This window comes from Streptomyces sp. NPDC056987 (assembly GCF_042673865.1).
Taxonomy (GTDB): Bacteria; Actinomycetota; Actinomycetes; order Streptomycetales; family Streptomycetaceae; genus Streptomyces.
The window spans coordinates 169300-226011 of record NZ_JBHURV010000008.1; the positions used below are offsets into that span (position 1 = coordinate 169300).

51 protein-coding genes (2 of these 51 cut by a window edge) are annotated in these 56712 nt (G+C 72.2%); 32 read left to right on the top strand and 19 right to left on the bottom strand.

The window, feature by feature from the left end; all coding sequences use genetic code 11:
- Positions 1-850, bottom strand: the 5' portion of a protein-coding gene (locus tag ACFTZC_RS12390) for an SWIM zinc finger family protein (protein WP_382888746.1). The gene continues 512 nt to the left of window position 1, outside the view; only the first 850 of its 1362 coding nucleotides appear in the window; its start codon is at positions 848-850; its stop codon lies beyond the left edge, outside the window.
- 133 nt (positions 851-983) lie between these two features.
- Between ACFTZC_RS12390 and ACFTZC_RS12395 the strand changes: the two genes are divergently transcribed.
- The 6 genes from ACFTZC_RS12395 to sucD all read left to right on the top strand — a co-directional run bounded on the left by ACFTZC_RS12395 (position 984) and on the right by sucD (position 8894).
- A complete protein-coding gene (locus ACFTZC_RS12395) occupies positions 984-1451 on the top strand; it encodes an MmpS family transport accessory protein (RefSeq protein ID WP_382888747.1) in 468 nt (155 codons plus the stop codon).
- Between the two features lie 242 nt (positions 1452-1693).
- Complete coding sequence (locus tag ACFTZC_RS12400) at positions 1694-2818, top strand: AAA family ATPase (RefSeq protein ID WP_382888748.1); 1125 nt, start codon at positions 1694-1696, stop codon at positions 2816-2818.
- Positions 2776-5310, top strand: a complete 2535-nt coding sequence (locus tag ACFTZC_RS12405; protein WP_382888749.1) for a DUF5682 family protein — start codon at positions 2776-2778, stop codon at positions 5308-5310. The genes ACFTZC_RS12400 and ACFTZC_RS12405 overlap by 43 nt, the downstream gene beginning before the upstream one ends.
- Positions 5307-6554, top strand: a complete 1248-nt coding sequence (locus ACFTZC_RS12410; protein ID WP_382888750.1) for a VWA domain-containing protein — start codon at positions 5307-5309, stop codon at positions 6552-6554. Before ACFTZC_RS12405 ends, ACFTZC_RS12410 begins: the two co-directional genes overlap by 4 nt.
- Positions 6555-6812: 258 nt before the next feature.
- Positions 6813-7988 (top strand): ADP-forming succinate--CoA ligase subunit beta, encoded by a 1176-nt coding sequence (gene sucC / locus ACFTZC_RS12415; protein WP_382888751.1) that lies wholly within the window; start codon positions 6813-6815, stop codon positions 7986-7988.
- Positions 7989-8009: 21 nt separating this feature from the next.
- Positions 8010-8894, top strand: a complete 885-nt coding sequence (sucD, locus tag ACFTZC_RS12420) for a succinate--CoA ligase subunit alpha (protein WP_382888752.1) — start codon at positions 8010-8012, stop codon at positions 8892-8894.
- Between the two features lie 108 nt (positions 8895-9002).
- Here sucD and ACFTZC_RS12425 read toward each other — a convergent pair whose 3' ends face one another.
- On the bottom strand, positions 9003-10409 hold the full coding sequence (locus ACFTZC_RS12425; RefSeq protein WP_382888753.1) for a sigma factor-like helix-turn-helix DNA-binding protein: 1407 nt from the start codon (positions 10407-10409) through the stop codon (positions 9003-9005).
- A 116-nt stretch (positions 10410-10525) separates the two neighbouring features.
- Here ACFTZC_RS12425 and ACFTZC_RS12430 point away from each other — a divergent pair, with 116 nt between their 5' ends.
- Positions 10526-12496: a DUF6350 family protein gene (locus ACFTZC_RS12430; RefSeq protein WP_382888754.1), complete on the top strand. Its 1971-nt coding sequence runs from the start codon at positions 10526-10528 to the stop codon at positions 12494-12496.
- Between the two features lie 45 nt (positions 12497-12541).
- Here ACFTZC_RS12430 and ACFTZC_RS12435 read toward each other — a convergent pair whose 3' ends face one another.
- Complete coding sequence (locus ACFTZC_RS12435; protein ID WP_382888755.1) at positions 12542-13522, bottom strand: hypothetical protein; 981 nt, start codon at positions 13520-13522, stop codon at positions 12542-12544.
- A 293-nt stretch (positions 13523-13815) separates the two neighbouring features.
- On the opposite strand from ACFTZC_RS12435, the gene purN reads away from it, so the two are divergent.
- Together purN and purH are read left to right on the top strand one after the other, a co-directional pair.
- On the top strand, positions 13816-14481 hold the full coding sequence (gene purN / locus ACFTZC_RS12440; RefSeq protein ID WP_382888757.1) for a phosphoribosylglycinamide formyltransferase: 666 nt from the start codon (positions 13816-13818) through the stop codon (positions 14479-14481).
- Between the two features lie 10 nt (positions 14482-14491).
- Positions 14492-16084 carry a bifunctional phosphoribosylaminoimidazolecarboxamide formyltransferase/IMP cyclohydrolase gene (gene purH, locus ACFTZC_RS12445; protein WP_382888758.1) on the top strand — a complete coding sequence of 531 codons (1593 nt, stop codon included), beginning with the start codon at positions 14492-14494 and terminating at the stop codon, positions 16082-16084.
- Positions 16085-16239: 155 nt separating this feature from the next.
- Here purH and ACFTZC_RS12450 read toward each other — a convergent pair whose 3' ends face one another.
- A complete protein-coding gene (locus tag ACFTZC_RS12450; RefSeq protein WP_382888759.1) occupies positions 16240-16848 on the bottom strand; it encodes a hypothetical protein in 609 nt (202 codons plus the stop codon).
- Between the two features lie 273 nt (positions 16849-17121).
- Here ACFTZC_RS12450 and ACFTZC_RS12455 point away from each other — a divergent pair, with 273 nt between their 5' ends.
- Together ACFTZC_RS12455 and ACFTZC_RS12460 are read left to right on the top strand one after the other, a co-directional pair.
- Complete coding sequence (locus ACFTZC_RS12455; protein WP_382888760.1) at positions 17122-17985, top strand: bifunctional methylenetetrahydrofolate dehydrogenase/methenyltetrahydrofolate cyclohydrolase; 864 nt, start codon at positions 17122-17124, stop codon at positions 17983-17985.
- A 43-nt stretch (positions 17986-18028) separates the two neighbouring features.
- On the top strand, positions 18029-18775 hold the full coding sequence (locus ACFTZC_RS12460) for a DUF3017 domain-containing protein (RefSeq protein ID WP_382888761.1): 747 nt from the start codon (positions 18029-18031) through the stop codon (positions 18773-18775).
- Between the two features lie 112 nt (positions 18776-18887).
- Here ACFTZC_RS12460 and ACFTZC_RS12465 read toward each other — a convergent pair whose 3' ends face one another.
- Complete coding sequence (locus tag ACFTZC_RS12465; RefSeq protein ID WP_382888762.1) at positions 18888-19325, bottom strand: peptidoglycan-binding protein; 438 nt, start codon at positions 19323-19325, stop codon at positions 18888-18890.
- Between the two features lie 344 nt (positions 19326-19669).
- On the opposite strand from ACFTZC_RS12465, the gene ACFTZC_RS12470 reads away from it, so the two are divergent.
- From ACFTZC_RS12470 to ACFTZC_RS12520, 11 genes are all read left to right on the top strand, one after another.
- Positions 19670-20500, top strand: a complete 831-nt coding sequence (locus ACFTZC_RS12470) for a helix-turn-helix domain-containing protein (protein WP_382888763.1) — start codon at positions 19670-19672, stop codon at positions 20498-20500.
- Positions 20497-21420: a helix-turn-helix domain-containing protein gene (locus ACFTZC_RS12475; RefSeq protein ID WP_382888764.1), complete on the top strand. Its 924-nt coding sequence runs from the start codon at positions 20497-20499 to the stop codon at positions 21418-21420. Before ACFTZC_RS12470 ends, ACFTZC_RS12475 begins: the two co-directional genes overlap by 4 nt.
- A 449-nt stretch (positions 21421-21869) precedes the next feature.
- A complete protein-coding gene (locus ACFTZC_RS12480; protein ID WP_382888765.1) occupies positions 21870-22973 on the top strand; it encodes a helix-turn-helix domain-containing protein in 1104 nt (367 codons plus the stop codon).
- A gap of 259 nt (positions 22974-23232) precedes the next feature.
- Positions 23233-24222 carry a malate dehydrogenase gene (locus tag ACFTZC_RS12485; RefSeq protein WP_382888766.1) on the top strand — a complete coding sequence of 330 codons (990 nt, stop codon included), beginning with the start codon at positions 23233-23235 and terminating at the stop codon, positions 24220-24222.
- A gap of 167 nt (positions 24223-24389) precedes the next feature.
- Positions 24390-24635 carry a helix-turn-helix transcriptional regulator gene (locus ACFTZC_RS12490; protein ID WP_365807253.1) on the top strand — a complete coding sequence of 82 codons (246 nt, stop codon included), beginning with the start codon at positions 24390-24392 and terminating at the stop codon, positions 24633-24635.
- Positions 24635-25174: a hypothetical protein gene (locus tag ACFTZC_RS12495; protein ID WP_382888767.1), complete on the top strand. Its 540-nt coding sequence runs from the start codon at positions 24635-24637 to the stop codon at positions 25172-25174. The genes ACFTZC_RS12490 and ACFTZC_RS12495 overlap by 1 nt, the downstream gene beginning before the upstream one ends.
- A 164-nt stretch (positions 25175-25338) precedes the next feature.
- Positions 25339-26871: an aldehyde dehydrogenase family protein gene (locus ACFTZC_RS12500; protein ID WP_382888768.1), complete on the top strand. Its 1533-nt coding sequence runs from the start codon at positions 25339-25341 to the stop codon at positions 26869-26871.
- Positions 26872-27007: 136 nt separating this feature from the next.
- Entirely contained in the window at positions 27008-28603 is a 1596-nt protein-coding gene (locus ACFTZC_RS12505; RefSeq protein WP_382888823.1) for a GMC family oxidoreductase, read from the top strand.
- On the top strand, positions 28600-29796 hold the full coding sequence (locus tag ACFTZC_RS12510) for a glycine betaine/L-proline ABC transporter ATP-binding protein (protein ID WP_382888769.1): 1197 nt from the start codon (positions 28600-28602) through the stop codon (positions 29794-29796). Before ACFTZC_RS12505 ends, ACFTZC_RS12510 begins: the two co-directional genes overlap by 4 nt.
- Entirely contained in the window at positions 29793-31817 is a 2025-nt protein-coding gene (locus ACFTZC_RS12515) for an ABC transporter permease (protein ID WP_382888770.1), read from the top strand. Before ACFTZC_RS12510 ends, ACFTZC_RS12515 begins: the two co-directional genes overlap by 4 nt.
- A 1-nt stretch (position 31818) precedes the next feature.
- The gene (locus ACFTZC_RS12520; RefSeq protein WP_382888771.1) at positions 31819-32814 is read left to right on the top strand and encodes an ABC transporter substrate-binding protein; all 996 of its coding nucleotides are present in this window, start codon (positions 31819-31821) and stop codon (positions 32812-32814) included.
- Positions 32815-32865: 51 nt separating this feature from the next.
- Here the strand turns inward: ACFTZC_RS12520 and ACFTZC_RS12525 are convergent, their stop codons facing one another.
- Positions 32866-33405, bottom strand: coding sequence for a carboxymuconolactone decarboxylase family protein (locus ACFTZC_RS12525; protein ID WP_382888772.1), 540 nt, complete (start codon positions 33403-33405; stop codon positions 32866-32868).
- A gap of 47 nt (positions 33406-33452) precedes the next feature.
- On the opposite strand from ACFTZC_RS12525, the gene ACFTZC_RS12530 reads away from it, so the two are divergent.
- A complete protein-coding gene (locus tag ACFTZC_RS12530) occupies positions 33453-34958 on the top strand; it encodes a PLP-dependent aminotransferase family protein (RefSeq protein WP_382888773.1) in 1506 nt (501 codons plus the stop codon).
- A gap of 69 nt (positions 34959-35027) precedes the next feature.
- Here the strand turns inward: ACFTZC_RS12530 and ACFTZC_RS12535 are convergent, their stop codons facing one another.
- From ACFTZC_RS12535 to ACFTZC_RS12545, 3 genes are all read right to left on the bottom strand, one after another.
- Positions 35028-36152 (bottom strand): methyltransferase domain-containing protein, encoded by a 1125-nt coding sequence (locus ACFTZC_RS12535; protein WP_382888774.1) that lies wholly within the window; start codon positions 36150-36152, stop codon positions 35028-35030.
- Positions 36146-36268 carry a hypothetical protein gene (locus tag ACFTZC_RS12540; protein WP_382888775.1) on the bottom strand — a complete coding sequence of 41 codons (123 nt, stop codon included), beginning with the start codon at positions 36266-36268 and terminating at the stop codon, positions 36146-36148. Before ACFTZC_RS12540 ends, ACFTZC_RS12535 begins: the two co-directional genes overlap by 7 nt.
- Positions 36269-36371: 103 nt before the next feature.
- Positions 36372-37253 (bottom strand): hypothetical protein, encoded by an 882-nt coding sequence (locus ACFTZC_RS12545; protein ID WP_382888776.1) that lies wholly within the window; start codon positions 37251-37253, stop codon positions 36372-36374.
- Between the two features lie 151 nt (positions 37254-37404).
- On the opposite strand from ACFTZC_RS12545, the gene ACFTZC_RS12550 reads away from it, so the two are divergent.
- Together ACFTZC_RS12550 and ACFTZC_RS12555 are read left to right on the top strand one after the other, a co-directional pair.
- A complete protein-coding gene (locus tag ACFTZC_RS12550) occupies positions 37405-37689 on the top strand; it encodes a hypothetical protein (RefSeq protein ID WP_382888777.1) in 285 nt (94 codons plus the stop codon).
- Positions 37689-38870: a glutathionylspermidine synthase family protein gene (locus tag ACFTZC_RS12555; RefSeq protein WP_382888778.1), complete on the top strand. Its 1182-nt coding sequence runs from the start codon at positions 37689-37691 to the stop codon at positions 38868-38870. The genes ACFTZC_RS12550 and ACFTZC_RS12555 overlap by 1 nt, the downstream gene beginning before the upstream one ends.
- 57 nt (positions 38871-38927) lie before the next feature.
- Here the strand turns inward: ACFTZC_RS12555 and rocD are convergent, their stop codons facing one another.
- Positions 38928-40133, bottom strand: a complete 1206-nt coding sequence (gene rocD / locus ACFTZC_RS12560; RefSeq protein WP_382888779.1) for an ornithine--oxo-acid transaminase — start codon at positions 40131-40133, stop codon at positions 38928-38930.
- Between the two features lie 166 nt (positions 40134-40299).
- Between rocD and trpS the strand changes: the two genes are divergently transcribed.
- Positions 40300-41313, top strand: coding sequence for a tryptophan--tRNA ligase (gene trpS / locus ACFTZC_RS12565; RefSeq protein WP_382888780.1), 1014 nt, complete (start codon positions 40300-40302; stop codon positions 41311-41313).
- A 245-nt stretch (positions 41314-41558) separates the two neighbouring features.
- Positions 41559-42149: a 2'-5' RNA ligase family protein gene (locus tag ACFTZC_RS12570; protein WP_382888781.1), complete on the top strand. Its 591-nt coding sequence runs from the start codon at positions 41559-41561 to the stop codon at positions 42147-42149.
- A 37-nt stretch (positions 42150-42186) separates the two neighbouring features.
- Here the strand turns inward: ACFTZC_RS12570 and ACFTZC_RS12575 are convergent, their stop codons facing one another.
- Positions 42187-43077, bottom strand: coding sequence for an SDR family NAD(P)-dependent oxidoreductase (locus ACFTZC_RS12575; RefSeq protein WP_382888782.1), 891 nt, complete (start codon positions 43075-43077; stop codon positions 42187-42189).
- Between the two features lie 102 nt (positions 43078-43179).
- Here ACFTZC_RS12575 and ACFTZC_RS12580 point away from each other — a divergent pair, with 102 nt between their 5' ends.
- On the top strand, positions 43180-44166 hold the full coding sequence (locus tag ACFTZC_RS12580) for a YihY/virulence factor BrkB family protein (RefSeq protein ID WP_382888783.1): 987 nt from the start codon (positions 43180-43182) through the stop codon (positions 44164-44166).
- On the opposite strand, the gene ACFTZC_RS12585 is transcribed toward ACFTZC_RS12580, so the two are convergent.
- Positions 44114-45454, bottom strand: coding sequence for a D-alanyl-D-alanine carboxypeptidase family protein (locus tag ACFTZC_RS12585; protein ID WP_382888784.1), 1341 nt, complete (start codon positions 45452-45454; stop codon positions 44114-44116). The two genes, ACFTZC_RS12580 and ACFTZC_RS12585, sit on opposite strands and share 53 nt — an antisense overlap.
- Before the next feature lie 97 nt (positions 45455-45551).
- Here ACFTZC_RS12585 and ACFTZC_RS12590 point away from each other — a divergent pair, with 97 nt between their 5' ends.
- The 3 genes from ACFTZC_RS12590 (at position 45552) to ACFTZC_RS12600 (ending at position 49114) form a co-directional block, all read left to right on the top strand.
- Complete coding sequence (locus tag ACFTZC_RS12590) at positions 45552-45809, top strand: SCO4848 family membrane protein (RefSeq protein WP_365807285.1); 258 nt, start codon at positions 45552-45554, stop codon at positions 45807-45809.
- Between the two features lie 183 nt (positions 45810-45992).
- A complete protein-coding gene (locus tag ACFTZC_RS12595; RefSeq protein ID WP_382888785.1) occupies positions 45993-47240 on the top strand; it encodes a metallophosphoesterase in 1248 nt (415 codons plus the stop codon).
- Between the two features lie 317 nt (positions 47241-47557).
- Positions 47558-49114: an ABC transporter substrate-binding protein gene (locus ACFTZC_RS12600; RefSeq protein WP_382888786.1), complete on the top strand. Its 1557-nt coding sequence runs from the start codon at positions 47558-47560 to the stop codon at positions 49112-49114.
- Between the two features lie 10 nt (positions 49115-49124).
- Here ACFTZC_RS12600 and ACFTZC_RS12605 read toward each other — a convergent pair whose 3' ends face one another.
- From ACFTZC_RS12605 to ACFTZC_RS12635, 7 genes are all read right to left on the bottom strand, one after another.
- Positions 49125-49862, bottom strand: a complete 738-nt coding sequence (locus tag ACFTZC_RS12605; protein WP_382888787.1) for a TetR/AcrR family transcriptional regulator — start codon at positions 49860-49862, stop codon at positions 49125-49127.
- 53 nt (positions 49863-49915) lie between these two features.
- Positions 49916-50491, bottom strand: coding sequence for a hypothetical protein (locus ACFTZC_RS12610; RefSeq protein WP_382888788.1), 576 nt, complete (start codon positions 50489-50491; stop codon positions 49916-49918).
- A gap of 122 nt (positions 50492-50613) precedes the next feature.
- The gene (locus ACFTZC_RS12615; protein ID WP_382888789.1) at positions 50614-51402 is read right to left on the bottom strand and encodes a succinate dehydrogenase iron-sulfur subunit; all 789 of its coding nucleotides are present in this window, start codon (positions 51400-51402) and stop codon (positions 50614-50616) included.
- A complete protein-coding gene (gene sdhA / locus ACFTZC_RS12620; RefSeq protein ID WP_382888790.1) occupies positions 51402-53156 on the bottom strand; it encodes a succinate dehydrogenase flavoprotein subunit in 1755 nt (584 codons plus the stop codon). The genes ACFTZC_RS12615 and sdhA overlap by 1 nt, the downstream gene beginning before the upstream one ends.
- A 20-nt stretch (positions 53157-53176) precedes the next feature.
- Complete coding sequence (locus tag ACFTZC_RS12625; protein WP_382888791.1) at positions 53177-53659, bottom strand: succinate dehydrogenase hydrophobic membrane anchor subunit; 483 nt, start codon at positions 53657-53659, stop codon at positions 53177-53179.
- A gap of 7 nt (positions 53660-53666) precedes the next feature.
- A complete protein-coding gene (sdhC, locus tag ACFTZC_RS12630; protein ID WP_365807303.1) occupies positions 53667-54047 on the bottom strand; it encodes a succinate dehydrogenase, cytochrome b556 subunit in 381 nt (126 codons plus the stop codon).
- A 168-nt stretch (positions 54048-54215) separates the two neighbouring features.
- Complete coding sequence (locus ACFTZC_RS12635) at positions 54216-54770, bottom strand: 2-oxo-4-hydroxy-4-carboxy-5-ureidoimidazoline decarboxylase (protein WP_382888792.1); 555 nt, start codon at positions 54768-54770, stop codon at positions 54216-54218.
- 524 nt (positions 54771-55294) lie between these two features.
- Here ACFTZC_RS12635 and ACFTZC_RS12640 point away from each other — a divergent pair.
- Positions 55295-56712, top strand: the 5' portion of a protein-coding gene (locus ACFTZC_RS12640) for a glycoside hydrolase family 20 protein (protein ID WP_382888793.1). 178 nt of this gene lie beyond the right edge of the window; only the first 1418 of its 1596 coding nucleotides appear in the window; its start codon is at positions 55295-55297; its stop codon lies beyond the right edge, outside the window.

Sequence of the window (56712 nt, forward strand, 5' to 3'; positions counted from 1 at the left end):
TCCGGCGGGTGACGAGCTTGCCGTCCGACGTGTCGTACTGCGCGAGGACCAGCCAGTGGTCCCGGACCGGCGGACCCCCGGCGGGCGACGGGAGGCCGACCCTGGTGCGGACCGTCGCCGCCAGCGGTTCCGGCAGCCGGTCGAGCCCCAGCCACGCCGTGTCCAGCAGATGCAGCAGCGCGGACTCCTCCAGCAGCCGCACCGGCCAGCCGGGACCCGAGCCCGGTATCGCCCCCAACTCCCGGACCCGACCCGCCAGCCCCGGTGCCTGTGCGTCGACCATGCGCGCCGCCGTCTCCTCCCACAGTCCGTAACCCGCCTGCTCCGCCGAGGCGAGACCGCCGCGCAGCAGGTCCGTCAGCCGCTGCTCCAACTCCGAGGCGCCCGAGGTGATCCGGGCGGCCCTGCGCTCGGCCCGGCGCCGGGCGGCCTCCGGACCGGCTGTCCTCGCCGCCCCGCCCGTGGTCTTCTCCGCCCCGCCCGCCGCTCTCTCCGCCCGTCGCTTCCGGCGCCCGTCGAGCCACTCCCCGGCCCAGCCGGGCGCCTCCGCGCCCCCCGCCACGGTCCGTCCGTCCGCCGCCCAGAGCAGCAGCAGGCCCAGCGCGTGCTTGCACGGGAACTTCCGGCTCGGGCAGGAGCACGCGCAGGCCGGGCCCGTCGTGTCCACCACCGTTCGGTACGGCTTGCTGCCGCTGCCCTTGCACAGCCCCCACACGGCGCCCGTGGCGTCGCACCCCGTCTCCGACCACGGCCCCGCCGTGCCGAGCTTGTTGCCCGCCCTGCGTGACGTGTCGTCAGGAGCCAGCGCGAGCACTTGTTCCGACGTCCAGCGCACCCCCGTCTGATTCATGTCCACGACGTTAGGCGGCCCCACTGACAATCGCTCTGACCTGCGGATTCGTCGAGTTTTTGGCTATGTGACGCGGTGTCGGTTTTGCTATGCTCGAAGAGCTTCAGCACCACGACCAGGGGGGAAATCACCGATGGACCGCACCGCCCGCACCAGAAGAACCGTCCGCACCCGCCGTACCGTCCGCGCCGCCCTCACGACCCTCGCCGTCACCGGTCTCGCGCTGGGCCTCGGCGCCTGCTCCGAGACCACCGAGCGGGTCGACAAGGCGGTGACCGACGAGGTCGACAAGGCCGTCAACGAGACCTACGAGGTCACCTACGAGGTGACGGGCAAGAACATCGACACGATCGACTTCCACGGCGGCGGGGGCGACGCCATGGGACCGAAGATCGAGACGGTCGAGAAGCCCACGCTGCCGTGGAAGAAGACAGTGACGCTCCGCGGCATCATGCCGCCCGCCGTCATGCCGATGGCGCTGGGCGCCGACGCCGAGGTCACCTGCAAGATCCTTTACAAGGGCGAGGTCATCAAGGAGGAGACCGACGCGGGCAAGGCCGCCGCCGGCGGCTGCGTCGCGGTCTCCCCGATCGCCGGGTGACGCGCCCGCCCGCCGCAGGATCACCGCCCCGCGCCCGCCGGATCTCCTCCGTTGGGCGCGGGGCACCTTCCGTTCTGGCGCCGGTGCGTCGGCCGGGACGGTTCCGGAGCAGCCCGGCCCGGAGCGGTCCGGCCCGCCGCGGGACCGGCTCGGACTGGCTCTGACCTGCACGGACGGCCGATTGTCAGTGGCGTGGTGCACCGTGGGATCCACAACAGGTCGACCGATCTGGAGGGGGATCCATGACCATGCCCGAAACCACCTCGACGACGGCCGGGACCACCGGCGACCAGGCCCTGCGCCCGCACGCGGAGGACGCGTTCGCCCATGAACTGGCGGCCCTCGCCGCGGCCGACGACCGGCAGCGGCCCGCCCGCTGGCGGCTCTCGCCGTGGGCCGTGGCCACCTATCTCCTCGGCGGGTCCCTGCCGGACGGCACGGTGATCACACCGAAGTACGTGGGACCGCGCCGGATCGTCGAGGTCGCGGTCACCACGCTCGCCACCGATCGCGCCCTGCTCCTCCTCGGCGTGCCGGGCACCGCCAAGACCTGGGTCTCCGAACACCTCGCGGCGGCCGTCAGCGGTGACTCCACCCTGCTGGTGCAGGGCACGGCGGGGACACCCGAGGAGGCGATCCGCTACGGCTGGAACTACGCCCAGCTTCTCGCCAACGGCCCCAGCCGCGACGCGCTGGTGCCCAGCCCGGTCATGCGCGCCATGTCCGACGGCATGACGGCGCGGGTCGAGGAGCTGACCCGGATCCCCGCCGACGTCCAGGACTCGCTCATCACGATCCTGTCCGAGAAGACGCTCCCGATCCCGGAGCTGGGCGAGGAGGTGCAGGCCGTTCGCGGCTTCAACCTGATCGCCACGGCCAACGATCGCGACCGCGGGGTCAACGACCTCTCCAGCGCGCTGCGCCGCCGGTTCAACACGGTCGTCCTGCCGCTGCCCGCCACCCCCGAGGCCGAGGTCGACATCGTCTCCCGGCGCGTCGGGGAGATGGGCCGCTCGCTCGAACTGCCGGACGGTACCGAGGGCATCCAGGAGATCCGCCGGGTCGTCACGGTCTTCCGGGAGCTGCGGGACGGCGTCACGACCGACGGCCGTACGAAGCTCAAGTCCCCCTCGGGGACGCTCTCCACGGCCGAGGCGATCTCCGTCGTCACCAACGGCCTCGCGCTCGCCGCGCACTTCGGCGACGGGGTGCTGCGGCCGGGCGACGTGGCGGCCGGGATCCTCGGCGCGGTTGTCCGCGACCCGGCGGCGGACCGGGTGATCTGGCAGGAGTACGTGGAGACGGTCGTCCGCGAGCGCGACGGATGGAAGGACTTCTACCGCGCCTGCCGAGAGGTGAGCGCGTGACCACGGCCACCCCGCGCCCCGCGGGGCCGCTGCTGCTCGGGATCCGGCACCACGGGCCCGGGTCCGCGCGGGCGGTACGGAGCGCGCTCGACGCGGCGGAGCCGGGCGCCGTACTGATCGAAGGGCCGCCGGAGGGCGACGCGTTGCTGCCGCTCGCCGCCGACGAGGCGATGCGGCCACCCGTCGCGCTCCTCGCGCACGCCGTGGACGATCCGGGGCGCGCCGCGTTCTGGCCGCTGGCGGAGTTCTCCCCCGAGTGGGTCGCGATCCGCTGGGCGCTCGCGCACGACGTGCCGGTCAGGTTCATCGATCTGCCGGCCGCCCACTCGCTCGCGCTCACCACGGAACCGGACGCCGGGCCGGCCGGGACCGGCGCGGCGGAGGGCGGCGACACCGAAACAGCGGGGGGCGAGGCCGGGAACGAGGCGGAAGGCGTGCGGATCGACCCGCTCGCCGTGCTGGCCAGGACCGCCGGGTACGACGACCCCGAGCGCTGGTGGGAGGACGTGGTCGAGCACCGCGCCCCCGGCCGGGCGGACGACCCCTTCGCCCCCTTCGAGGCGGTCGCGGAGGCCATGGGCGCGCTGCGCGAGGAGTACGGCTCCGGCGGACACCGGCGGGATCTCGTCCGCGAGGCCCATATGCGGATCCAGCTCCGCGCGGCCCGCAAGGAGTTCGGCGACGGAGCGGTCGCCGTCGTCTGCGGCGCCTGGCACGTACCGGCGCTGCGCGCGAGGACCACCCTCGCCGCCGACCGCGCGCTGCTCAAGGGCCTGCCCAAGGTCAGAACCGACCTCACCTGGGTGCCCTGGACCCACCGCAGGCTCGCCCGCCACAGCGGCTACGGCGCGGGTATCGACTCACCCGGCTGGTACGGACACCTCTTCAGCGCACCCGACCAGCCCGTCGAGCGCTGGCTCACCAAGGTCGCCGGGCTGCTGCGGGAGGAGGACCACGCCGTCTCCTCCGCCCATGTCATCGAGGCGGTACGGCTCGCGGGGACCCTCGCCGTGCTGCGCGGCCGGCCGCTGGCCGGGCTCACGGAGACCGTCGACGCCGTACAGGCCGTCATGTGCGAGGGATCCGAGGTGCCGCTCGGACTGATCCGGGACCGGCTGATCGTCGGCGATCTGCTCGGCGAGGTTCCCGACACGGCGCCCGCCGTACCGCTCCAGCGCGACCTCACCCGGCTCCAGCGTTCCCTGCGGCTCAAGCCGGAGGCGTCGGAGCGCGAGCTGGACCTCGACCTCCGCAAGGAGACCGACACGGCGAAGAGCACCCTGCTGCACCGGCTGGGGCTGCTGGACATCGGCTGGGGCGAGGCGACCGCGGGACGGGGGAGCACCGGCACCTTCCGGGAGACCTGGCGGCTCAGCTGGGAGCCCGAGCTGTACGTACGGGTCGCGGAAGCAGGGATCTGGGGCACGACCGTGCTCGCCGCCGCCACCGCCAAGGCCGTGTCGCGGGCCCGGTCGGCGACCGCGCTCACCGAGGTCACGGCTCTCGCGGAACGCTGCCTGCTCGCCGCGCTGCCCGACGCCCTGCCGGTGGTGATGCGGGCCCTCGCCGACCGCGCCGCGCTCGACGCCGACATCGGCCGGCTCGCCGAGGCGCTGCCCGCGCTGGCCAGGTCGCTGCGGTACGGCGACGTACGGTCCACCGACACCGCCGCGCTCGGTGAGGTCGCGGCCGGCCTCGCGGAGCGGATCTGCGTCGGCCTGCCGCCCGCGTGCACCGCGCTCGACGCGGACGGCGCCGCCGAGATGCGCGGCCACCTCGACAACGTCCACACGGCGATCGGCCTCCTGCGGGCGGGCTCCGGCCGATCCGAGGGGCATTCCGGGGACGAGGGCTCCAGGGACAGGGGCCCCGGGGACGGGAACGCCGGGAAGAAGGGCTCCGCGGGCGGGGAGTCCGGGTACGGGGACCTCGGCGGGCGGTGGGCGGCCGTGCTGGCCAAGCTCGCGGGGCGGGACAGCGCGCCCGGCGAGATCCGGGGGCGGGCCGCCCGGCTGCTGCTGGACGACGGACGCCTCGCGGAGGACGAGGCCGCCCGGCTGATGGGGCTCGCCCTGTCGCCCGGCACCCCACCCGCCGACGCCGCCGCCTGGGTCGAGGGCTTCGTCGGCGGCGCGTCCGGGAGCGGCACCTCGCCGGGGGCGGGCTCCGGCGGCGGCATGCTGCTGATCCACGACGAACGCCTCCTCGGCCTGGTCGACGCCTGGCTGACCGGTGTCGCGCCGGAGGCCTTCACCGATGTGCTGCCGCTGCTGCGCCGCACCTTCTCGGCGTACGAACCAGGTGTCCGCCGCACCCTGGGCGAGCTGGTCCGGTGCGGCCCGGCCGCCTCGGGACCGACGGCGGCCGAGGTCACCGCGCCGGGCTTCGGCCCGGGGCTCGACACAGCGCGCGCCGACGCCGTACTGCCGGTGCTCCGGCTGTTGCTGGGCGCCGACCGCAACGACAACGACCTGGTGGGGGCGGACGCATGACCACGGACACGGACCCGGCCACGGACACGGCCACGGACCCGGCCACCGGCACGGACACGAGCGCGGCGACGGACGAGCCGGCCGCCGAGGAGCGGCTGCGCCGCTGGCGGCTGGTGCTCGGCGGGGACACCGCCGACGGCACGGGGCACGCGCTCGCCGGCCGGGACGCGGCGATGGACGGCGCCCTGACCGCGCTGTACGGCGGCCGGGGCGGCGGCAGGAACGGAACGGGCGGCGGGGGCCGGTCCGCCGGGCTGGGCGGCTCCGCGCCCTCCGTGGCCCGCTGGCTCGGCGACATCCGTACGTACTTCCCCACCTCCGTCGTCCAGATCATGCAGCGCGACGCCATCGACCGGCTCGGGCTCGCCACGCTGCTGCTCGAACCGGAGATGCTGGAGGCCGTCGAGGCGGACGTCCATCTCGTCGGCACCCTCCTCTCGCTCAACAAGGCGATGCCGGAGACGACCAAGGAGACCGCGCGCGCCGTCGTCCGCAAGGTGGTCCAGGACATCGAGAAGCGGCTCGCCGGCCGCACCAGGGCCACCCTCACCGGCGCGCTCGACCGCTCCGCGCGGATCAGCCGACCGCGCCACCGCGACATCGACTGGGACCGTACGATCCGGGCGAACCTGAAGAACTACCTCCCGGAGCAGGGCACGATCGTGCCCGAGCGGCTGATCGGGTACGGCAGGGCGGCGCGGTCGGTGAAGAAGGACGTCGTGCTCTGCATCGACCAGTCCGGGTCGATGGCCGCCTCCGTCGTCTACGCCTCCGTCTTCGGCGCGGTCCTGGCGTCGATGCGCTCCCTCGACACCCGTCTCGTCGTCTTCGACACGGCGGTCGTCGACCTCACCGACCAGCTCGACGACCCGGTGGACGTCCTGTTCGGCACCCAGCTCGGCGGGGGCACGGACATCAACCGCGCGCTCGCCTACTGCCAGTCGCGGATCACCCGCCCCGCCGACACCGTCGTCGTCCTGATCAGCGACCTCTACGAGGGCGGGATACGCGACGGGATGCTCAAGAGGGTCGCCGCGATGAAGGCGTCGGGCGTGCAGTTCGTGGCGCTGCTCGCGCTCTCGGACGAGGGGGCGCCGGCGTACGACCGCGAGCACGCCGCGGCGCTCGCCGCGCTGGACGCTCCGGCCTTCGCCTGCACGCCCGACCTCTTTCCCGAGGTGATGGCCGCGGCGATCGAGAAGCGCCCCCTCCCCATACCGGACGGCGAACGGCCACGGCGCTGAGACAGCCGTTCGGGGGAGCCATGCCCCGTGTGACGGGTATCACCGCTCTGTGACAGGTATCACCGCTCATCTGTGATCTGCGATTTAGGGACCCACGTCCCACGGGGATAACCTGCGAGGCGGACATGCCGCGTAGCGGACACCGCGTACGCCTTCCTCAGTGACAGCGCAGTCACGTTGCCCTTCGCGGCACGCCCACGCAGACAACGAACCCGCGATCACCAGGCTGCGGTTAAAAAGACAAAGGGACGGACACGCGTGGACCTGTTCGAGTACCAGGCGAGGGACCTCTTCGCCAAGCACGGTGTACCGGTGCTGGCCGGTGAAGTCATCGAGACGCCCGAGGCCGCCCGCGAGGTGACCGAGCGTCTCGGCGGCAAGGCCGTCGTCAAGGCGCAGGTCAAGGTCGGCGGACGCGGCAAGGCGGGCGGCGTGAAGCTGGCCTCCGACGCGGCCGACGCCGTCGAGAAGGCCGGTCAGATTCTGGGCATGGACATCAAGGGCCACACGGTCCACAAGGTGATGCTGGCCCAGACCGCGGACATCGCGGAGGAGTACTACGTCTCCTTCCTGCTGGACCGCACCAACCGCACCTTCCTCGCGATGGCCTCCGTCGAGGGCGGCGTGGAGATCGAGGTCGTCGCCGAGGAGAACCCCGACGCGCTCGCCAAGATCCCGGTCGACGCCCACGAGGGCTGCACGCCCGAGAAGGCCGCCGAGATCGTCGCCGCCGCGAAGTTCCCGGCCGAGATCGCGGACCAGGTCGCCGACGTCCTGCAGAAGCTGTGGACCGTCTTCATCAAGGAGGACGCCCTCCTTGTCGAGGTCAACCCGCTGATCAAGTCCGGCGACGGCAAGATCATCGCGCTCGACGGCAAGGTCTCGCTCGACGAGAACGCGGACTTCCGCCAGCCCGAGCACGAGGCGCTTGAGGACAAGGCCGCGGCCAACCCCCTCGAAGCCGCCGCCAAGGCCAAGAACCTCAACTACGTCAAGCTCGACGGCGAGGTCGGCATCATCGGCAACGGCGCGGGTCTGGTCATGTCGACCCTCGACGTCGTCGCGTACGCCGGTGAGCAGCACGGCGGCGTGAAGCCCGCCAACTTCCTCGACATCGGCGGCGGCGCGTCCGCCGAGGTCATGGCGAACGGCCTGGAGATCATCCTCGGCGACCCGGACGTCAAGTCCGTGTTCGTCAACGTCTTCGGTGGCATCACCGCGTGCGACGAGGTCGCCAACGGCATTGTCCAGGCCCTCGAACTGCTGAAGACCAAGGGCGAGGACGTCACGAAGCCGCTGGTCGTGCGGCTCGACGGCAACAACGCGGAGCTGGGTCGCAAGATCCTTTCCGACGCCAACCACCCGCTCGTGCAGCGCGTGGACACCATGGACGGCGCGGCCGACAAGGCCGCCGAGCTGGCCGCGGCCAAGTAAGGGACGAGGGAAACCACAACCATGGCTATTTTCCTGACCAAGGAAAGCAAGGTCATCGTCCAAGGCATGACCGGCGCCACCGGCATGAAGCACACCAAGCTCATGCTCGCCGACGGCACCAACATCGTCGGCGGTGTCAACCCGCGCAAGGCCGGTACCTCCGTCGACTTCGACGGCACCGAGGTCCCCGTCTTCGGCTCCGTGGCCGAGGCCATGGAGAAGACCGGTGCCGACGTCTCCGTCGTCTTCGTGCCGCCGGCCTTCGCCAAGGCCGCCGTCATGGAGGCGATCGACGCCGAGATCGGCCTGGCCGTCGTGATCACCGAGGGCATCGCGGTCCACGACTCCGCCGCCTTCTGGGCGTACGCGGGCAGCAAGGGCAACAAGACCCGGATCATCGGCCCGAACTGCCCGGGCCTGATCACCCCCGGCCAGTCCAACGCCGGCATCATCCCGGGCGACATCACCAAGCCCGGCCGCATCGGTCTCGTGTCCAAGTCCGGCACGCTGACCTACCAGATGATGTACGAGCTGCGCGACATCGGCTTCTCCTCCGCCGTCGGCATCGGTGGCGACCCGGTCATCGGTACGACGCACATCGACGCGCTCGCCGCGTTCGAGGCCGACCCCGAGACCGACCTCATCGTGATGATCGGCGAGATCGGCGGCGACGCCGAGGAGCGCGCGGCCGACTTCATCGCGAAGAACGTCACCAAGCCGGTCGTCGGCTACGTCGCGGGCTTCACCGCGCCCGAGGGCAAGACCATGGGCCACGCCGGCGCCATCGTCTCCGGCTCCTCCGGCACGGCCCAGGCGAAGAAGGAGGCCCTGGAGGCCGCCGGTGTGAAGGTCGGCAAGACGCCGACCGAGACGGCCGGGCTCGCCCGCGCCATCCTCGCCGGCTGATCCATCGCCTTCCGTACGGACGTACGGACCACACGCGCGTGGGCCCGCACCCCCTCCGGGTGCGGGCCCACGCGCGTGCGGTGGGGCGGCGCGCGACGCGGGCCGGCGTCAGCCTGCCAGGGGTACGAGGCGGTACGGGCCGGTCATCGGCGCCGTCCGGAGCGCGTTACGCAGCCGCAGATCCTCGGGGCTGAGCCGTTCGGGACCGCTCGGCACGGGAACGCCGCCGACCCGCTCGCCCGGCGACTGCCGTGGCTCGTACTGCCGGGGAGCGGTGGCCAGGGTGAAACTCGTCGCTCCGATGATCAGCACGGTGAAGGCGATCGCCGCCCGCGTCCAGATCGTGGCCCGCCGCTCGCTGCCGTTCCGTACGGCCTGCGCCGACGCGATCTCCGCGGACGTCACCGCGCGGACGAGCGTGCTCAGCCGCTCGTGCAGCGTCTCGGCGTCGGCCAGCTCCGGCACCCGCGCCGAGACGGCCTTGCGGGCGCGCATCAGCCGGTGCGCGGTGGCCGGGGTGCTGGCCTCCGTCTCGGCGGCGGTCTCCGGCAGGTCGAGCCCGAGCCCGTCGTAGAGCAGCAGCGCGCGGCGGTACGAGGGCGGCAGCGCGAGCAGCGCCTCGCGCAGCGCCCGGCTGTCGGCCCCCTCCTGCTCCCGCTCACCATGGACCGGGTCGGGGCGGCGGTGCGCGCGGCGCAGCCGGTGCCAGGGCGACATCGCGTACTCGTGTGCCGCGGCCCGCACCCAGCCCACCGGGTCCCGGTCGACCGCGACCCGGGGCCAGCTCTCCCACGCGCAGTGGAAGGCACGCTCGACGGACTCCTGGGAGAGGGCGCGCCGTCCGGTGAGCAGATACGTCTGCCGTACGAGGGCGGGCGCGGAGCAGGCGTACAGCGCGTCGAACGCCTGGTCGGGCGTGAGCGACGCGACGGCGGCCCCGCTGAAGGCGACGGGGACGACACCGGGCTCCGCGGCGGGCCCGGGCGCGCGGTCAGGTGTGGAGGCGGTTGCGGACCCGGATGCGGAGTCGGATGGAGAGTCAGATGAAGAAGCAGATGAAGAAGCAGACGGCGAGACGGACGGCGAGACAGACGCAGAGTCAGATGCGGACTCCGGCGGCGCCGCGGGCTCGGGCGCGGGCGCAGACGTGGACGCGGCGCTGTGATGGTGCTGCCGCGCCGCCGACCGCTCCTGTGCCGCCCGTGCCGCGGCCCGCTCCGTGCGCCGTGCCCGCTCCTCCGCCAGCCGCAGCTCGGCCGCGATGCCCGCCAGCAGCCTCGCGTAGACCTCTCCCTTGCGCCCGCGCGGCGTCTTACGGCCGGTCTCCCAGTTCCTGAGCGTCGCCCGGGTGACCCCCACCGCCGTCGCCGCCTGCTTCTCGGTCATCGTCTTCGCCTCGCGCAGCCGGCGCCGCTCCTCCGGAGAGGGGAGCGCCGCACCGGACGTGCCGGGAGCGTCGGACGTGTCGGCCGGGGTCGGCTGCGGGGTGGAGTTCTGCGTGGTGTTCCGGGTCATGAAGGGCTCCCTGCGGCGCGGTGATGGGAGAAAAAGCACATAAGCGCATATTGAGCGACATGGCGAAAATTCGCCTGTTGCACAGATAAAGAGCGTGTCGTGGGCAACATGGCGTGGTGACCCAATTGACCGATCGCGGCACACCGTTGTCCTCGGCCTCGGCCGTGGACCGCGGTCGGGCCGCCGCGCTGACCGCCTCTTTCCTTCGCGGGGCCATCGCCGCGGGCCTCGGCCTCGGCATGCTCGCCGTGCTCCTGACGGCGATGTGGATCGCCTCTCCGTACCCGGACGGCGGAGCGGGTTCTGCCCTCCATGTGGCGGCAGGGCTCTGGCTGCTGTCCCACTGCTTCGAGCTGGTACGCCCCGAGACGCTCTCCGGCGGGCCCGCGCCGCTCGGTGTCGTGCCGCTGCTGCTCGTCGCCCTGCCCGTCTGGCTGATCCACCGGGCGGCACGGGACACCCTCGAACCGGAAGAGGGACGTCCACAGCTCACCGCGCTCGGTGCCGTGGCCACGGTGAGCTGTGGATATCTGCTGGTCGGCGGTGTCGTCGTGCTCTACGTGGCGGGCGGCCCGCTGACGGTTCATCCGCTGCGCGCGCTGCTCGGACTGCCCGTCGTGACCCTCCTGGCCGCGACCGCGGGGGCGTGGACGGCGAGCGGACGCCCGCGCGGACCGCTGCCGATGTGGCTGCCCGGGGCGGTACGTACGGCGCTGGCGCGCACCAGGACCCGGGCCGCCCTGCGCTCCGGCGCGGCGGGTGCCCTGCTGCTGGCGGGCGGTGGCGCGCTGCTCGTCGGGATCTCGCTCGGCTGGCACAGCGGCCCGGCGCACGCGTCCTTCGAGCAGCTCGCCGCGGACTGGTCCGGGCGGTGCGGCCTGTTGCTGCTGGGGGTGACGCTGGTGCCCAACGCCGCGATCTGGGGAGCGGCGTACGCGCTGGGCCCCGGCTTCGTACTCGGTACGGGCGCGACGGTCACCCCGTTCGGGGTGCTGGGCAACCCCGCGCCGCCCTCCTTCCCGCTCCTCGCGGCCGTGCCGGAAGGTCCGGCCACGGCGCTGAACTGGGCCGTGGCGGCGGTGCCCGCCGTCGCGGGGGCGACGGTCGCCTGGTTCACACTCCGGGTGGCCGTGCCGCCCTTCGCCGTACGGGAGGAGGCGTGGAGCGCGCGCGACACGGCGCTGGGGACGGCCCTCGGGGGCGCGGTGTGCGCGGCGTTGATGGCGCTCCTGGCGGCGCTGGCGGGCGGGCCGCTGGGGAACGGGCGGCTGGCCTCCTTCGGCCCGGCCTGGTGGCTGACCGGCGGCGCCGCGCTGGTGTGGACGGTGGGCCTCGGCGTACCGGTCGCGCTGCTGCTCAGAGCCTGGCGGCTGCGGACGCGGCGGGTGAAGGGCGCGCCGGACGCGGAGCCGGTGAGCAGGGCCGAGCGGCGGGCCGCGCGGCGTGCGGAGAAGGCGGAGAAGAGCGCGGGACAGGAGGCGAGGAGGGCGGGGAAGAAGGCCTGGAAGAAGGCGGGGAAGAAGGCGGGAACGGCGGTGGGCGCCGCCGTCGCCGAGCCGGCGCTTCCGGCGTGGTGGCGGGCGCCGCTGTGGTGGCTGGGGCTGCGCAGCGGCCCGGGGGAGGCCATGGCGACAGGTCGCGTGGACGCCGTACCCCCCGGGCCCGGGAGCGTGCCCGGGGCGGGCGGTGACCCGGGCGTCCTGGACGCCTTGGACCTCCGGCCGGCGGGCGCGGACGAGGGGGGCGTCGATCCGGACGAGGAGCCGTACGACTTCCTGGCGGCGGACGCCTGGCACGAGCGGGGTGCGCGGGAGGCACGGTGGGCCGCGTTCAAGGAGGCGTCGGGGGACCTGCTGGCCGACTTCCCGGCCGTACCGCAGCCCCCGGAGCCGCCTTACCCGGCCACGGCGCAGCCGCCCGAACCGAACTACCCGGCCGCGCCGCAGCCGCCCGAGCGGCACTTCCCCGCCGTACCGCAGCCTCCTGAGCCGCAGGACCTGGCCGTACCGCAGCCTCCGCAGCCTCCTGAGCCGCAGGGCCCGGTGGCCGCGCCGCCCCCGGTGGAACCGCCGTCCGGGGCGCGGTAGGCGCGGCCGGGCGGTCGGCGGCCTACGGCCCGGACGGCCGGTGGCCTACTCCTTGACGCCGAAGACCGGCTCCAGGGAGCGCGGCAGCAGGTCGTTGCAGGAGAGCTGGCCCGTCTTCGTCAGCGCGTCGTTCACGCAGGTGTAGTAGTCGCGGTAGACGAGCTGGACCGTGAAGGTCGTCGCCACGATCGCCAGCGCGAGCCCGGCCGCCAGCAGGCCGCTCACCGCCGCCGTGGTCTGCGGCCTGGTCGAGGTCTGGCCGGGCCGGCCGTCCTGGCCGGGCCGGTTCAGCTGTCCCGACGGCCCCGGCTGTCCCGTCAGGGACGGCTGTCCGGCGCCGGTCGCGGCGGTGCCGTCCGTCGGCTTCCTGGACCTGGCGCGCAGGGAGCTGGCGCCCCAGTAGACCGCGAGAGCGCCGAGGAGGAGGGCGATCTCGGGGAGGTCGAACAGGGCGAAGAAGAAGGCCCACAATCCGCCGAGCAGGGCGTAGCGGGCGCGGCGCTGGGCCGGGTCCGTCGGGTCCCAGCGCGGGCCGCCGCCCGGGCCGGCCCCTGGGCCTTCCTGGCCGTTGGCCGGACCGTCCGGCCCGTTCTGACCGTACGGCCCGTTGCCGCCCTGGCCGCCGGCGCGGCTGCCGAAGCCGCCCGAGGAGCGGCCCGGCTGGCGGCTGCTCCACTGGCTGCCCCAGCCACCGCGACCGGAACCGCCGTCCTGCCCTTCGCCGTTCTCGGGGCGCCGGGGCTGCCAGGGCTGGTCGGGCCTGTCCTCGGGCGGCGGCGCGAACGGATTGTCGTCGGAGGAGCCGCCCGCCCCGGACCCGCCGGCCCCGGACGTCCCCGACGTACCGGAAGATCCCTCCGGCTCCGCGGATCCCGACGACGGTCCCGTGGTCCCGGAACCGGAACCGGAGCCGGTTCCGGAGGCGCCGGACGGGCCGGTGGAGGAGGACTGGCGTTCTCGCGGCAGCAGCACCGGCCCGGAGGGCGGCGGGATGTGGAGTGCCGTGCGGCGGCGTCGGTCCTGCATGTGGTGAACGTCTTCCCCTCAGACCCATCACGCGGGGGTCTTGTCCTGTACGGGCCCGTCCCGGAGACGAACCCTGTCCCCAGACGCTACCTCCCGGCCGAGCCCCCGTCCCGTGGGGGCCGCTCGGTGTGCCGGTATCGTTGCTGACGGTCGGCTCCTTCGTAGAGTTCCCCGTATCGGGGAACGTGACTCGTTCGTACGACCCCACAAAGCCGTACGACCACGCCAAGTCGCCGTCCGTACAACGCCGCACGACCCGCGAGGCTGTGCTCGCTCCCAGAAAGGCGCCCGTTGTGGCCTCCCCGCTCTCCGTCCCCCGGCCCTCCGTCCCCCGGCCCCCCGCCGCCCCGGCCAGGATCGTGGTCCTGGTCTCCGGGTCCGGCACGAATCTCCAGGCACTGCTCGACGCCATCGGCGACGACCCCGAGGGCTTCGGCGCCCGGATCGTCGCCGTCGGCGCGGACCGGCACTCCATCGCCGGTCTGGAGCGCGCCGAGCGCGCGGGACTGCCGACCTACGTGCACCGGGTGAAGGACTACGCGACGCGCGAGGCGTGGGACGCGGCGTTCGCCGAGGCCACCGCGGCGTACGAGCCGGACCTCGTGGTCTCGGCCGGCTTCATGAAGATCCTGGGGAAGGAGTTCCTGGCGCGCTTCGGCGGCCGGTGCGTCAACACGCATCCCGCCCTGCTCCCCAGCTTCCCCGGTGCCCACGGTGTACGGGACGCGCTCGCCTACGGGGCGAAGGTCACCGGCTGCACGGTCCACTTCGTCGACGACGGTGTCGACACCGGCCCGATCATCGCGCAGGGCGTGGTCGAGGTCCGGGAGGAGGACGACGAAGACGCTCTCCATGAGCGCATCAAGGAAGTCGAGCGGCGGCTGCTCGTCGAGGTCGTGGGGACACTGGCCCGGCACGGCTGCCGTATCGAGGGACGAAAGGTATACGTCGGTGAATAATCAGGGGTCCGTGACCGCCGCGGGGACAGCCGCCGAGGGCACGGCAGCCGAGGGTACGAAGCGGCCGATCCGGCGCGCACTGGTCAGCGTCTACGACAAGACGGGCCTGGAGGAGCTGGCGCGCGGTCTGCACGAGGCCGGCGTCACCCTGGTCTCGACCGGCTCCACCGCCGGGAGGATCGCCGCCGCCGGTGTGCCGGTCACCAAGGTCGAGGAGCTGACCGGCTTCCCCGAGTGCCTGGACGGCCGCGTCAAGACGCTGCACCCGCGCGTCCACGCCGGAATCCTCGCCGACCTGCGTCTCGACTCCCACCGCGAGCAGCTCGCCGAGCTGGAGATCGAACCGTTCGACCTGGTCGTCGTGAACCTGTACCCGTTCCGCGAGACGGTCGCCTCCGGGGCCACCCCCGACGAGTGCGTTGAGCAGATCGACATCGGCGGCCCCTCGATGGTCCGCGCCGCCGCCAAGAACCACCCCTCGGTCGCGGTCGTCACCAGCCCCGAGCGGTACGCGGACGTCCTCGGCGCCGTACGGAACGGCGGCTTCGACCTGACGACGCGCAAGCGGCTCGCGGGCGAGGCGTTCCAGCACACCGCGGCGTACGACGTGGCCGTCGCCTCCTGGTTCGCGGACGACTACGCCGCGGCCGACGACTCCGGCTTCCCCGACTTCCTGGGCTCCACGTACGCGCGTACGAACGTGCTGCGCTACGGCGAGAACCCGCACCAGCCGGCCGCGCTCTACACCGCCGCCGACGGCGGGCTCGCGGAGGCGGAGCAGCTCCACGGCAAGGAGATGTCGTACAACAACTACACGGACACGGACGCCGCGCGCCGTGCCGCGTACGACCACACCGAGCCCTGCGTCGCGATCATCAAGCACGCCAACCCGTGCGGGATCGCCATCGGTGACGACGTCGCCGAGGCGCACCGCAAGGCGCACGACTGCGACCCGCTCTCCGCGTTCGGCGGCGTGATCGCCGTCAACCGCCCGGTCTCCGTCGCGATGGCCGAGCAGGTCGCGGAGATCTTCACCGAGGTCATCGTCGCGCCGGGGTACGAGGACGGTGCCGTCGAGGTGCTGGCCCGCAAGAAGAACATCCGCGTGCTGCGCTGCCCCGAGGCCCCGGCCGCCGCGGTGGAGGTCAAGCCGATCGACGGCGGCGCGCTGCTCCAGGTCACCGACCGGCTCCAGGCCGACGGCGACGACCCGGCGAACTGGACGCTCGCGACGGGCGAGCCGCTCTCCGAGGCCGAGCTGCGCGAGCTGTCCTTCGCCTGGAAGGCGTGCCGCGCGGTCAAGTCCAACGCGATCCTGCTGGCCAAGGGCGGGGCGTCGGTGGGCGTCGGCATGGGCCAGGTCAACCGTGTCGACTCCGCGAAGCTCGCGGTGGAGCGGGCGGGGGAGGAGCGGTCGCGCGGTGCGTACGCCGCGTCCGACGCGTTCTTCCCGTTCCCGGACGGCCTGGAGATCCTGCTGGACGCGGGCGTCCGGGCCGTGGTCCAGCCGGGCGGCTCGGTCCGCGACGAGCAGACGATCGAGGCGGCGCGGAAGGCGGGCGCGACGATGTACTTCACGGGGACGCGCCACTTCTTCCACTGAACCGAGTCGCGTGAACCGAGTCGCGTGAACCGACGCGTCGCACGGCACGCCGAAGGCCGCGTCTTCCCTTCCGGGGAAACGCGGCCTTCGGCGGTTCGCTGCTTTTCGTGGTGTGCCCAAGCGGCGCACTGACAATGCTGACGGACTGAGGGGCGTCAGTAGCGCGGGCGGTTGAACCACGCGGAAGCCGAACCGTTCACCATCGAGGCGAGGATGATCCCGCTGCAGGCGAGCGAGATGATCCCGCCGAAGGTGGCGGAACCGCCTCCTCCGGTGACCAGGTTGCTGAGGCCGCCGAGGAGCGCGAGAGAGGCGTAGACGATCGTCGTCACACGGATCCCGGTGCCGCCGGTGGCGAACTTGACGCCCAGGAAGATGGAGAGGGCGCCGATGCCGAGCAGCAGGACGCCGAAAAGGATGCCGATGCCGCCGACGATGTCGGCGCCGGTGGTGTCGCCCGCGGCGTCACTGAGGAGGCCGAGGATGACGCCGATGATGAGCCCCGCGAGAATCTGGAAACCGGCGAAGATGAAGAGCAGGACCCGCGCCGTCTTCATCAGACTGGGCATCTCCATCTGGCCACCGGGGTAGCCGTAGCCCATGGGGGCCTGCGGCGGGGCCGGGTAGCCGTAGCCCGGGGGCTGCTGGGGCTGGCCCTGCGGGTAGCCGTACCCCGGCTGGCCCTGCGGCGGACCCTGGGGCTGCCCGTAACCGGGCTGCTGGCCCTGGGGGCCGTAGGGATTGTTCGGGTCGCCGAAGCTCATGACAGGGTTCCTCCGTTGGGTGATGCGGGGACGGAAAGCCCGCGTGGAGGAACTTCTCAAGACTGAGCGGTCTGAGCGGTCTGCCCCCCGACGCCGGCCGCACTGCGACGCAATCGTGTTATCAACGGATGATTTTGTCCAGTCGCCTTTCTCAGGTGTTGTGCAAGTGCAACCTCCTGTGCCGGCGCCCGTGCGGGTGCGCGTGCGCGTGTGCGGGGACGCGGCGGGGGCACGGATTGGAACCGGGGAGGGGTCTTCCGCGAGGATGGGGGCATGAGCGCCCAGATTCTCGATGGCAAGGCCACCGCAGCCGCGATCAAGTCCGATCTCACCGTCCGAGTGGCGGCCCTCAAGGAGCGGGGTGTCACACCCGGTCTCGGAACCCTGCTGGTCGGGGACGACCCCGGCAGCCGCTGGTACGTCAACGGCAAGCACCGCGACTGCGCGCAGGTCGGGATCGCCTCCATCCAGCGTGAGCTGCCCGACACCGCCACGCAGGAGGAGATCGAGGCGGTCGTCGCGGAGCTGAACGCCAACCCCGAATGCACGGGCTACATCGTGCAGCTGCCGCTGCCCAAGGGCATCGACACCAACCGGGTGCTGGAGCTGATGGACCCGGAAAAGGACGCCGACGGGCTGCACCCGATGAGCCTCGGCCGGCTCGTGCTCAACGAGACGGGGCCGCTGCCCTGCACCCCGTACGGCATCATCCAGCTGCTGCGCCACCACGGCGTCGAGATCAACGGCGCGCATGTCGTGGTCGTCGGGCGCGGTATCACCGTGGGCCGGTCGATCCCGCTGCTGCTGACCCGTAAGACCGAGAACGCGACCGTCACGCAGTGCCACACCGGTACGCGTGACCTGCCCGCGCTGCTCAAGCAGGCCGACATCATCGTGGCCGCGGCGGGTGTGCCGCACATCATCAACCCGGAGGACGTCAAGGAGGGCGCGGTCGTTCTCGACGTCGGCGTCAGCCGGGACGGCGAGGGCAAGATCGTCGGCGATGTCCACCCGGGCGTCGCGGACGTGGCCGCCTGGATCTCGCCCAACCCGGGCGGCGTCGGGCCGATGACCCGCGCACAGCTTCTCGTCAATGTCGTCGAGGCGGCGGAACGCTCGGTCAAGGACGCGGGCTGAGCGCGTACCCGAGCGGGAACCTGAGCGGAAAGGGGTGCGGGTGATGGGTGCTGGCACGAGCCGGGACGCGGGTACGGGCACGGGTACCGGTACGGGCGCGGGTACGGGAGCAGGTACCGGTGCGGGTACGAGCACGGGGACAGGCGCGGACGGCGGTACGGAGACGGAGCCGGGTACCACCGGTGGTGCCGGGACCGGTACGGCGGGAAAGGGCACGGTCGTCGCGGAACCGGCCGGTGAGACCGGCGTGGCCGGAGAAGCCGGAGGGGCGACGATCAGGGCGGCCGACTCCTCCGGTACGGGCAATCCCTTCGGTACGGACGACGCGCCCCGCGCGGACGACACCTCCGGCGTGGACGACTCCTCCCGTACGGCCGACACCTCCGGCGCGGACGAGCCGGGCAGGCGGTTCTCGCTCACCCGCGACACCGCGCGCCCCGAGGGCGGCGGCCGGGCCGCGCCCCTGGACGCCCCGGCGCCCGCCCGCCAGTGGCCGCTCCTCAGCGTGCTCGGGACGACCGGCCTCGGGCTGCTGATCGTCGGCCTGCACCCCTTCGCCGAGGCGTTCCGTATCGGCACGATCCTGATCGGCATCGCCCTCATCGGCGGCGCGGTCATGCGGCGGGTCCTGCCCTCCGTCGGCATGCTCGCCGTGCGCTCGCGCTTCACCGACATGCTCACGTACGGGCTGCTCGGCGTGACGATCGTGCTGCTCTCGCTGATGACGCAACCGAAGCCGTGGCTGGAGATCCCGTTCCTGGAGGACACCCTGCACTTCACCGTGCGATAGCCATAGCCATAGCCATAGCCATAGCCACGGCCAATGCGTGACGGCGGTCCGTCCTCTCCCCCGAGGAGGACGGGCCGCCGTGGTATGCGGTGCGATCACGCGACGAGGCGGATCACTGGGGGTTGCGCAGCCGGCTCCACGTGGTCTTGCCGACGACGCCGTCGGCCGAGATCCTCTGGTCCTTCTGGAACTTGATGAGGGCCGCCTTGGTGTTGGCGCCGAAGGTCCCGTCCACGCCCTGCGGGTTGAAGCCCCAGCCGAGGAGCATGCACTGCGCCTCGGTGACGTGGTTGCCGGTGTTGCCCACGCCGATGACGGCGGTCATGGTGCTGCTGTAGTTCGCCGTCCAGCCGCGGACGCCGTTCTGGAGTGCCTTGTGTGCGTACTCGCCCTTCGGGCAGGCCGCCAGCACGCGGGCCTCCTGGCCCACGGAGCCCTGGGCCCGGTCGCTCTGGTTGGCGGCGAAGGCGCCCGTGGCGGGTCCGACGACGGCGAGACCGCTGAAGGCTGCCACGGCGCTGGCGAGAGCGATGTTCCTGCGGATGTTCATCGGTCGAATTCTCCCCGTTTGTTGTAGAGGGGCGGCGCGGGGTGGACCGCGCCGCCCGGTGTGCACCACAGACTGTTCCGCGTCAGGTCGGTGTACGGCCAGGCCGATCCGGCGAATTGGGCCCTCGTGGGACAGGTACCGCGCCGGCCTGCGGGGATACGCCGCTCCATGGGACGCGGTGGGACGGTGTGGGACGGTCCGGCGCCTCCGGTGAGGAGTACGGAGGTGGCCGGAAGGCGGTGGGTCCGCGTCAGGAGGCGGAACCGCGCGTCGGACGGCGGCGCCCTGGGGAGGAGAGGGTGTGGGGAGGGACCCCGGACATCCGACTTACGCATGAGGTGGACATGCCGCGTTGGAAAGAACTGCCTTCGGAGTTACCGGAGAAGGATTTACAACTGCTCATTCAATTAAGGCGGCTCAAGGACCGGTCCGGCCTCGGGCTCACCGGGCTCGCGGCGAAGACCGGATACAGCCGCTCCTCCTGGGAGCGCTATCTCAACGGGAAGCAGCCGGTGCCCAGGGCGGCCGTGGAAGAACTGGCCAGGGCGTGCGGAGCGGATCCGACCCGGCTGCTCGTGCTGCACGAGGTGGCCGCGGAGGCCAACGCGCGGACGGAGGCCGCGGAGCCGGGGACCGCCCACGCGACCGCCCACGATGACGGCTCCGCCGGCCGCGCCGAGGAGACGGCGGCGGAGGCGGAAACGGCGGAGGAAGCGGCGCCCCCGGAGAACGAGGAACCGGGCGAGCCGCGCTCCCCGTCCCGGCCCCGGCGCGCGGTTCCGCTGTGGTGGGCGGTCGGCGGCGGACTCGTCGCCATGGCCGCCGCGTTCGGCGCCGGGCTGCTGCTCGCGCCGGACGACGGAGACTCCGGGAGCGTCCCTGCCGCCGTGGTGTATGCCCCCGGCCGTACGTACGAATGCGCCGACGACCGCAAGGACGGCGCCGCCTACGCCGGGCACAGCCTGACCCGCGAGGCGCTGGTCGATCTCAACGGGAACGGCCGGGACGTGGTCGAGGTGCAGTGCCTGCTGCGCAAACAGGGCTTCGAACCGGGGGAGATCGACGGGCTGTACGGCGTCCGTACCAAGGAAGAGGTACGGAAGTTCCAGGCCCGGCGCGGCCTGGTGAGCGACGGCATCGTCGGTCCCGACACCTGGGGGGAGCTGCGCAGGTGAACGTCGGACACCCGGTGGCCGCCGAATGCGCGCGGCTGGCCGCCGAGTTGAGCGCGTTACGGGAACGTACGGGGCTGAGCCTGGCGGCCCTGGCCGCGCGGACCCCGTACAGCAAGTCGTCCTGGCAGCGCTACCTCAACGGTACGAAGCCCGTGCCGAGGACGGCGGTCACGGTGCTGTGCGCGCAGGCGCACGAGCCGGCCGACCGGCTGCTCGCTCTCTGGGAACTGGCCGACGCGGCCTGGAGCGGCCGCGCGGGAACGGCGGCAGCGGACACGGTCTCCGAAGGCGGCATGGCCTCCGCGGGCATGGCCTCCGGCGGTACGTCCCCCGGCGGTACGGCACCCGTTGGCGGGCACGGCGGGCACGGCGGGCGCGTCAGGCGTGGCGGACGCCGCGCCGCGTGGCTGCTCGTGGGCGCCGCGGTGGTGGGCGCCGGCGCGATCGCGCTGGTCGTCGCCCGGCCGCCCGGCGGCGAGGGAGCCGGGGTGGCGGGCGGGCGGCCTCCCGTGGCCGCGGAGTGGCGTACGGCGAACCCGGTGGCGCCGAAGTGCGTCGGCGCCGCCTGCGTGGGGCTCAACCCGGGGGCGATGTCCTGCGCGGTCGGGGACATGGTGACGACCCTGTCCACGTTCACGGGTTCGGGCGGACAGCGGCTGCAACTCCGGTACGGCGAGACCTGCCGCGCCCTGTGGCTGCGGACGACCGGGCTGCGGGTGGGGGAGTACGCGGAGTTGAGCGTGCCCGGCGGGCGGGCCCAGCGGATCGTGGTCGAGGACGCGCGCGCCGCCGAGAGCTATCTCTCCACGGACATCGCGGGCGACGGGAACGCGGCCTCGGCACGCATCTGCCTGGGCACCGACGCAACCGCCGCCGAGGCGACCGCCCCGGAGGAGTGCTTCGACTGGAAGCGGCCATAGGCCCCGGAAGGACGAGGAACGCCGAGGAACGCCGAGGAAACGCCGAGGAACGCCGAGAAAATGGGACGGCGACCGTCCTCACCCCCGAGGAAGGACGGGCGCCGTCTGTCCGTGGCGGTGCACTCAGCGTCACGGACCGGCCGAACCCCTTCAAGATCTCCTTGATGCCTGTGGCACGGAAGTGACGATTCCGCCATGGTGTGAAGAGTCCGCAACGGATGGGAGACTGAAGTGGTGTTCGGGCCGGGGGCGCGCGCCGACGCGTCTGTACGGCTCCGAATGCTCCCGTGCGCGCCTCACCCGGATCCTGGCATCCTGGCTGGGCGCGCCCGTCGCGGCGGCGGGAGGACGGCGCGGGGGGAACGGCGCCGGGGAGCAAGGGCGGCGCGGGGGAGCAGGGACAGCGCGGGGTTCATCAGGCACGTGCGGGGGGACAAGGGGGAGGCGGAATGCCTCGTTGGAAGGCGCTACCGGAAGGGCTCGATCCGGAGGTCAGTGAGTTCACGAGCCAATTGCGCAGGCTCGTCGACCGCAGTGGTCTGAGCATCGCCGCCGTGTCCGACAGAACCGGCTACAGCAAGACGTCGTGGGAGCGTTATCTGAGCGGGCGGCTGCTCCCGCCCAAGGGCGCGGTCGTCGCACTGGCCCAGGTCACCGGCACCCATCAGGGCCATCTGACCACGATGTGGGAGCTGGCGGAGCGGGCCTGGAGCCGTTCCGAGATGCGTCACGACATGACCATGGAAGCGATCCGTATCTCCCAGGCGCGGACAGCGCTCGCCGAGTCCGGAAAGAATCCGGTCATCGGGGCGGGCGGCGCTGCCTCCCCCGGCGCCGGCGCGACGGTCGATCTCGGCCCCGGGCGTGGCTCCGTACCCGGGCAAGGGGGCCACGGAGCCCCTGGAGCACATGGAGCCCATGGGGCGCACCGGGCGGACGGGGCGGCGCAGGCCTCCGCCACGACCCGGCGGGCACCCGGCGGTCCGTCAGGTCCCGGCTCGGGCACCGGCCCTCGCCCGGGTTCGGGTTCCGGTTCGGGGCGCAAGGGCGGCGGCCGGCGCAAGGTGACGATCTTCGTGTCCGGTGTCGTCGGCGCCCTCGTGGTGATCGCCGCCGCGTTCACGCTGACCAGCCTCGGCGGTGACGGCGACGGCAAGGCGGTCGCGCAGTCCCCGTCGCCCAAGGCGTCCACCAGCGCACCGGTGCTCCCCGAAGGGGTGAAGTGCGCCGGTGACGCGTGCGCCGGCAAGGACCCGGAAGCCATGGGGTGCGGTGGCGAGCTCGCCCGGACGATCGCGAGCGCCACGGTCGGCACGGCGCTGGTCGAGGTCCGCTACAGCAAGACCTGCGGCGCCGCCTGGGCGCGAATAACGCAGGCGGCCCTCGGCGACGAGATACGGATCACTCCCGTGAAGGGGGAGAGCCAGAGCGGCGCGGTGGAGACCGCCACCAACGCGTACACCGCGATGTCCGCGGCGCCGGACGAGGCGAGCGTCAAGGCCTGCGCGACGCTCAAGACCGGCGAGACGGGCTGCACCACACCCCCGCAGTGAGGCGACCACCCGCACCGGTTTCGGCGCGCTCCTCGGGCAGGTACCCGCACCGGCACCCGCCCGCGCCGTGAGGTGCCCCACAAAGGGGGCGCGGGCGCGGGCTGTCCCGGGTCGGATAGCCTGACCGCTGGATATCTCTTCACGTCAAGATTCGGATGACGGACGGTCGAACACCGGTCCCCATGCGGAAGGGTGCTGGGGAGATGTCCCGCATCAGGGGCAGGGACCCCCACCGCCAGACTGTCTTACGGAGACCGCCATGACCCGCACTCCCGTGAATGTCACCGTCACCGGCGCGGCCGGCCAGATCGGTTACGCGCTGCTCTTCCGCATCGCCTCCGGCCAGCTCCTCGGCGCGGACGTGCCGGTCAAGCTGCGTCTCCTCGAAATCCCCCAAGGCCTCAAGGCCGCCGAGGGCACCGCGATGGAGCTGGACGACTGCGCCTTCCCGCTGCTCCGCGGCATCGAGATCACCGACGACCCGAACGTCGCCTTCGACGGCGCGAACGTCGCCCTGCTGGTCGGCGCCCGCCCCCGTACGAAGGGCATGGAGCGCGGCGACCTGCTCGCGGCCAACGGCGGCATCTTCAAGCCGCAGGGCAAGGCGATCAACGACCACGCCGCCGACGACATCAAGGTCCTCGTCGTGGGCAACCCGGCCAACACCAACGCCCTGATCGCCCAGGCCGCGGCCCCGGACGTACCCCGCGAGCGCTTCACCGCCATGACGCGCCTCGACCACAACCGCGCCATCTCGCAGCTCGCGGCGAAGACCGGCGCCACGGTCTCCGACATCAAGCGGCTGACGATCTGGGGCAACCACTCCGCCACGCAGTACCCGGACATCTTCCACGCGGAGATCGCGGGCAAGAACGCCGCGGAGACCGTCAACGACGAGGCGTGGCTGGCCGACACCTTCATCCCGACCGTCGCCAAGCGCGGCGCGGCGATCATCGAGGCCCGTGGCGCGTCCTCGGCCGCCTCCGCCGCCAACGCGGCCATCGACCACGTGCACACGTGGGTCAACGGCACCGCCGAGGGCGACTGGACCTCGATGGGTATCCCGTCGGACGGTTCCTACGGTGTGGCGGAGGGCCTGATCTCCTCCTTCCCGGTCACCACCAAGAACGGTGCCTACGAGATCGTCCAGGGCCTGGAGATCAACGACTTCTCGCGCGCCCGGATCGACGCCTCGGTCAAGGAGCTGGCGGAGGAGCGCGACGCGGTGCGCGAGCTCGGCCTGATCTGACCCGCCTGATCTGACCCGCCTGACCTCACCGGCCTGATCCGACCCGCCTGATCCGACCGGACCCCGCTGAACGAAGGCCCCGTACCGCCGGACCGCCACCGGCCGTACGGGGCCTTTTCGCGCCACCGGTGTTGTCAACCTCCTCGTGAATGTAGTACTTCTTATACATGAGCGAGCAGGTGCACAACAGGCTGGCCGTGGTGAGGGCCGAACGGAACGTGTCACGCCAGCAGTTGGCCGAGGCGGTGGGAGCCCACTACCAGACCGTCGGCTACATCGAGCGGGGGCAGTACAACCCCAGCCTCGACCTGGCCCTGAGGATCGCGGAGTACTTCGGCCTCCCGGTGGAGGCGCTGTTCTCCCTCGAACCCTTCAGCCCGCTCACGGACAAGGTCTACGGGAGGAAGCAGTGATGACCGCACGAGAGACGGCAGGGCGGGAGGCGCCGACGCCGGCGCCCACGGCGTACGACCGGCGCATGAGCGCGCTGATGAACCGGGGCGAGGCCCGGGCGTTCCACGCGACGGCCGCCCGCCGGAGACTGGTCGTCGCCGCCCACATCGCGCTGACCGTGTCCATCGCGGTGACCTGGGGCGTGGCGCAGGCCACGGGGCGGATGTGGCTCCTCTTCGTGATGATCGGGCTGCTGCTGCCCTGGTTCCTCGCGACCGGCGTCATCAACAGCGCCACGCGCGGGCTGCTGGAGCTGCGCGGCCGGGTGCTGGACGAGCGGCAGCGCGCGGAGCGCGACCGGGTCGGCGCGCGGGCCCACCGGGCCATGCTCGTCCTGCTGCTGGGCGGCACGCTCGGCTTCGTCGGGGCCCGGGTGCTCGGGGACACGGATGTGACGGTGTCGCTGCCGTACGCGCTGGCCGTGGCGCTGATCACGCACTGGCTGATGCCGCTGTGGGTGGCGGGACTCCGGGTCCAGGACGAGCCCGCGGAGGACTGAGCACCGTAAGCGCCGGGTACGGCGTGACGGAAGTGACACCCGCCGGGGCGGCATCCGGCGGGGCGGCACCCGCCGAGTGACACGAGGCACTTTCCGTCACACCGTACGCATGCTTTCCACCCCCCTGGGCAGATGCCTGAATCGCCAGTTCTCGCTGGTGAGGAATGTTCCGGGAATGGAAGGCAATACGCGACGTGTCGGCACAACAGACGATTCATGTGGACGGAAAGTGGCGTGCTGCCGCCTCCGGTGCCACGCGGGACATCCTCGACCCCGCCGACGCGACGGTGCTCGCCGTCGTCTCCGAGGGCGGCACCCAGGACGCCGACGCCGCGGTCGCCGCCGCGCGGGCCGCCTTCGACCACGGCCCCTGGCCGCGTACCCCGGTCGCCGAGCGGGCCGCGCTGCTGCGCAGGACCGCCGGCCTGCTGACCCGCAACCGCGAGAAGATAGCGCTGCTGGAGAGCAAGGACTCCGGCAAGACCCTCGAAGAGGGGCGCGTCGACGTCGACTGCGTCGCGGACGCCTTCCGCTACTTCGCGGACCTCGTGATGAACGAGAGCGGCGGCCGGGTCGTCGACGCCGGTTCGGACACCGTCCACAGCGTGGTCGTCCACGAGCCGGTCGGGGTCTGCGCGCTGATCACCCCCTGGAACTATCCCCTCCTCCAGGCGAGCTGGAAGATCGCCCCGGCGCTCGCCGCGGGCAACACGTTCGTCATCAAGCCGAGCGAGATCACCCCGCTCTCCACGGTCGACCTCATCGACCTGCTCGCCGAGGCGGGACTGCCGCCCGGCGTCGCCAACCTCGTGACCGGCGCCGGTGACCCGGTCGGCGCCCGGCTCTCCGCCCACCCCGACGTGGACCTCGTCTCGTTCACCGGCGGACTCAGCAGCGGTACGAAGGTGATGGAGGCGGCGGCCCCGGGCGTGAAGAAGGTCGCCCTCGAACTCGGCGGCAAGAACCCGAACGTCGTCTTCGCGGACGCCTGCGCCACCGACGAGGGCTTCGACACCGCCGTCGACCAGGCGCTGAACGCCGCCTTCATGCACAGCGGCCAGGTCTGCTCCGCGGGCTCCCGGCTCATCGTCGAGGAGTCCCTGCGCGAGCGCTTCGTCGCGGAACTCGCCCGCCGCGCCGGCCGGATCCGGCTCGGCCGGGGCACCGAGGACGCCGTGGAGTGCGGCCCGCTCGTCTCCGCGCGGCAGCTCGCCAGGACCGAGGAGTACGTCGCCTCCGCGCTCGCCGAGGGCGCCGTGCTGCGCTCCGGCGGCAAGCGGCCCGCGCCGTCCGCCGCCCGGCCCGAAGGCGGCTACTTCTACGAGCCGACCGTCCTCGACCAGTGCCACCGCGAGATGCGCGTCGTACGGGAGGAGGTCTTCGGCCCCGTCCTGACGGTCGAGACGTTCCGTACGGAGGACGAGGCCGTCGCCCTGGCCAACGACACCGAGTACGGGCTCGCGGGCGGCGTGTGGAGCGCGGACCCGGGGCGCGCGCGGCGCGTGGCCGGCCGGCTGCGGCACGGCACCGTCTGGATCAACGACTTCCACCCCTACCTCCCGCAGGCCGAGTGGGGCGGATTCGGCAAGTCCGGCATCGGACGCGAGCTCGGGCCCGCGGGGCTCGCGGAGTACCGCGAGGCCAAGCACGTCTACCAGAACCTCGAACCGCGCCCGGTCCGCTGGTTCGCGGGCTGACGTACGTACCGACGTACCCGCGTACCACCGGACGACCGCGACCGGAACAAGCCCGGAACCGCACCGGAACCGCGCTGGAACAGCGCCGCAAGAACCTCGTACGACCCTCCAGCAGAGGAGCAGACCACTCGTGGACATGGCGGACCTGACGGGCGCGGCGGATGCGACGGCGGCGGAGACGGCGGAGACGTACGACTACGTCGTCGTCGGCGGCGGCACCGCCGGCTCGGTGATCGCCTCCCGGCTCACCGAGCACCCCGGCGTCACCGTCGCCGTCATCGAGGGCGGCCCCTCCGACGTCGACCGCGAGGACGTACTGACCCTGCGGCGCTGGATGGGGCTGCTGGGCGGCGAGCTGGACTACGACTACCCGACGACCGAGCAGCCGCGCGGCAACTCGCACATCCGCCACAGCCGCGCCCGGGTGCTGGGCGGCTGCTCCTCGCACAACACGCTCATCGCCTTCAAGCCGCTGCCGTCCGACTGGGACGAGTGGGCCGCGGCCGGCGCCGAGGGCTGGGACGCGGGCTCCATGGACCCGTACTTCGCCCGGCTGCGCAACAACGTCGTGCCCGTCGACGAGCGCGACCGCAACGCCATCGCCCGGGACTTCGTCGACGCCGCGCAGGCCGCGCTCGGCGTCCCCCGCGTCGAAGGCTTCAACCGGAAGCCCTTCCACGAGGGCGTCGGCTTCTTCGACCTCGCGTACCACCCGGAGAACAACAAGCGCTCCTCCGCCTCCGTCGCCTACCTCCACCCCTTCCTCGACCGCCCCAATCTCCATCTGCTGCTGGAGACCTGGGCGTACCGGCTGGAGTTCGAGGGCACCCGCGCCACGGGCGTACGGGTGCGGACGGCGGACGGTACGGAGAAGCTGGTCGAGGCCCGCACCGAGGTCCTCGTCTGCGCGGGCGCCGTCGACACGCCCCGGCTGCTGCTGCACTCGGGCATCGGTCCGCGCGCGGACCTGGAGAAGCTCGGCATCCCCGTCGTCCACGACCTGCCGGGCGTCGGCGAGAACCTGCTCGACCACCCCGAGTCGGTGATCGTCTGGGAGACCGACGGGCCGATCCCGGAGAACTCGGCGATGGACTCCGACGCGGGGCTGTTCGTCCGGCGCGACCCGGAGACCGAGGGCCCCGACCTGATGTTCCACTTCTACCAGATCCCCTTCACCGACAACCCGGAGCGGATCGGGTACCAACGCCCCGAGCACGGCGTGTCGATGACTCCGAACATCCCCAAGCCGCGCAGCCGGGGCCGGTTGTACCTCACGAGCGCGGACCCGGAGGTCAAACCCGCCCTGGACTTCCGCTACTTCACCGACGAGGACGACTACGACGGGCGCACGCTCGTCGACGGCATCCGGATCGCGCGCCGGGTCGCCGCCGCCGATCCGCTGTCGGCCTGGCTGAAGCGCGAGGTCGCGCCGGGGCCGGAGGTCACCTCCGACGAGGAACTGAGCGAGTACGCCCGTAAGTGCGCCCACACCGTGTACCACCCCGCCGGTACCTGCCGGATGGGTGCCGCCACCGATGAACAGGCCGTCGTCGCACCCGATCTGCGGATCCGGGGACTCGAATCCATCCGTGTCGCCGATGCGTCGGTCTTCCCGACGATGCCGGCGGTGAACCCGATGATCGGGGTCCTGATGGTCGGGGAGAAGTGCGCGGAACTGCTCATCGAGGCAGCCACCGAGGCAGCGACCGAGGAGAAAGGGCTGATCCGATGAGCGAACTCGACCGACGATCCGAAGCCGCCACCGGGGAGAGCGGGAGCGGGAGCGGAGGAGGCGGCGGGGGCGGTACGGACGGACAGCCGCCCGTCTTCGCCGTACGCGACCTGTGGAAGGTCTTCGGCCCGGGGGCCGCCCGCGTACCCGCCGACCCGGAACTCGCCGCGCTCCCCGCGCCCGAGCTGCGGGAGCGCACCGGGTGCACCGCCGCCGTACGCGATGTCTCCTTCGACGTCCGCAAGGGCGAGGTCTTCGTCGTCATGGGCCTGTCGGGCTCCGGGAAGTCCACGCTCGTACGCTGTCTGACCCGGCTCATCGAGCCGACGTCCGGCGCGATAGCCATCGACGGCGAGGACGTCCTGTCGATGGACCGGACCCGGTTGCGCGCCCTGCGCCGGCACCGGGCCGCCATGGTCTTCCAGCACTTCGGCCTGCTGCCGCACCGCTCCGTGCTCGACAACGTCGCCTACGGCCTGGAGATCCAGGGCGTGGCCCGCGCCGAACGCCGCGCGAAGGCCGCCGAGGTCGTCGGCAAGGTCGGCCTCGACGGCCTGGAGGACCGCAGGCCCGGACAGCTCTCCGGCGGCCAGCAGCAGCGCGTCGGGCTGGCCCGCGCGCTCGCCGTCGACCCCGAGGTGCTCCTCTTCGACGAGCCGTTCAGCGCGCTCGACCCGCTGATCCGCCGCGAGATGCAGGAGGAGGTCATCCGGCTGCACCGCGAGGAGGGCCGCACGATGGTCTTCATCACCCACGACCTCAACGAGGCGCTGCGCCTCGGCGACCGCATCGCGCTGATGCGCGACGGCCGGATCGTCCAGCTCGGCACGCCCGAGGAGATCGTCGGGCAGCCTGCCGACGCGTACGTACGGGACTTCGTCCGCGACGTACCCCGCGAGCAGGTCATCACCGTACGCGCGGCCATGCGGCCCGGTGCCCCCGGGGACACCGCCACGGGCCCGGCCCTCGCGCCGACCGCCACCGTCTCCGAGGCGATCGAGGCCGTGGCCCGCTCCGGCGACACCGCGGCGCGGGTCGTCGACGCGGGCCGGCTCGTCGGCGTCGTCGACCACGCGTGCCTGCTCGGCGTGGTCGCCGGTACGGACGCGACGAGCAGCCCGGGGAGCGGTACGGAGACGGGGGCGGACCCGGCGGCGCGGCCCGGCGACGGAGAGGCGGCGGCCCTCCGATGACCACCGCCACGGGCGCCCCCGGAGCCTCCCGGACCCTGGGGGCGGCCGCAGCCCTCGCCGCCACGCCGGGCCGCCGGCGCGGGCTCGGCAAGCTGCTGCTGCTCGCGGTCTTCGCCGCCGTCCTCGTCCCGCTGGCCCTCACCCGCTGGCCCGGCACCGTCTGGCCCGAGGCGCTGACCGTCGACCTCTCCGGCCCGCTCGGCGGCGCCAGCGACTGGATCATCGACAACCGCGACAGCCACCCGCTCTTCCTCTACTTCCTCGGCCATGTCAGCAACGCCGTCGTCCTCTCCGTGCGCGCCGTCTACCTGCTGCTTCTCGCCATGGGCTGGGCCGGGGTCACCGCGGCGGCCGGCCTGATCGCCTGGCGCGTCGCGGGCGGGCGCCTCGCCCTCACCACTGCCGGCTCCGTCGCCCTGTGCGGGGTGCTCGGCATGTGGGTGCCGACCATGCAGACGCTCGCGCTGATGGTCGTCGCCGTCGCCGCGTCCGTGGTGGCCGGCGCGCTCCTCGGCCTCGCCGCCGGACTCTCCGACCGGCTCCACCGCGCGCTGCGCCCGGTGCTCGACACCATGCAGGTGCTGCCCGCCTTCGCCTATCTGCTGCCGGTCGTGCTGATCTTCGGCATCGGCGTCCCCGCGGCGGTCCTGGCGACCGTCGTGTACGCGGCCCCGCCGATGGCCCGGCTCACCGCGCTCGGCCTGCGGGGCGCCGACCCCGGCGTGATGGAAGCCGTCACCTCCCTCGGCGCGACGCCGTGGCAGCGGCTGCTGACCGCGCGCCTGCCGCTCGCCCGCAAACAGCTCCTCCTCGGCCTCAACCAGACGATCATGATGGCCCTTTCGATGGCCGTCATCGCCTCCGTGATCGGCGCCGGAGGCCTCGGCGACCGCGTCTACCAGGCGCTGGCCTCGGTCGACGTCGGCGCGGCGCTCGCCGCCGGGCTGCCGATCGTGCTGCTCGCCGTGGTCCTCGACCGGACGACCGCCGCGGCCGGCTCCGGCCTGGACCGCCCCTCCGGTACGCCGTCGGCGGTGGCAGGGGTGGCGGCGGTGGCGGCCCGGTTCCGTACGGGATGGCGCGGCTGGGCCGTGGCCGCCGGGGCCGCCGCTCTCGTCGCGCTCGCCGGACGCCTCCTGGACCGGCTCGACTGGCCCACGGGGTGGACGCTCGCCATCGCCGGACCCGTCAACACGGCCGTCGACTGGATGACCGCCCACCTCTACTCGGGCGTCCCCGTCGTCGGCGGCACCGCCGACTGGGCCGGCCGCTTCACCACCTGGGTGCTCGACCCGCTGCGCGGCGGACTCCAGGGGCTGCCCTGGTGGGCGCTGCTGCTGATCGTCGCCGCGCTCGCCCTGCTCATCGGCACCTGGCGGACCGCGCTCACCGCCGTCCTCGCGCTGGCCGCCATCGGTGTGCTCGGCGTCTGGAAGCCGTCGCTGGACACGCTCTCCCAGGTGCTGGCCGCCGTCGCCGTCACCCTGGTCATCGGCTTCGCCACCGGGATCGCGGCGGCCCGCAGCGCCCGCTTCGAGGCGCTGCTCCGCCCGGTCCTCGACGTCTTCCAGACCCTGCCGCAGTTCGTCTACCTGATCCCCGTCGTGGCGCTCTTCGGCGTGGGCCGGGCCCCCGCGGTGGCCGCGGCCGTCGTCTACGCGCTGCCCGCCGTCGTCCGCATCACCACCCAGGGGCTGCGCCAGGTCGACCCGGCGGCGCTGGAGTCCGCGCGTTCGCTCGGCGCCACCGGCGGCCAGCAACTGCGCCAGGTCCAACTGCCCCTCGCCGGGCCCGCGCTGCGCCTCGCGCTCAACCAGGGCGTGGTCCTCGTCCTCGCCGTCGTCATCATCGGCGGACTGGTCGGCGGCGGGGCGCTCGGTTACGACGTGGTGTTCGGCCTGGCCCAGGGCGACCTGGCGACAGGCCTGGTCGCGGGCGCCGCGATCGTCTGCCTCGGTCTGATGCTGGACCGGGTGACCCAGCCCACGGAACGCCGTGGCGGAGAGAGGAAGGGGGCCTGACATGGCACGCACCGGAACGCGCCCGCGCGGGCAGGTCCGTCCGCGTACGGCGGGGGCCCTCGCGTCGGTGGCCGTACTGCTGGCCGTCACCGGCTGCGGCGCGGCCGACATGACCAAGCAGGCGTCCCCGTACGCCAACGCACAGGGCTCGAAGACCGTCACCCTCTCCGTGCAGTCGTGGGTGGGCGCCCAGGCCAACGTGGCCGTGGCGACGTATCTCCTCGAACACGAGCTGGGCTACCGCGTGGACACCGTCCAGATCGACGAGGTCCCCGCGTGGGACGCCCTCAGCCAGGGCCGGGTCGACGCGATCCTGGAGGACTGGGGCCACCCGGAACAGGAACAGCGCTACATCGAGGACAAGAAGACCATCACACCGGGCGGCGGGCTCGGAGTCACCGGCCACATCGGCTGGTTCGTCCCCACGTACTTCGCGAAGCAGCACCCGGACGTGACGGACTGGCGGAACCTCAACAAGTACGCGGACCAGTTCCGTACCCCGGAGAGCGGCGGCAAGGGCCAGTTGCTGGACGGCTCGCCGTCGTACGTCACCAATGACAAGGCGTTGGTGGCCAATCTGAAACTGGACTATCAAGTGGTCTTCTCGGGCTCCGAGGCGGCCCAGATCACCCAGATCAAGCAGTTCGCCAAGGAGAAGAAGCCCTTCCTGACCTACTGGTACACGCCGCAGTGGCTGTTCCAGAAGGTCCCCATGACGGAGGTGAAGCTCCCGGAGTACAAGGAAGGGTGCGACGCCGACGCGAAGAAGGTCGCCTGCGCCTATCCGCACACCCCGCTCCAGAAGTACCTGAACGCGGACTTCGCGGAGAAGGGCGGCGGAGCGGCGGCCCTGCTGAAGAACTTCCGCTGGACGACCGAGGCGCAGAACGAGGTCGCCCTGATGATCGCCGAGCAGAAGCTCACGCCGGAGGAGGCGGCGAAGAAGTGGGTCGGGGCGAACGAGCCGACGTGGCGGAAGTGGCTGCCGAAGTCGTAAGGGTCCGGTGCACCGGTTCGAGGCCGGTGCGGACGACGGCGCCCGGGGCGGTTACTTGTGGCTGCCCGGGGTGTAGTGGCCCGGGACGCCACGGGTGGTCACGGCGAAGCGGTTCCAGGCGTTGATCACCGTGATCGCCGAGATGAGATGGGCCAGCTCGGTCTCGTCGAAGTGCGCGGCGGCCCTCTCGTACACCTCGTCCGGCACGAAGCCGACGGTCAGTACGGTGATCGCCTCGGCCAGCTCGATCGCGGCGATCTCCTTCGCCGTGTAGAAGTGCCGGGACTCCTCCCACGCGCTGAGCTGCACGATCCGCTCCACCGACTCGCCGGCCGCCAGCGCGTCCTTCGAGTGCATGTCGAGGCAGAAGGCGCAGTGGTTGAGCTGCGAGGCACGGATCTTGACCAGTTCGAGCAGGGTCGGGTCCACCCCCTGCCGGGCCGCCGCGTCCAGCCGGACCATGGCCTTGTAGACGTCGGGGACGAGCTGGGCGAGATTGAGGCGGGGGGTGTGCTCGGGCAGGGTGCCGGTCGTGCTCGTGGTGGCCGTCATGTTCGTCGCGTTCGCTGTGTCTGTCGTGTCTGTCGTCATGAGTACGACGCTACGCCGCCAGTGGCACAGGGCTATGGTCCATTTCCATGACAGATTCCTGGGCCAATCGGCGCCCCGAGCCATCGTCCGCAAACGGGCCATCGGATACGGACCGGCCATCGGACACGGACCGGCCGCCCGGTCCGCGCGGGCCGACGGTCTCCTTCGGCGGCGACCTCCACCTGGAGCTGCGCGGCCCCCGGCTGCGCGCCGGCCTGATGGACGCCCTGCGGGACGCCGTCCGTACGGGCCGGCTCGCGCCCGGCACCCGGCTGCCGTCCTCCCGCTCCCTCGCCGCCGATCTGGGCGTGGCCCGTAACACCGTGGCCGACGCCTACGCCGAGCTCGTCGCCGAGGGCTGGCTCACCGCCCGGCAGGGCTCGGGCACCCGGGTCGCCAGGCGCTCCGCGCCGCGCCGGACCGCGCCGGTGGCGGTCGGGGGCCGGCGCGACCCGGGCCGCGCCGCGCACAGCCTGCTCGCGGGCTCCCCCGACCTCGCCGCGTTCCCCCGCGCCCAGTGGCTGACGGCGGCCCGCCGCGCGCTGACCGCCGCGCCGTACGACGCCTTCGGCTACGGCGACCCGCGCGGCCGGATCGAGCTGCGGACCGTCCTCGCCGACTATCTGGCACGGGCGCGCGGGGTGGACGTCACCCCGGAGCGGATCGTGGTCTGCGCGGGTTTCGTCCACGGGCTGAGCCTGCTCGCGCAGGTGCTCAGGGCGCGCCGGGTGCGGGCTGTGGCCGTCGAGGCGTACGGGCTGCGGCACCACCGCGCCAAGCTGACCGGCGCCGGGATCCGCACGCCCGCGCTCGGTCTCGACGCGCGCGGCACCCGCACCGAGGAACTGCCGGAGCTGGCCCGTACCCAGGGCGTCGGCGCGGTGCTGATGACCCCGGCGCACCAGTTCCCGACGGGCGGCGCCCTCCACCCCGACCGGCGCGCGGCTGCGGTCGACTGGGCGCGCGCCACGGGCGGGCTGCTCCTGGAGGACGACTACGACGGGGAGTTCCGCTACGACCGCCAGCGCGTCGGGGCGCTCCAGGGGCTCGACGCGGAGCGGGTGGTCTACCTCGGTACGGCAAGCAAGTCCCTGGCCCCCGGGCTGCGGCTGGGCTGGCTGGTGGTGCCGGACGGGCTGGTGGAGGAGGTGACGGCGGTGAAGGAGACCACCGGCTGGGCGTCGAGCGCGCTGGACCAGCTCACGCTCGCGGAGTTCATCGCCTCGGGCGCGTACGACCGCCATGTTCGCGCCATGCGGCTGCGCTACCGGCGCCGTCGCGACCAGCTCACCGAGGCCCTCGCGGACCGGGCCCCCGACGTCCGGGTGACCGGGGTCGCGGCCGGGCTGCACGCCGTCATCGAGCTGCCGCCGGGCATGGAACGCGCGGTGGTCGAGGGTGCGGCCTGGCAGGGCCTGGCCCTGGAAGGCCTGGCCGGCTTCCGCCACCCGTCGACACCACCGGGCCCGGACGCCCTGGTCGTCGGCTACGGCACCCCGCCCGACAGCGCGTGGGCGGGCGCCCTGGACGCCCTGTGCCGCGCCCTGCCGTGACACCGGGCACGTCGCCGAGCGGCCGCGCGGGACACGGCACCGACGCGGGCCATGGCACCGAACGGCCGGCTACCCGGGCGCCCAGCGGGGGCCCGTCTCCCGGTCGCCGCTCCAGATGTACTGCTCGTCGGGCGTCCGCGTCATGCCGAAGTCGTGGAGCGACGGCGCGCCCGCGCGTTCCCACCTCCGCCACGCCCGCGCCACCTCGTCGGCCAGCCGCCGTGCCCCGCCCTGACGGGCCACGGCCGGGCGGCCCGCCGTCCCGGCGAGGGTCGCCCAGGAGGAACGGCCGTCGTGCAGCAGGGCGCGCACACCGTCCCTGCCCGACTCCGTGATGATCCGTACGTCGGGGAGCAGCACCCGCAGGGCGAAGAGCGCGTTCCCGTCCGTGAGCGCCGAAGGGTCCCTGGAGAACGGGGACTCCGTCTCCGGTGGGACGGCGGCGCGGATCTCGTGGAACCCCGGGCCCGGTCCGGCGGCGTACCGGCTGGGCATGAACATCCCCAGGCCCTGCACCCAGCCGGAGGCCGACCGGCCGTCGCCGGCCACCGTGAGCGCGACATGCCCGAGCCGCCCCCACGGGGTGACGATCCGGCCGCCGGGGCGGGTCTGCGCCACCCAGGCCCAGGGCACCTCCTCCACCGCGTAGGTCGCGATCACCCGGTCGTACGGTGCCCCGTCCCGCAGCCCGAGCGACCCGTCACCCACCCGTACCGATACCTCCGCGCCCGCGCTCCTGATCCGCTCCCGCGCGGCGTCCGCGAGACCCGCGTCGAACTCCACACTGGCGACCCGCCCGGCGCCCGCGCGCAGCCCGAGCAGCGCGGCGTTCCACCCCGCTCCCGTGCCGAGTTCGAGCACCCGGTGGCCGGGCTCGGGCATCAGCGAGTCGAGCATGTCGGCCACGACGGAGACGCAGGACAGGCTGGAGGTGGGCAGGCCGTCGGTGACCTGGATGACCGTGGAGTCGTACGACCCGGCGTACACGGCGCCCGCCCATCCCCGGGGGTCGGTGGCGCGGTCCACCGGCAGGTACTCCTCGCCGTCCCACACCCAGACCCGCTCGGGGGCGAACCGGTGCCGGGGCAGGGCCTCGACGGCCGAGCGGACCCAGGGCGAATCCTCCGGCCAGCAGCCCCGGACCGCCATGTCGTCCGCAAGCCGCCGCCGGTACGCATCGACGGGGGTCAGCACCCCTCCTTCCTGCGCTTGCCGGTGGGCGGTGGCGGATCGGGCACCTTGCTGTCGGAGTTCCCCGGCGGGGGCTTGCCCTGGGAGGGGGCGGGATCGGGCTTGCTGTGACCACCCATGGTCACCTCCCCTTCATCGGATACGGCTTCATCGGATATCGGATACGGGACATCGTCGCTCACCGTGATCGCCGTGGGCAATGGCTCGATCACTCTCTGGCGTCTACTCGCCAGCCCTTCCCCCAGCCCTTCCCCCAGCCCTTTTCCCAGCCGTTCCCCCCGGCCCGGCGGGCGCCGGCGGTTCCCCGAAGCGGGCCAGGGTCAGCGCGCCCGCCACCGCCACCGCGAAGCCCGTCACCGCCAGCCACGCCAGCCCGTCCCGGGTGCGGTCACCGAGCCAGGCCACGCCCACCAGGGCCGGGCCGACCGTCTCGCCGAGGACCAGGCCCGCCGTCGCCGTGGTCACGGAGCCGCGCTGGAACGCCGAGGTGAGCAGCAGGAACGCGGCCCCGCCGGCCAGCGGCAGCGCCCAGAGCGCCGGGTTCCCGGGGGCGAGGGGATCGGCCGGGTCGATCAGCCGGACCGCGACCTCCACCACCCCGAAGCCGAACCCCGCGCCCAGCCCCAGCACCAGCGCCCGCGCCCGGCCGGGGAGGCGCCCCGCGACCGCGCCCGCCAGGAGGATCGCCGCCACGACGGCCGGCAGGGCCCAGCGCAGGGCGGCTGGGCCCGTACCGTGCCCCTCCGCGCCCGAGGCGAGTCCCAGCATCGCCAGGCCACCGCAGACCACCGCCACCGCGGCCCACTCCGTGGAGCTGAGGCGTACCCGCAGCACCCGCGCGGCGACCACCGCCGTCACCGCCAGACTCGCGGCGAGCGCCGCGCCCACCGCGTAGATCGGCAGCGCGCGCAGCGCGACGATCTGGAGGGCGAACCCCAGCCCGTCCAGGCCGAGTCCGGCCGCGTACCGCCACTGCCGCAGCGCCCGCAGCAGCAGTGCCGGATCGACCCCCGACCCGGTCCCGGGTTCCGCGGCGCGCGCCGCGACGGCCTGGAGCACGGACGCGGTGCCGTAACAGACCGCCGAACCCAGTGCGCAGATCATCCCGAGAAGCACAAAGCGACCTTAGGTCCTCTCCAACGGGCACATCCGGGCAACAGACGGCGCACCGTCCTTACAAGAGGCCGAACCGGCCATCTAAGGTGTTCGGGCGGCCTCTTGGCCAGAATCGAACACCACGGGGGAGGTGCGGCACATGACCGCACGGGAACGGAAACTGAGGTCGAGCACGGTCGTGCTGGGGTCCATGGGGGTGCTGGCACTCGCCCTCACGTCCTGCGGCTCGGAGCCCGACAAGCGGTGCGCCGACCGTACGACCAAGGAGTCCCTGCCCAGCTCCCAGTGCAAGAGCGGTGGCAGCGGCTCGTACTACTACGGGGGTTCCAGCAGCAAGGGCAAGGTCGAGGGCGGCAGTTTCGACAAGGCGGCGGTCGACCGCGGCGGCTTCGGCTGCTCCGGCTCCGGCTCCGGCGGCGGCTGATGAAACGTCACACCATCGCCCCGCGCCCCGACTGGCAGCGCACCGTCGAGGAACAGGGCGTCGTCTACCCGCTCACCCGCCACCCGGACGGCTCCCTGCGCCCGTACTGGGACGAGAGCGCCTACTACACCTTCACCCTGCCCGAGGTGGAGGCCCTCGAAGAGGTCGTGGAGGAACTGCACGCCCTCTGCCTGGACGCCGCCGCGCACATCGTCGCGCACGACCGGTTCGCCGACCTCGGCGTCACCGACCCCCGGCTGGCCGGGCTGATCTCCGAGTCCTGGCGGCGCCGCGCCGAACTGCCGTCCCTGTACGGCCGGTTCGACCTGCACTACGACGGCTCGGGGCCGGCGAAGATGCTGGAGTACAACGCCGACACCCCCACCTCGCTGGTCGAGGCCGCGAGCGCCCAGTGGTTCTGGATGGAGGACCGTTTCCCCGGCGCCGACCAGTGGAACTCCCTCCACGAACGCCTCGTCGACGCCTGGCGGCGGCAGGCCGCCCTGCTGCCGCCGGGCCCCGTCCACTTCGCGCACTCCGACGGCGACGAACTGGGCGAGGACCTGATGACCGTCGCGTATCTGCGCGAGACCGCGGCCCAGGCCGGGCTGGCGACCGAGGCGCTCTCCGTCGAGGAGATCGGCTGGGACCGGCTCTCCGGCCGTTTCGTCGACGAACGGCTCCGCTACATCCGCACCTGCTTCAAGCTCTACCCCTGGGAGTGGCTGGCCACCGACCGGTTCGGCCCGCACGTCCTGGACACCCTCGACAACGGCGGCGGTACGGGCACCACCTGCTGGATCGAACCCGCCTGGAAGATGCTCCTCTCCAACAAGGCGCTCCTCGCGATCCTCTGGGAGCTGAACCCGGGCCACCCCCACCTCCTCCCCGCCCACCTCGACGGCCCCCGCGAACTCGCCGCCGCCCGCGGCTATGTCGCCAAGCCGCTGCTGGGCCGGGAGGGCGCCGGGGTCACGATCCACGAGCCGGACGGCCGCCCGGTGGTACGGGACGAGGCGTGCTGCTACCAGGAACTGGCCCCGCTGCCCGCCTTCGACGGCAACCACGTGGTGCTCGGCGCGTGGGTGGTCGGCGACGAGGCGGCGGGGCTCGGCATCCGGGAGTCGTCGGGCCTGATCACGGACGAGTACGCGCGCTTCCTGCCCCACGTCATCCTCTGAGCTCTGAGCCCCCATCGCGACGGAGCCCGGCTACTGCTCCACTACTTCCCTACTTCACTACTCCGCGAGCACCGCCCGCAGCTGGTCGAGCCCCCAGTCCAGGTCCTCCTTGCTGATCACCAGCGGCGGAGCGATCCGGATCGTCGAGCCGTGCGTGTCCTTCACCAGGACACCCCGCTCCATCAGCCGCTCCGAGATCTCCCGCCCCGTGCCGTGCGACGGCACGATGTCCACCCCGGCCCACAGCCCCCGGCCGCGCACCGCCGCCACCGCCCCGCCGCCCGTCAGCAGCCCCAGCTCCCGGTGGAGATGGTCGCCCAGCTCCGCCGCCCGCTGCTGGAACTCGCCGGTCCGCAGCATCGCGATGACCTCCAGCGCCACCGCGCACGCCAGCGGGTTCCCGCCGAACGTCGACCCGTGCTCGCCGGGCCGGTGCACGCCCAGCACCGCCGCCGAGGAGACGACCGCCGAGACCGGCACCACCCCGCCGCCGAGCGCCTTGCCGAGCACGTACATGTCCGGCACCACGCCTTCGTGCTCACAGGCGAAGGTCGCGCCCGTCCTGCCGAGCCCCGACTGGATCTCGTCCGCGACGAAGAGCACGTTCCGCGCCCGGGTCAGCTCGCGCACCCCGGCGAGATAGCCCGGCGGCGGCACCAGCACCCCGGCCTCGCCCTGGATGGGCTCCAGCAGCACGGCCACGGTGTTCTCGGTCAGCGCCGCCTCCATGGCGGTGAGGTCCCCGTACGGCACGATCTCGAACCCCGGGGTGTACGGGCCGAAGTCCGCGCGGGCCTCCGCGTCCGTGGAGAAGCTGATGATCGTCGTCGTACGGCCGTGGAAGTTGTTGCCCGCCACGACGATCTTCGCCATGCCGTCCGGCACGCCCTTGACCCGGTACCCCCACTTCCGGGCGGTCTTCACCGCCGTCTCCACCGCCTCCGCGCCGGTGTTCATCGGCAGGACCATCTCCATGCCGCAGAGCGCGGCCAGCTCCGTGCAGAATTCCGCGAACCGGTCGTGGTGGAAGGCCCGGGAGGTCAGCGTCACCCTCTCCAACTGGGCCTTGGCGGCGTCGATGAGCCGCCGGTTGCCATGGCCGAAGTTGAGGGCCGAGTACCCGGCGAGCATGTCGAGGAAGCGCCGTCCCTCGACGTCCGTCATCCACGCGCCCTCCGCCGAGGCGACGACGACGGGCAGCGGATGGTAATTGTGCGCACTGTGGGCTTCCGCCGAGGCGATGGCGCTCTCCGTTGTCGACACGGGTCTCTCCGATCCGTTCAGGGCAGACTGGCGAAGCTCTACCGCGTCCGCGGGGCACGGCCCCACTTTCTTTCGTCGCGCGCAGTCCGGACGGTGAAAGCTTGCCCGCCGTGTCGCCCGGCTGAACAGTTTCGAGCTGTCGGTCCCACCTGAGACAATGCTGAACATGGCCTCAGAAAGTCCTCGCGCCCTCTCCGGCATCCAGCCCACCGCAGGCTCGTTCCACCTCGGGAACTACCTCGGTGCGGTGCGCCAGTACGTGGCGCTGCAAGAGACCCACGACGCGTTCTACATGGTCGTGGACCTGCACGCGATCACGATGCCGCAGGACCCCGCCGCGCTGCGCGCCAACACACGGCTGGCCGTCGCCCAACTGCTGGCCGCCGGGCTCGATCCGCAGCGGTGCACGCTCTTCGTCCAGAGCCATGTCCCCGAGCACGCCCAGCTCGCCTGGGTCATGAACTGCATCACGGGGTTCGGCGAGGCGTCCCGGATGACGCAGTTCAAGGACAAGTCCGCCAAGGAGGGCACGGACCGCGCCACGGTCGGCCTCTTCACGTACCCGATCCTCCAGGTCGCGGACATCCTGCTCTACCAGGCCGACGCCGTCCCGGTCGGCGAGGACCAGCGCCAGCACATCGAGCTGACCCGCGACCTCGCCGAGCGCTTCAACTCCCGCTTCGGAGAGACGTTCACGGTCCCGGCGCCGCACATCGTCAGGGAGGTCGCCAAGATCTACGACCTCCAGGACCCCGCGGTCAAGATGAGCAAGTCGGCGTCCACGCCGAAGGGCCTGATCAATCTGCTCGACGAGCCGAAGGCCACCGCGAAGAAGATCAAGAGCGCGGTCACCGACACCGGCACGGAGATCCGCTTCGACGCGGTGGCCAAGCCCGGCGTGAGCAATCTGCTGACGATCTACTCCACCCTCACGGAGACGTCCGTCGCGGATCTGGAGCAGCGGTACGAGGGCAAGGGGTACGGCGCCCTGAAGACGGATCTGGCGGAGGTGATGGTCGAATTCGTCACACCCTTCCGGGCCCGCACCCAGGAATATCTGGACGATCCCGAGACGTTGGACGCCGTCCTGGCCTCGGGCGCGGAGAAGGCCCGCACGGTCGCCGCGGAGACGCTGGCCCAGACGTACGAGAGAGTGGGGTTCCTGCCCGCCAAGCACTGAGCCAGGTGGCTGGACCGGGTGTCCGGAGGGGCCACGGAGGGGCGACCGTATGGACGAATCCGTGTGACGCGGGTACGTCAGACGGTTACGCCATGTACTGACGCCGGCCCCCGGTCCGGCGAGCGCTGGCCAGCACGGCGGTGCGACCGTCACACTGGCGGGCGGCGCATGCCCGGCAGAACTTGGACCCAGAGACTGACTCAGAGACCGACCCAGAGACCGACAGAGAGACTGAGGAGAACGACGTGGGGACCGTAACGCTCGGCGTTTCGATCGCGGTCCCGGAGCCCTACGGCACTCTGATCCAGGAGCGGCGTGCGGGCTTCGGTGACCCGGCCGCACACGGCATCCCCACGCATGTCACGCTGCTGCCGCCCACCGAGGTGGACGCGGCCACCCTGCCCGCGATCGAGGCGCACCTCGCCGCCGTCGCGGCGGCCGGCCGGCCCTTCCCCATGCGGCTCTCCGGCACCGGTACGTTCCGCCCGCTCTCCCCGGTCGTCTACATCCAGGTCGTCGAGGGCGCCTCGGCCTGCGCCTGGCTCCAGAAGCGGGTCAGGGACTCCTCCGGGCCGCTCGTCCGGGAGCTCCAGTTCCCGTACCACCCGCATGTGACCGTCGCGCACGGCATCGCGGAAGAGGCGATGGACCGGGCCTACGAGGAGCTGTCGGAGTACGCGGCGGAGTGGAGCTGCGCCTCCTTCGCCCTCTACGAACAGGGCACGGACGGCGTCTGGCGCAAGGTGCAGGAGTACGCGTTCGGCGGCGGTACGGAGACCCCGGAGGTGCCCTCCCAGTCCACCCCCGCCGACCGCCCCGCCTCCCTGAGCCCCTGACCCTCTGAACCCGGGCTCCTGAGCGGCCGAGGGCCCTTCAGATGGGGAGTCTGCGGAAGAGCGGGCGCGGCAGCAGCCGGAGCGCCGCCGCCAGCACCCGCAGCGCCCCCGGCACCCACACCGTCTCCGCGCCCCGCCGCAGCCCCGCCTCGACCGCCACGGCCACCTCCCCGGGCGTCGCCGCCATCGTCAGGGCCGTCGGCGCCTGCGCCCGGTCCCGCGCGGACTCCCCGGGCCGCACGGGCGACCACGGCCGTACGAAGCCGGGCCGTACGACCATGACCCGCACGCCGGTGCCCTGCATCGCGTCGCCCAGCCCCTGCGTGAACGCGTCGAGGCCCGCCTTGCCCGACCCGTAGAGGAAGTCCGCGCGCCGGGCCCGCTCCGCCGCCACCGACGAGAACACCACGAGCGCGCCGTGCCCCTGGGCCTGCAGCGCCGCCGCGCAGACCAGCCCGGCCGAGACCCCGCCGGTGTAGTTCGTCTGCGCCACCCGGGCCGCGGCCGGCGGGTCCGCCTCGTCCCGCGCCTGGTCGCCCGGCACCCCGAAGGCGAGCAGCACCAGGCCGACCGGGCCCTCCGCGAAGACCTTCCCCAGCGCCTCCGCGTGCGCGCCGGGATCCAGGGCGTCGAACGCGACTGTACGCACCTCCGCGCCCAGCGTCCGCAGCCCGGCCGCGGCGGCCTCCAGCGCGGGGGAGGGGCGGCCCGCCAGCCAGACCGTACGGGCGCCGCGGACGATCAGCCGGCGCGCGGTGGCCAGACCGATCTCCGACGTTCCGCCGAGCAGGAGCAGGGAGTGCGGGATGCCCGGGGAGTGCGGGAGACGCGAGCTGTCTGGGATCCCGGAGCCGTGCGGGAGGCCGGAGCCGTGCGGGATACCGGAGGCGTGTGAGGTGCCGGAGGCGTCCTTCATCGGTGAGCGCATGGACGCGACCGTATCGCCAGGATCACCCTATATCTCACTCTTGAGCGCCTTTGTCGTGATGGCCGCAGGGATACTCGTATGAATGGGGGTAGAGACCTCCGCATGGACTGGCTGAAAAACCTCCCCGTCATCGGTCCGGTCGTGGCGCGCCTGATGCGGACCCACGCCTGGCGCTCGTACGAGAGGCTCGACCGGGTCCACTGGACACGCCTCGCCGCCGCCATCACGTTCATCAGCTTCATCGCGCTCTTCCCGCTGATCACCGTGGGCGCGGCGATCGGCGCCGCGCTGCTGAGCCAGGGGCAGCTCGACCGGCTCCAGGAGAGCATCGCGAAGCAGGTGCCCGGCATCTCGCAGCAGCTCGACATCAACGCCCTCGTCGCCAACGCGGGCACCGTCGGGGTGGTGGCCGGCGCGCTGCTGCTCCTCACCGGCATCGGCTGGATCGGCTCGATGCGGGAGTGCCTGCGGGCCGTCTGGGAGCTGGAGGACCCGCGGGACGGCAACCCGATCCTGCTCAAGGGCAAGGACGCCGTGGTCCTGCTGGGCCTCGGCGCGGCCGGGCTCGCCTCGTTCGGCGCCTCGTGGCTCGGCTCGACGGCCGTCGGATGGAGCGCCGACCAGCTCTCCATCCCCCGGGGCGGGGCGGGCGGCGTACTCCTCCAGGCCGCCGCCCTCGCGGTCGCGGTCGTCGCCGACTTCCTGCTCCTCCTCTACGTCCTGACGCTGCTGCCCCGCGTCCACCCGCCGCGCCGCCGCCTCGTCGTCGCCGCGCTGCTCGGCGCCGTCGGCTTCGAGCTGCTGAAGCTGCTGCTCGGCGGCTACATGAGCGGCGTGGCGACGAAGAGCATGTACGGGGCGTTCGGGGTGCCGGTGGCGCTGCTGCTGTGGATCAACTTCACGGCGAAGCTGCTGCTGTTCTGCGCCGCCTGGACGGCGACGGGCAGCAAACCGGAAGCGGAGACGGAGCGGACGGAGCCGGGCGGCGACGGCGGCGACGGGGGCGAGGACGACGGCCGGGAGGAGTACGGGGGTGCTACGCGCGCGGGCGGCGCCGGACCAGGTCGGGCAGCGGCCAGCGCCGGTTGACCAGGTACGCCGTACCCGCCAGCAGGACCAGCGCCCCGCCCGTGATGCCGAGCGCGACCCCGGCCCCGCCCGTACCGCCACTGCTCGCCGCCGCCACGGGCCCGCCGTCGTGGCCGGCGCCGTCGCCGGATCCCACCTGTGTGGGGTTCGGCGATGCGTTCGTACGGGCCGACTTCGGCGGCACCAGCACCCCCACCGGCTTCACCTTGCCGCTCGCCGTGAACCCCCAGTCCAGCAGCCGGGCCGTCTCCTGGTAGACCGCGTGGGACTCCGTGGACGACGGGTTCATGACCGTGACCAGCAGCTTCTTGCCATCGCGCTCGGCGACCCCGGTGAAGGTGTTCCCCGCGTGGGTGGTGCTGCCGTTCTTGACGCCCGCGATGCCCCGGTACTGGGCGACACCGCCCGCGCCGGTCAGCAGCCGGTTGGTGTTCTGGATCTCGAAGTTCTCCCGTACCGGCTTGAAGCCCTCCTTCTTCTCGCCCTCCTTCGGCTTCGAGAACTCGCCGGGGAACTTGGCCCTCTGCGTCGAGCTGTACTCCCGGAACTCCTTCTTCTGGAGGCCGGAACGGGCGATCAGCGTCAGGTCGTACGCGCTGGAGACCTGGCCCTTCTCGTCGTAACCGTCGGGCGTGACCACATGCGTGTCCAGCGCCTGCAACTCCTCGGCCTGCGCCTGCATCTCGCCCACCGTCTTCTCCACCCCGCCGTTCATGGCGGAGAGCACATGGACGGCGTCGTTGCCGGAGCGCAGGAACACCCCCAGCCACAGGTCGTGGACGGTGTACGTGAGGTTCTCCTTCACCCCGACCAGGCTGCTGCCCGCGCCCACGTCCGCGAGGTCGGTGTTGGTCACCTTGTACTCCTCCGTCGCGGACAGCTTGGGCAGCAGCGTGTCCGCGAAGAGCATCTTGAGCGTGGAGGCCGGCGGCAGCCGCCAGTGCGCGTTGTGCGACGCCAGTACGTCGCCGGTCTCGGCGTCCGCGACGATCCAGGACCGGCCGCTCAGCTTCTTGGGCAGCACCGGCACGCCCGCGCCGAGATTCACCTGCGTCCCCGCCTTGCCGAGCAGCGCCCCGCCCACGGTGGACATCGAGGCGGGCGGCTGGGGCTGCTTCAAGCCGGACCCGCCGGCGGCGTCGGACCCGCTGTCCGCGGAGGCCGCGGGGGTCGCGGGAGCCTCCGGCGTCTCGGGGACCGCGGCGGCCGCCGAGGCGGGCAGCACGGTCAGAACAGGCAGCAGGGCGGCGGTGAGGACCGTCACAGCGGTCTTTTTCAGAGCGGGCACGACCGAGAACGTACATGCCCTGGTTATGGACGCAGACACCGGCGGAACTCCCGGACCCCGCCGCCGCCGCCCGGAGGGCGACGGCGATACTGAATCCATGAAGCTCAGCCGCCCCGTGTCCTGGTTCCTGCTCGCGTTCGGGGTCTGGAGCTGGTTCATCTGGATCACTTTCGTGAAAAATCTCTGGCAGGACGGCAGCGGGCTCGCCTTCGACGACGCCGGCGACCCGACGGGGTATTTCTGGGTGCACCTGACGCTCGCCGTCGTGTCCTTTCTTCTGGGGACGGCGATCGGCGTGCTCGGGTTCCGTGGCGTCCGCGCACTCCGGCGCGAACAGCCTGAACAACAGGTATAGGGGCGGGGTCTCTTCGTGGTTGTCGTAGTCGTTCTGGCGGTGCTTGCGGTGGTCGCGGTGCTGGTCGCGGCCCACTGGTACGTGTGGCGGCGCCTGGTGCGCGACACGACGGCGGCGCCCGGGCCCGCCCGCAGACTGGGAACGGTTGCGATTATTCTGCTGCCAGTTCTCTCGGTCGGCGCTATGGCTTCGAGTCGTTCCGAGGCACCGTTCCTGCTCCAGCAGGCCCTGGCCTGGCCGGGGTTCCTGTGGCTGGCGACGCTGCTGTACCTGGTGCTGGCACTGGGTGTGGCGGAGGTCGGGCGCCCGTTGCTGCGCCGCTACCTGGCCCGGCGGGACGCCATGGAAAACACACCGGAGCCCACTACTCCGACAGAGCCACGGGAACCGGCCGCCGCCGGTACGACGCAGAGCAGCGCGGCCGAGACCACGCCGGGTGCCGCTGAGAAGGCGCCGGGCACGGCCGAGAAGGCGCCGGCCGCCGCTGAGACGACGCCGGGCGCGGCCACCGCCACCGTCACCGCCTCCACCCCGGTCCCGGCACCCCCTTCCGTCACTGCCACCTCCACTTCCACCTCCACCTCCCCCTCCGCCGCGCCCACCGGCCCCTCCCGCCGGCTCTTCGTCTCCCGCGTCGTCGGCGGCGCCGCCGCCACCGCCGGGCTGGCCACCGTCGGGTACGGCACGTACGGCGTCCTGCGCGGCCCCCGCGTCAAGCGCGTCACCGTCCCGCTCGCCAAGCTGCCGCGCTCCGCGCACGGCTTCCGTATCGCCGTCGTCAGCGACATCCACCTCGGCCCGATCCTGGGCAGCGGCCACTCCCGGCGCATCGTCCACGCGATCAACTCCACCCGGCCCGACCTGATCGCCGTCGTCGGCGACATGGTCGACGGCAGCGTCCAGGACCTCGGCCCGGCCGCCGCACCCCTCGCCGGTCTGGAGGCGCGGCACGGCTCCTTCTTCGTGACCGGGAACCACGAGTACTTCTCCGGCGCCGCCGCCTGGGTCGACCACGTACGCGAGCTGGGCATGCGGCCCCTGGAGAACGAGCGCGTCGAGATCGCCGGATTCGATCTCGCCGGGGTCAACGACATCGCGGGCGAGAGCGAGGGCGACGGCCCCGACTTCGTGAAGGCGCTCGGGGACCGCGACCCGGCCAGGGCCTCCGTGCTCCTCGCGCACCAGCCCGTCGTCATCCACGACGCCGTACGCCACGGCGTCGACCTCCAGCTCTCCGGCCACACCCACGGCGGCCAGGTCTGGCCCGGCAGCCTCCTCGCGGGCTTCGCCAACCCCACCGTCGCCGGTCTGGAGCGGTACGAGGACACCCAGCTCTACGTGTCGCGCGGCGCGGGCGCCTGGGGCCCGCCGGTACGGGTCGGCGCGCCCTCCGACATCACCGTCGTCGAACTGGCCTCGCGCCAGGCGTGACCCCCGGGGTGGGGAGGGGGGGGGGGGCCGGGGGCCGCGCCCCCCCCCCTACATACCCGTGCACTCGCCCCGGCGGGGCGGGCGGCTCCCCGGGGGGGGGGGGGGGGGGGGCCCCCCGGCCCCCCCCCCCCTCCCCACCCCTTTTTCACGGCTCCGCACCGGCCATTTCCCCAGTTGCCAACAGCTACTCACCGGTTGTCTCGACTTAACGCGACTGTTTCCCGCAAGAGCCCCCATTTCTCTTCCACAGGTGGAGACCTGTGTGGTTGGGTATGCGCCATCGCGGTCAGGGGTGGGCGCGACAGAGGGGCACAACGATGCGTTCGGTCCGGGTGCGGATACTCATCACATGTCTTGTTCTCGCGGTCGCGGGGGTGGGCGGCTGGCAACTGCTTCCGGCCAACCGGGCGGAGCCCAAGGCGATCACCGTCGGCACGACGGACGTCGTCTCGTCGCTCGACCCGGCGGGGGCGTACGACGCGGGCTCCTGGGCGCTGTTCAGCAACATCTACCAGTCGCTGCTCACGTTCAAGCCCGCCTCGGTCACCCCCGTACCGGACGCGGCCCGCTCCTGCGCCTTCACCGGTTCGGAACTCACCACCTACCGCTGCGAGCTGCGGGACGACATCACCTTCCCCAGCGGCGCGCGGATGACCGCTGAGGACGTCAAGTACTCCTTCGACCGGGTCCTGGCCATCAAGGCCGACGCCGGCCCCGCGCCCCTCTTCGCCACGCTCAAGTCGGTGACCGCGAAGGGCCGGACCGTCACCTTCCAGCTCCGCTCCCGCGACGCGACGTTCCCGCTCAAGGTGGCCACCGGGGCGGGCTCGATCGTCGACCGCACCCAGTACCCGGCGGACGCGCTGCTCGACGGTGACGTGACCGGCGGTACGGGACCGTACCTCCTCGACCGCTACCTGCCGGGCTCCTCCGCCCACCTGGAGCCCAACACCCGCTACCGGGGCGCGATCGAGGAGACCGGCGGCCCGGTGGACATCGAGTACTTCAAGACCTCCGACGCCCTCGCCGCCGCCTGGCAGGCCGGCACGGTCGACGTCACCCACCGGCAGCTCCCGCCGTCCGAGATCGCCGGACTGGAGGGCGGGTCCGACGGCGGGCAGGTCAACGAGTCCGGCAGCGCCGCCATCCGCAACCTCGTCCTCAACACCCGGTCCGGATCGCCGTTGGCCGACAAGGCGGTGCGCCAGGCGGTCGCCGCCGTGATCGACCGGCCCCGGATCGTCTCCGACGTGTACGAGTCCACGGTCGAACCCCTCTACTCACTGATCCCGCAGGGCATCACCTCCCACAGCACCCCCTTCTTCGACACCTACCCGGAACCGGACACGGAGCGCGCCCGCACTCTCATGGAGGGCGACGCGGACGTGCAGACACCGGTCAACCTCACCCTCGGATACGCGCAGGGCGGCGCGGCGGCACCGGAGGCCGCCGAACTGCGCCGGCAGCTCGAAGCGACCGGGCTGTTCAAGGTGAAGGTGGTCGAGAAGGAGTGGACGCAGTTCCAGAAGAGCTACTCCGGCGGCGAGTTCGACGCGTACACCATCGGCTGGGTCCCGGACTTCCCCGACCCCGACAACTTCATCCAGCCCCTGATCGGACGCGACTCGATCCTGCACAACGGCTACGCGAGCGAGAAGGCCGACGAGCTGATCCGCTCGACGCAGCAGTACGGCGAACGGGGGCGCGCCGCCGAGGACTTCAAGTCCCTCCAGCGCGTGGTGGCCGAGGACGTCCCGATCGTGCCGCTCTGGCAGAAGAAGGACTACGTCCTCAGCGGCGAGGACGTGACCGGCGCGCAGTACCTCTCGGACGGCACCGGCGCCTGGCGGCTGTGGCGGCTCGGCCGGCTCTGACCGGGCCGGTTCAGCCCTCCTGCCGCGCGGCGCCGCCGTCCTTGCGGGCGGCGGCCGCCCGGGCCATGCCCGGCAGGAACTCCGTGACCAGCCCGTGGATTTCGCGTACGAGCGGCCTCAGCACCCGGAAGCGGGAGAGCGCGGTGCCGCGCCCGATCAGCCGGGCGCCGCGCAGGGCGAGCCGGTGGGACCGCTCGCACCCCTCCGAGCGGTCGTAGACCCAGTACAGCACCAGGCCCATCTGGGCCAGCCACATCAACTCCGGCAGCGACTCGGCGAGTTCCGGGTCCATCTTGGTGCCGGACCCGGCCAGCACCGCGCGGTGCACGGAGATGGCCGCCTCCCGCGTGGGCTCCGACTCGGGGGAGAAGGGGCTCAGCGGGCTGTCCGGGTCGGCGGCGTTCCTGAAGAACTGCGCCGAGAACTCGTGGTACGGCTCCGCGATCTCCAGCCACGCCGTCAGCACCCCGCCGAGGCGCGCCTCCAGACCGGTCTCCCGGTCGAGCACGGGCCTGATCGCCGCCCGGTGCTCCGTGGCGATCCGGTCGTAGAAGCCCTGGACGAGATGTTCCTTGGAGGAGAAGTAGTAGTACGCGTTCCCGACGGAGACCCCGGCCTCCTGGGCGACGGCCCGCATCGTCGTCCGGTCGTAACCGCGCTCCTGGAAGAGCCGCAGCGCCGTTTCGAGGATGAGCGTGCGGGTCTGCTCGCTCTTGGACGCGCTCTTGGACGTGGCGGGGGCCCTCACGTCCTTCCGGCCCCCGCCCGGCTTCCGGTCCTCGCCCGGCTTCAGGCCCCCGCTCACATGGCGCTCAGCGACCGGGCATAGCTGATCTGGCTCATGACCATCTGGAACGTCCCGGCGTCGTGGGCCGGGATCATCGCGGCGTGGTGCTTGCCGCCGCTGGTCACCGTCACCTGGATGAAGCCGGTCGTCGTCTTCTCCTTCATCAGGAGGAAGAGCAGACCCAGCAGACAGAAGATGAAGAAGATGATCGCCAGGATGATGGCGTGCGTCGGGATCTTCTCCTCCGTACGGGACATGTCCGTCGCGTTCCAGACCGCGCCCCGCAGCGGCAGTGTGCCCGACGGCGTGATGATCGAGTCGCCCACGACCGTGATGTCACCGAGCGTCACCAGAGGCGCACCGGCCTGACCGCCCATCGGCACGGGGTGCTGGGCGCCTGCCTGCGGCGGGTAGCCGTATCCCGGAGGGGTGAACGACTGGCCGTCGGCGAGGGTCGGGGGCGGGAAGTCGTACTGCGGGGCACCCGCCGCGGGCGTGCCCGGACCGGGCGTGCCCGGTGCCGGCGTGCCGGACTGCTGGGCCGGACCCCACTTGTACTCTCCGTCGGCGTACGGATTCGGCTCACTCATGATCATTCCCCGCTTCCCCGGGCCCGGCGGGCCTACTCGACTTTCCGGAACCGATCCTGACACATCAAAGGCCCGTTCCCGTACGGGGTGCGTAACGGAAACGGGCCTTCGGACGGCGGTGGTCAGAAACGGCGCGTGATCAGGGCGCGCTTGACTTCCTGGATCGCCTTCGTGACCTCGATACCGCGCGGGCAGGCGTCCGTGCAGTTGAACGTGGTGCGGCAACGCCACACGCCGTCCTTGTCGTTGAGGATCTCCAGGCGCTGCTCGCCCGCCTCGTCACGCGAGTCGAAGATGAAGCGGTGCGCGTTGACGATCGCGGCCGGGCCGAAGTACTGGCCGTCGTTCCAGAACACCGGGCAGGACGACGTGCACGCGGCGCACAGGATGCACTTGGTGGTGTCGTCGAAGCGCTCGCGGTCCTCGGCGGACTGGAGGCGCTCCCGCGTCGGCTCGTTGCCGGTGGTGACCAGGAAGGGCATCACGTCGCGGTACGCCTGGAAGAACGGGTCCATGTCGACGATGAGGTCCTTGAGGACCGTCAGCCCCTTTATGGCCTCGATGGTGACCGGCTTGGTGACCGCGCCGTTCTTGTCCGTCGAGATGATGTCCTTGATCAGCGTCTTGCACGCCAGCCGGTTGCGGCCGTTGATCCGCATCGCGTCGGAGCCGCAGATGCCGTGCGCGCAGGAGCGCCGGAACGTGAGCGTTCCGTCGACGTCCCACTTGATCTTGTGGAGGGCGTCGAGCACGCGCTCCTTCGGGTCGATCTCGATCTGGAAGTCCTGCCACTCGGCCTCCGCGGAGACCTCGGGGTTGAACCGGCGGATCCGGAACGTGACCGCGATGAGGTGCGAGGCGGTGGCGTCCGCCGCCGGCTCGTCGATCTTGTCCAGGGTCGGGGTAGCCATCAGTACTTACGCTCCATCGGCTGGTAGCGGGTCTGGACGACCGGCTTGTAGTCGAGACGGATGGACTCGTTGCCGTCGTCGCCGACCTCGCGGTACGCCATGGTGTGGCGCATGAAGTTCACGTCGTCACGGTTGGGGAAGTCCTCGCGGTAGTGACCGCCGCGCGACTCCTTGCGGGCGAGCGCGGAGACGGCCATCACCTCGGCCAGGTCGAGCAGGTTGCCCAGCTCGATGGCCTCCAGCAGGTCCGTGTTGAACCGCTTGCCCTTGTCCTGGACGGACACGTTCAGGTAGCGCTCGCGCAGCTCGCCGATCTTCTCGACGGCCGTCTTGATGGTCTGCTCCGTACGGAACACCATCACATTGGCGTCCATGCACTCCTGGAGCTCCAGGCGCAGCGCGGCGACCCGCTCCTTGCCCGTGGACGCGCGCAGCCGCTCGACCTGGGCCACGACCAGCGACGCCGGGTCCTCGGGCAGCTCGACGTAGTCGTTCTTCGCGGCGTACTCGGCCGCGGCGATGCCCGACCTGCGGCCGAAGACGTTGATGTCGAGCAGCGAGTTGGTGCCGAGGCGGTTGGCGCCGTGCACCGACACACAGGCCACCTCGCCGGCCGCGTACAGCCCGGGGACGACCGTCGTGTTGTCGAGGAGGACCTCGCCCTGGACGTTGGTGGGGATGCCGCCCATGGCGTAGTGCGCGGTCGGCTGGATCGGGATCGGGTCCGTGTACGGCTCGATGCCCAGGTAGGTCCGCGCGAACTCGGTGATGTCGGGCAGCTTCGCGTCGAGCTGCTCCGGCGGCAGGTGCGTCAGGTCCAGGTAGACGTGGTCGCCCTCGGGACCGCAGCCGCGGCCCTCGCGGATCTCCGTGTAGATGGAGCGCGAGACGACGTCACGCGAGGCGAGGTCCTTCATGACGGGCGCGTACTTCTCCATGAAGCGCTCGCCGTCCTTGTTGCGGAGGATGCCGCCCTCACCGCGGGCGCCCTCCGTCAGCAGGATGCCCATGCGCCAGATGCCCGTCGGGTGGAACTGGAAGAACTCCATGTCCTCCAGCGGCAGTCCGCGGCGGTAGCACGCGGCCTGGCCGTCACCGGTCAGGGTGTGCGCGTTGGAGGTCACCTTGAAGAACTTGCCGGTGCCGCCGGACGCGTAGATGACCGACTTCGCCTGGAAGACGTGGATCTCGCCGGTGGCCAGCTCGTACGCGACGACGCCGGCGGACTTCTTGACCCCGTCGACCTCGGTGAGGAGCTGGTCCAGGACGTAGAACTCGTTGAAGAACTCCACGCCCTCCTTGACGCAGTTCTGGTACAGCGTCTGGAGGATCATGTGGCCCGTACGGTCCGCGGCGTAGCAGGACCGGCGGACCGGCGCCTCGCCGTGGTTACGGGAGTGGCCGCCGAAGCGGCGCTGGTCGATGGTGCCGTCCGGGGTGCGGTTGAACGGCAGGCCCATCTTCTCCAGGTCGAGGACCGCGTCGATGGCCTCCTTCGCCAGGATCTCGGCGGCGTCCTGGTCGACCAGGTAGTCGCCGCCCTTGATCGTGTCGAAGGTGTGCCACTCCCAGTTGTCCTCTTCCACGTTGGCGAGCGCGGCGGCCATGCCGCCCTGCGCGGCGCCCGTGTGGGAGCGGGTCGGGTAGAGCTTCGTCAGCACCGCCGTACGGCTGCGCTTGGTCGACTCGATGGCCGCGCGCATACCGGCGCCGCCGGCGCCGACGATGACGGTGTCATACTTGTGGATCTTCATTGGTCTCGTCTGCCCCGGCTCTAGCGGATGTTCGGGTCGAAGGTGAAGATCACCAGCGAGCCCAGAAGGATGGTGAACACCGTGGCGGTGTACAGCAGGCCCTTGAGCCACAGGCGCGTGTTGGGGCGCTCCGCGTAGTCGTTGATGATCGTGCGGAGGCCGTTGGCGCCGTGCAGCATCGCCAGCCAGAGCATCAGCAGATCCCAGACCTGCCAGAACGGGGAGGCCCAGCGGCCGGCCACGAAGGCGAAGCCGATCTTGGACACGCCGCCGTCCAGCACGAGCTGGATGAGCAGGTGGCCGATGACCAGCACGACGAGGACGACCCCGGAGAGGCGCATGAAGAGCCACGCGGCCATCTCGAAGTTGCCGCGGGTCGACTTCGGGGTCTTGCCGGTGCGCTTGCGGGGCGGCTCGATCACGGGAGCCGGGTGGTCCACGCTGTACGGGCTCTCGCCCTCGGCCTCGACGGGGCTGATCGCGGAAGTGGTGTCGGTCGACATCGGTCTCTCAGCTCCCGAAGACTTCGCGTACGGCGTGGCCGAGCACGGGGTAGAGGGCACCGACCATCAGGACGACCCAGATGCCCACGACGGACCAGAGCATCTGCTTCTGGTAGCGGGGGCCCTTGGACCAGAAGTCCACGGCGATGACACGCAGGCCGTTGAGCGCGTGGAAGAGAATCGCGGCCACCAGGCCGTATTCGAGCAGCGCCACGAGCGGTGTCTTGTAGGTCGCCACCACGTCGTCGTACGCCTCTGGTGAGACGCGGACGAGAGCGGTGTCCAGCACGTGTACGAACAGGAAGAAGAAGATGAGCACGCCGGTGACTCGATGAGCCACCCACGACCACATTCCTTCCCGGCCGCGGTACAGCGTTCCAGCCGGCACGGAAAAGCCCTCCGGGAGCGGGGATCGGGGCCGGCCGCCATCTTCTACTCAATCAAGCACAGTGGTGTCGGTCGCGCCCGGCCGGGTACGGTCCACCGGCCCCGGCAATGGTAGCGACGACTTGTCGGTTCCTCCGCGCGGGGTCCATAGATGTGATCAAACAGGCAATCAAACAGCCACGGACGGGCTATCGCTCCACCCTGAACAGCCTGGTCGTCCCGGGCGGCCCGCCGACCGGGACGCGGCCCGGCCTCCTGGCCGGCCGCCTCCTCCCTGACCCGTCGACTGGCCCGGCAGCGCCCCGGGCTCCGGGGCCGAGAGCAGCCGGACGATCCGGCCCCGGGCGCACCGCCGCAGCTCGTCGGCGGAGACGGAGCGCTCCAGGTCGGGATCGTGCGAGAGCCGGGCGCGGATACCGGCCAGGACATGGTCGAGCTGCTCCTCGGGCCGGTGGCCGTCGAGGCTGATCACGAAGGCGTGGCCGAAGCTGCTCTCGTACGCGGCGTGCGCGGCGTGCAGCGCGGTCCTGGCGGCGGGCGGTGCGGGGTGCGGCGGCACGGCGGAGGACTCGGCGGCGAGCGCCTCGGTGAGGTCGGGCACGGGGAGGTCGTACCCGGCCTCGTCGGAGGCGGCGAGCAGGGAGTCGAGATCGGGGTACGGGCGGTGCGCGGCGACGCGCTGGGCCCAGCGGCGGCTGCCGCAGCAGGTGAGCAGCGCGGCCACGGCGTCGGCCCCCGGGGCGGCGTTGAAGCGGTCGAGGCCGGCTGGACGGTCGGTGCCGGTCGGGCGGTCGGTGCTGTTGGGGTGGCCGGTGCCGTTCGGGTGGCCGGCGTCTGGTGCGCGGGACAGCGGAGGCTCCTCGAACGCGGTGGGTTGGCAGCGGTCGGGCCCGTACCCCTGGGGCGGGTGCCCGGGGGATGTGGCGTGATGTGACGATCGGACGGGCGGCGGGTGGTACGACAGGGGCGTCTGGCGTGCACGCCTGTCACACGTGCTCACGCGTGCTCACACATGCGACCTGCACATACGACCCGCACAAAGTCAGACGTGATCGCACACGAAATGGTTGAGCTCGAAGGGGCAGATGCGTCGTAAACGTTATCGATGCCTTGAGCGAGACGTCCGACAACTGCACGAAATTCACCCGGATGGGAGAGTTTCGGCGCGCGGAATGGACGCCGCCGTGGGACCTTCACCGTAATCGTGTCGCGCTTATGCCGTACATCCGCACATGGGAGGTTTGAGTGATGTGGTCATCCCCGGGTATCCGGGCCGCCGGCGCGGCGGCCGTAGCCCTGGCCACCGCCGTCACCGTCGCGGGGTGCTCCGGGAGCGGGAACACCGGCTCCTCGGACAACAGCACGGGCCGCTCCGCCGCGAGCGCCGCGGCCACGCCGTCACCCACACGGTCCTACCCGCTCTCCACCGCACCGGAGGTCATACCCTCCGTGCGCAAGCACGAGGCGGCCCGAGGGCCCGGCTGGAAACCGGGACCCGACAGCGGCGTCGTCATAGCCAAGGGCAGTGAGGGGCTGGCCGACGAGGGGAAGCTGCTCTCCCAGGAGCTGAAGATCTCCTACCGGGGCGCGGCCGCCGCCCGGGCCGGCGACGTGGAGCTGGCGCTCGCGAGCGGTAGCGGCGCCGCCGAGTCGTACACCCTCACCGCCCGTGACAACACGGTGCGGATCACCGGCCCGGACCAGGCCGGGGTCTTCTACGGCACCCGCACGCTCAAGCAGTCCGTACGCGCCGCCGGAGTGATGCCGGAAGGCGTCGTACGGGACGCGCCGGCCTTCCCGCAGCGCGGGCTCAACCTCGACATCGCCCGCAAGTACTACACGCCGGGCTGGATCGAGGACCGGCTGCGCGAGATGGCCGACCTCAAGCTCAACCAGCTCGGCCTGCACTTCTCCGACGACCAGGGCTTCCGGATCGAGTCCACGACCCACCCCGAGGTCGTCTCCCAGCAGCACCTCACCAAGGCCCAGGTCCGCCAGATCCTGGCGCTCGCCGACCAGCTGCACATCACCGTCGTCCCGGAGATCGACTCTCCCGGACACCTCGGCGCCGTGATGCGCCCGCACCCCTCCCTCCAGCTCCGCAACGTCAACGGGAAGCCGACCCAGGGCGCGATCGACATCTCGCAGCCCGCGGCCGCGAAGATCGTGGACGACCTCCAGAGCGAGTTCGCCCAGCTCTTCCCCGGCCGGTGGTGGAACCTCGGCGCCGACGAGTACCAGGCGCTGGTGGTGTCCAACCCCGAGGCGTCGTACCCGAAGCTGGCCAAGCTGGCGGTCCAGAAGTACGGCCCCAACGCGCGCATCCAGGACCTGACGACGGCCTGGACGAACGACCGGGGCGCGGCGCTCGGCCCGTACGGCAAGAAGCTCAAGGTCTGGAACGACGGCCTGTTCAAGGGCGGCGTCGTGAAGGCGAACCCGGACATGGAGGTCCAGTACTGGACGGGCAGGGAGTTCGGGGCGCGCGAGCCGGTCGCGTACCTGAGCGAGGGGCGCAAGGTCGTGAACTTCAACGACGAGTACCTCTACTACGTGCTCGGCCAGCCCAACAACTTCGTCTATCCGACGGGCAAGCGGATATACGAGCAGTGGACGCCGCTGGTCCTGCGCGGCACGAAGCCGGTGCCCGCGAAGTACCTGCCGCA

Bases quoted from the DNA above. Each gene is read 5' to 3' on its own strand.
- ACFTZC_RS12395 (WP_382888747.1), top strand. From the start codon at position 984: ATGGACCGCACCGCCCGCACCAGAAGAACCGTCCGCACCCGCCGTACC.
- ACFTZC_RS12400 (WP_382888748.1), top strand. From the start codon at position 1,694: ATGACCATGCCCGAAACCACCTCGACGACGGCCGGGACCACCGGCGAC.
- ACFTZC_RS12405 (WP_382888749.1), top strand. From the start codon at position 2,776: ATGGAAGGACTTCTACCGCGCCTGCCGAGAGGTGAGCGCGTGACCACG.
- ACFTZC_RS12410 (WP_382888750.1), top strand. From the start codon at position 5,307: ATGACCACGGACACGGACCCGGCCACGGACACGGCCACGGACCCGGCC.
- sucD (WP_382888752.1), top strand. From the start codon at position 8,010: ATGGCTATTTTCCTGACCAAGGAAAGCAAGGTCATCGTCCAAGGCATG.
- ACFTZC_RS12425 (WP_382888753.1), bottom strand. From the start codon at position 10,409: ATGACCCGGAACACCACGCAGAACTCCACCCCGCAGCCGACCCCGGCC.
- ACFTZC_RS12435 (WP_382888755.1), bottom strand. From the start codon at position 13,522: ATGCAGGACCGACGCCGCCGCACGGCACTCCACATCCCGCCGCCCTCC.
- ACFTZC_RS12450 (WP_382888759.1), bottom strand. From the start codon at position 16,848: ATGAGCTTCGGCGACCCGAACAATCCCTACGGCCCCCAGGGCCAGCAG.
- ACFTZC_RS12455 (WP_382888760.1), top strand. From the start codon at position 17,122: ATGAGCGCCCAGATTCTCGATGGCAAGGCCACCGCAGCCGCGATCAAG.
- ACFTZC_RS12460 (WP_382888761.1), top strand. From the start codon at position 18,029: ATGGGTGCTGGCACGAGCCGGGACGCGGGTACGGGCACGGGTACCGGT.
- ACFTZC_RS12465 (WP_382888762.1), bottom strand. From the start codon at position 19,325: ATGAACATCCGCAGGAACATCGCTCTCGCCAGCGCCGTGGCAGCCTTC.
- ACFTZC_RS12470 (WP_382888763.1), top strand. From the start codon at position 19,670: ATGCCGCGTTGGAAAGAACTGCCTTCGGAGTTACCGGAGAAGGATTTA.
- ACFTZC_RS12480 (WP_382888765.1), top strand. From the start codon at position 21,870: ATGCCTCGTTGGAAGGCGCTACCGGAAGGGCTCGATCCGGAGGTCAGT.
- ACFTZC_RS12485 (WP_382888766.1), top strand. From the start codon at position 23,233: ATGACCCGCACTCCCGTGAATGTCACCGTCACCGGCGCGGCCGGCCAG.
- ACFTZC_RS12490 (WP_365807253.1), top strand. From the start codon at position 24,390: ATGAGCGAGCAGGTGCACAACAGGCTGGCCGTGGTGAGGGCCGAACGG.
- ACFTZC_RS12495 (WP_382888767.1), top strand. From the start codon at position 24,635: ATGACCGCACGAGAGACGGCAGGGCGGGAGGCGCCGACGCCGGCGCCC.
- ACFTZC_RS12500 (WP_382888768.1), top strand. From the start codon at position 25,339: ATGTTCCGGGAATGGAAGGCAATACGCGACGTGTCGGCACAACAGACG.
- ACFTZC_RS12505 (WP_382888823.1), top strand. From the start codon at position 27,008: ATGGCGGACCTGACGGGCGCGGCGGATGCGACGGCGGCGGAGACGGCG.
- ACFTZC_RS12510 (WP_382888769.1), top strand. From the start codon at position 28,600: ATGAGCGAACTCGACCGACGATCCGAAGCCGCCACCGGGGAGAGCGGG.
- ACFTZC_RS12515 (WP_382888770.1), top strand. From the start codon at position 29,793: ATGACCACCGCCACGGGCGCCCCCGGAGCCTCCCGGACCCTGGGGGCG.
- ACFTZC_RS12520 (WP_382888771.1), top strand. From the start codon at position 31,819: ATGGCACGCACCGGAACGCGCCCGCGCGGGCAGGTCCGTCCGCGTACG.
- ACFTZC_RS12525 (WP_382888772.1), bottom strand. From the start codon at position 33,405: ATGACGACAGACACGACAGACACAGCGAACGCGACGAACATGACGGCC.
- ACFTZC_RS12530 (WP_382888773.1), top strand. From the start codon at position 33,453: ATGACAGATTCCTGGGCCAATCGGCGCCCCGAGCCATCGTCCGCAAAC.
- ACFTZC_RS12540 (WP_382888775.1), bottom strand. From the start codon at position 36,268: ATGGGTGGTCACAGCAAGCCCGATCCCGCCCCCTCCCAGGGCAAGCCC.
- ACFTZC_RS12545 (WP_382888776.1), bottom strand. From the start codon at position 37,253: ATGATCTGCGCACTGGGTTCGGCGGTCTGTTACGGCACCGCGTCCGTG.
- ACFTZC_RS12550 (WP_382888777.1), top strand. From the start codon at position 37,405: ATGACCGCACGGGAACGGAAACTGAGGTCGAGCACGGTCGTGCTGGGG.
- ACFTZC_RS12555 (WP_382888778.1), top strand. From the start codon at position 37,689: ATGAAACGTCACACCATCGCCCCGCGCCCCGACTGGCAGCGCACCGTC.
- trpS (WP_382888780.1), top strand. From the start codon at position 40,300: ATGGCCTCAGAAAGTCCTCGCGCCCTCTCCGGCATCCAGCCCACCGCA.
- ACFTZC_RS12575 (WP_382888782.1), bottom strand. From the start codon at position 43,077: ATGCGCTCACCGATGAAGGACGCCTCCGGCACCTCACACGCCTCCGGT.
- ACFTZC_RS12580 (WP_382888783.1), top strand. From the start codon at position 43,180: ATGGACTGGCTGAAAAACCTCCCCGTCATCGGTCCGGTCGTGGCGCGC.
- ACFTZC_RS12590 (WP_365807285.1), top strand. From the start codon at position 45,552: ATGAAGCTCAGCCGCCCCGTGTCCTGGTTCCTGCTCGCGTTCGGGGTC.
- ACFTZC_RS12595 (WP_382888785.1), top strand. From the start codon at position 45,993: ATGGCTTCGAGTCGTTCCGAGGCACCGTTCCTGCTCCAGCAGGCCCTG.
- ACFTZC_RS12600 (WP_382888786.1), top strand. From the start codon at position 47,558: ATGCGTTCGGTCCGGGTGCGGATACTCATCACATGTCTTGTTCTCGCG.
- ACFTZC_RS12610 (WP_382888788.1), bottom strand. From the start codon at position 50,491: ATGAGTGAGCCGAATCCGTACGCCGACGGAGAGTACAAGTGGGGTCCG.
- ACFTZC_RS12615 (WP_382888789.1), bottom strand. From the start codon at position 51,402: ATGGCTACCCCGACCCTGGACAAGATCGACGAGCCGGCGGCGGACGCC.
- sdhA (WP_382888790.1), bottom strand. From the start codon at position 53,156: ATGAAGATCCACAAGTATGACACCGTCATCGTCGGCGCCGGCGGCGCC.
- ACFTZC_RS12625 (WP_382888791.1), bottom strand. From the start codon at position 53,659: ATGTCGACCGACACCACTTCCGCGATCAGCCCCGTCGAGGCCGAGGGC.